Annotated in this window: 45 protein-coding genes (2 of these 45 cut by a window edge); 24 read left to right on the top strand and 21 right to left on the bottom strand. The window is 55.8% G+C overall.

Annotation, left to right across the window (positions count from 1 at the left end; genetic code table 11):
* The 7 genes from AC2FFF_RS10300 to AC2FFF_RS10270 form a co-directional block, all read right to left on the bottom strand.
* Positions 1–2,925, bottom strand: the 5' portion of a protein-coding gene (locus AC2FFF_RS10300) for a hypothetical protein (RefSeq protein WP_496751217.1). 372 nt of this gene lie to the left of the window's left edge; 2,925 of the gene's 3,297 nt are visible here — the first part of the coding sequence; the start codon lies at positions 2,923–2,925; the stop codon falls past the left edge of the window.
* A 5-nt stretch (positions 2,926–2,930) separates the two neighbouring features.
* Complete coding sequence (locus AC2FFF_RS10295; RefSeq protein WP_271952474.1) at positions 2,931–3,611, bottom strand: hypothetical protein; 681 nt, start codon at positions 3,609–3,611, stop codon at positions 2,931–2,933.
* Positions 3,612–3,652: 41 nt separating this feature from the next.
* Positions 3,653–4,960 carry a hypothetical protein gene (locus AC2FFF_RS10290; protein WP_281973907.1) on the bottom strand — a complete coding sequence of 436 codons (1,308 nt, stop codon included), beginning with the start codon at positions 4,958–4,960 and terminating at the stop codon, positions 3,653–3,655.
* Between the two features lie 36 nt (positions 4,961–4,996).
* On the bottom strand, positions 4,997–5,590 hold the full coding sequence (locus AC2FFF_RS10285; protein WP_281973906.1) for a hypothetical protein: 594 nt from the start codon (positions 5,588–5,590) through the stop codon (positions 4,997–4,999).
* A 23-nt stretch (positions 5,591–5,613) separates the two neighbouring features.
* Complete coding sequence (locus tag AC2FFF_RS10280; RefSeq protein ID WP_271952480.1) at positions 5,614–6,213, bottom strand: hypothetical protein; 600 nt, start codon at positions 6,211–6,213, stop codon at positions 5,614–5,616.
* A 73-nt stretch (positions 6,214–6,286) separates the two neighbouring features.
* Entirely contained in the window at positions 6,287–6,913 is a 627-nt protein-coding gene (locus AC2FFF_RS10275) for a hypothetical protein (RefSeq protein ID WP_142640307.1), read from the bottom strand.
* A 210-nt stretch (positions 6,914–7,123) separates the two neighbouring features.
* Positions 7,124–7,744, bottom strand: a complete 621-nt coding sequence (locus AC2FFF_RS10270; protein WP_282027158.1) for a helix-turn-helix transcriptional regulator — start codon at positions 7,742–7,744, stop codon at positions 7,124–7,126.
* A 382-nt stretch (positions 7,745–8,126) separates the two neighbouring features.
* On the opposite strand from AC2FFF_RS10270, the gene AC2FFF_RS10265 reads away from it, so the two are divergent.
* Positions 8,127–9,149, top strand: a complete 1,023-nt coding sequence (locus tag AC2FFF_RS10265; RefSeq protein ID WP_271952485.1) for an Ldh family oxidoreductase — start codon at positions 8,127–8,129, stop codon at positions 9,147–9,149.
* A 64-nt stretch (positions 9,150–9,213) separates the two neighbouring features.
* Positions 9,214–11,520: a Tex family protein gene (locus tag AC2FFF_RS10260; protein ID WP_496751219.1), complete on the top strand. Its 2,307-nt coding sequence runs from the start codon at positions 9,214–9,216 to the stop codon at positions 11,518–11,520.
* Between the two features lie 39 nt (positions 11,521–11,559).
* Here the strand turns inward: AC2FFF_RS10260 and AC2FFF_RS10255 are convergent, their stop codons facing one another.
* Entirely contained in the window at positions 11,560–12,819 is a 1,260-nt protein-coding gene (locus tag AC2FFF_RS10255; protein ID WP_282021706.1) for a replication initiation protein, read from the bottom strand.
* 580 nt (positions 12,820–13,399) lie between these two features.
* On the opposite strand from AC2FFF_RS10255, the gene AC2FFF_RS10250 reads away from it, so the two are divergent.
* Positions 13,400–14,785, top strand: coding sequence for an AAA family ATPase (locus tag AC2FFF_RS10250; RefSeq protein ID WP_142640311.1), 1,386 nt, complete (start codon positions 13,400–13,402; stop codon positions 14,783–14,785).
* Positions 14,778–15,845, top strand: a complete 1,068-nt coding sequence (locus AC2FFF_RS10245; protein ID WP_281973901.1) for a ParB/RepB/Spo0J family partition protein — start codon at positions 14,778–14,780, stop codon at positions 15,843–15,845. Before AC2FFF_RS10250 ends, AC2FFF_RS10245 begins: the two co-directional genes overlap by 8 nt.
* A 390-nt stretch (positions 15,846–16,235) precedes the next feature.
* Here AC2FFF_RS10245 and AC2FFF_RS10240 read toward each other — a convergent pair whose 3' ends face one another.
* From AC2FFF_RS10240 to AC2FFF_RS10200, 9 genes are all read right to left on the bottom strand, one after another.
* Positions 16,236–16,916, bottom strand: a complete 681-nt coding sequence (locus AC2FFF_RS10240; protein WP_281974000.1) for an IS6 family transposase — start codon at positions 16,914–16,916, stop codon at positions 16,236–16,238.
* Positions 16,917–16,947: 31 nt separating this feature from the next.
* A complete protein-coding gene (locus AC2FFF_RS10235; protein WP_496882929.1) occupies positions 16,948–17,547 on the bottom strand; it encodes a 2-dehydro-3-deoxy-6-phosphogalactonate aldolase in 600 nt (199 codons plus the stop codon).
* Positions 17,544–18,437, bottom strand: coding sequence for a 2-dehydro-3-deoxygalactonokinase (locus AC2FFF_RS10230; RefSeq protein WP_281972964.1), 894 nt, complete (start codon positions 18,435–18,437; stop codon positions 17,544–17,546). Before AC2FFF_RS10230 ends, AC2FFF_RS10235 begins: the two co-directional genes overlap by 4 nt.
* 4 nt (positions 18,438–18,441) lie before the next feature.
* On the bottom strand, positions 18,442–19,209 hold the full coding sequence (locus AC2FFF_RS10225; RefSeq protein WP_142636160.1) for an SDR family NAD(P)-dependent oxidoreductase: 768 nt from the start codon (positions 19,207–19,209) through the stop codon (positions 18,442–18,444).
* Positions 19,209–20,918: an IlvD/Edd family dehydratase gene (locus AC2FFF_RS10220; RefSeq protein WP_281972963.1), complete on the bottom strand. Its 1,710-nt coding sequence runs from the start codon at positions 20,916–20,918 to the stop codon at positions 19,209–19,211. The genes AC2FFF_RS10225 and AC2FFF_RS10220 overlap by 1 nt, the downstream gene beginning before the upstream one ends.
* A 25-nt stretch (positions 20,919–20,943) precedes the next feature.
* Complete coding sequence (locus tag AC2FFF_RS10215; protein ID WP_281972962.1) at positions 20,944–22,284, bottom strand: alpha-glucosidase/alpha-galactosidase; 1,341 nt, start codon at positions 22,282–22,284, stop codon at positions 20,944–20,946.
* A 22-nt stretch (positions 22,285–22,306) separates the two neighbouring features.
* Positions 22,307–23,155, bottom strand: a complete 849-nt coding sequence (locus AC2FFF_RS10210) for a carbohydrate ABC transporter permease (RefSeq protein ID WP_142636166.1) — start codon at positions 23,153–23,155, stop codon at positions 22,307–22,309.
* Between the two features lies 1 nt (position 23,156).
* On the bottom strand, positions 23,157–24,080 hold the full coding sequence (locus tag AC2FFF_RS10205; RefSeq protein WP_142636168.1) for a carbohydrate ABC transporter permease: 924 nt from the start codon (positions 24,078–24,080) through the stop codon (positions 23,157–23,159).
* Positions 24,081–24,174: 94 nt separating this feature from the next.
* Complete coding sequence (locus AC2FFF_RS10200; RefSeq protein WP_142636170.1) at positions 24,175–25,434, bottom strand: ABC transporter substrate-binding protein; 1,260 nt, start codon at positions 25,432–25,434, stop codon at positions 24,175–24,177.
* 140 nt (positions 25,435–25,574) lie between these two features.
* Here AC2FFF_RS10200 and AC2FFF_RS10195 point away from each other — a divergent pair, with 140 nt between their 5' ends.
* The 15 genes from AC2FFF_RS10195 to AC2FFF_RS10125 all read left to right on the top strand — a co-directional run bounded on the left by AC2FFF_RS10195 (position 25,575) and on the right by AC2FFF_RS10125 (position 45,990).
* Entirely contained in the window at positions 25,575–26,381 is an 807-nt protein-coding gene (locus AC2FFF_RS10195; RefSeq protein WP_281972961.1) for an IclR family transcriptional regulator, read from the top strand.
* Positions 26,378–27,436, top strand: coding sequence for an ABC transporter ATP-binding protein (locus AC2FFF_RS10190; RefSeq protein ID WP_271948765.1), 1,059 nt, complete (start codon positions 26,378–26,380; stop codon positions 27,434–27,436). Before AC2FFF_RS10195 ends, AC2FFF_RS10190 begins: the two co-directional genes overlap by 4 nt.
* 159 nt (positions 27,437–27,595) lie before the next feature.
* Entirely contained in the window at positions 27,596–28,555 is a 960-nt protein-coding gene (locus AC2FFF_RS10185) for a dihydrodipicolinate synthase family protein (protein ID WP_281972960.1), read from the top strand.
* Complete coding sequence (locus AC2FFF_RS10180) at positions 28,546–29,478, top strand: 4-hydroxyproline epimerase (RefSeq protein ID WP_281972959.1); 933 nt, start codon at positions 28,546–28,548, stop codon at positions 29,476–29,478. Before AC2FFF_RS10185 ends, AC2FFF_RS10180 begins: the two co-directional genes overlap by 10 nt.
* Positions 29,475–30,713, top strand: a complete 1,239-nt coding sequence (locus AC2FFF_RS10175; RefSeq protein ID WP_282021741.1) for an NAD(P)/FAD-dependent oxidoreductase — start codon at positions 29,475–29,477, stop codon at positions 30,711–30,713. Before AC2FFF_RS10180 ends, AC2FFF_RS10175 begins: the two co-directional genes overlap by 4 nt.
* Before the next feature lie 11 nt (positions 30,714–30,724).
* The gene (locus AC2FFF_RS10170) at positions 30,725–31,750 is read left to right on the top strand and encodes a trans-3-hydroxy-L-proline dehydratase (RefSeq protein WP_281972957.1); all 1,026 of its coding nucleotides are present in this window, start codon (positions 30,725–30,727) and stop codon (positions 31,748–31,750) included.
* Positions 31,751–31,970: 220 nt separating this feature from the next.
* A complete protein-coding gene (locus AC2FFF_RS10165; protein WP_281972956.1) occupies positions 31,971–34,187 on the top strand; it encodes an NADP-dependent isocitrate dehydrogenase in 2,217 nt (738 codons plus the stop codon).
* A 604-nt stretch (positions 34,188–34,791) separates the two neighbouring features.
* Positions 34,792–36,114, top strand: coding sequence for an alginate O-acetyltransferase AlgX-related protein (locus tag AC2FFF_RS10160; protein ID WP_281972955.1), 1,323 nt, complete (start codon positions 34,792–34,794; stop codon positions 36,112–36,114).
* Positions 36,115–36,168: 54 nt separating this feature from the next.
* A complete protein-coding gene (locus AC2FFF_RS10155; protein WP_281972954.1) occupies positions 36,169–37,734 on the top strand; it encodes a carbamoyltransferase C-terminal domain-containing protein in 1,566 nt (521 codons plus the stop codon).
* A 288-nt stretch (positions 37,735–38,022) separates the two neighbouring features.
* Positions 38,023–39,879, top strand: coding sequence for a GumC family protein (locus AC2FFF_RS10150; protein WP_281972953.1), 1,857 nt, complete (start codon positions 38,023–38,025; stop codon positions 39,877–39,879).
* A 173-nt stretch (positions 39,880–40,052) separates the two neighbouring features.
* Positions 40,053–41,399 (top strand): lipopolysaccharide biosynthesis protein, encoded by a 1,347-nt coding sequence (locus AC2FFF_RS10145; RefSeq protein ID WP_271948781.1) that lies wholly within the window; start codon positions 40,053–40,055, stop codon positions 41,397–41,399.
* A gap of 71 nt (positions 41,400–41,470) precedes the next feature.
* A complete protein-coding gene (locus AC2FFF_RS10140; protein WP_281972952.1) occupies positions 41,471–42,673 on the top strand; it encodes an O-antigen ligase family protein in 1,203 nt (400 codons plus the stop codon).
* The gene (locus AC2FFF_RS10135; protein ID WP_281972951.1) at positions 42,670–43,881 is read left to right on the top strand and encodes a polysaccharide biosynthesis/export family protein; all 1,212 of its coding nucleotides are present in this window, start codon (positions 42,670–42,672) and stop codon (positions 43,879–43,881) included. The genes AC2FFF_RS10140 and AC2FFF_RS10135 overlap by 4 nt, the downstream gene beginning before the upstream one ends.
* Positions 43,882–43,956: 75 nt before the next feature.
* Positions 43,957–45,120, top strand: coding sequence for a glycosyltransferase family 4 protein (locus AC2FFF_RS10130; RefSeq protein ID WP_281995067.1), 1,164 nt, complete (start codon positions 43,957–43,959; stop codon positions 45,118–45,120).
* A 33-nt stretch (positions 45,121–45,153) separates the two neighbouring features.
* Complete coding sequence (locus AC2FFF_RS10125; protein WP_281972949.1) at positions 45,154–45,990, top strand: sulfotransferase family protein; 837 nt, start codon at positions 45,154–45,156, stop codon at positions 45,988–45,990.
* 24 nt (positions 45,991–46,014) lie between these two features.
* On the opposite strand, the gene AC2FFF_RS10120 is transcribed toward AC2FFF_RS10125, so the two are convergent.
* On the bottom strand, positions 46,015–47,247 hold the full coding sequence (locus tag AC2FFF_RS10120; RefSeq protein ID WP_496882928.1) for a glycosyltransferase family 4 protein: 1,233 nt from the start codon (positions 47,245–47,247) through the stop codon (positions 46,015–46,017).
* A 424-nt stretch (positions 47,248–47,671) separates the two neighbouring features.
* On the opposite strand from AC2FFF_RS10120, the gene AC2FFF_RS10115 reads away from it, so the two are divergent.
* From AC2FFF_RS10115 to asnB, 3 genes are all read left to right on the top strand, one after another.
* The gene (locus AC2FFF_RS10115) at positions 47,672–48,835 is read left to right on the top strand and encodes a DegT/DnrJ/EryC1/StrS family aminotransferase (RefSeq protein ID WP_281995069.1); all 1,164 of its coding nucleotides are present in this window, start codon (positions 47,672–47,674) and stop codon (positions 48,833–48,835) included.
* A 93-nt stretch (positions 48,836–48,928) separates the two neighbouring features.
* A complete protein-coding gene (locus AC2FFF_RS10110) occupies positions 48,929–50,059 on the top strand; it encodes a glycosyltransferase (protein ID WP_281972946.1) in 1,131 nt (376 codons plus the stop codon).
* A gap of 3 nt (positions 50,060–50,062) precedes the next feature.
* Positions 50,063–52,012, top strand: coding sequence for an asparagine synthase (glutamine-hydrolyzing) (gene asnB / locus AC2FFF_RS10105; RefSeq protein ID WP_281972945.1), 1,950 nt, complete (start codon positions 50,063–50,065; stop codon positions 52,010–52,012).
* Positions 52,013–52,042: 30 nt separating this feature from the next.
* Here asnB and AC2FFF_RS10100 read toward each other — a convergent pair whose 3' ends face one another.
* From AC2FFF_RS10100 to AC2FFF_RS10090, 3 genes are read right to left on the bottom strand one after another with little or no spacing between them, the layout of a single operon-like run.
* Positions 52,043–52,738 carry a PIG-L deacetylase family protein gene (locus tag AC2FFF_RS10100; RefSeq protein WP_281972944.1) on the bottom strand — a complete coding sequence of 232 codons (696 nt, stop codon included), beginning with the start codon at positions 52,736–52,738 and terminating at the stop codon, positions 52,043–52,045.
* Positions 52,735–53,649 (bottom strand): methionyl-tRNA formyltransferase, encoded by a 915-nt coding sequence (locus AC2FFF_RS10095; RefSeq protein ID WP_271948799.1) that lies wholly within the window; start codon positions 53,647–53,649, stop codon positions 52,735–52,737. Before AC2FFF_RS10095 ends, AC2FFF_RS10100 begins: the two co-directional genes overlap by 4 nt.
* Positions 53,646–54,251 carry a sugar transferase gene (locus tag AC2FFF_RS10090; protein WP_281972943.1) on the bottom strand — a complete coding sequence of 202 codons (606 nt, stop codon included), beginning with the start codon at positions 54,249–54,251 and terminating at the stop codon, positions 53,646–53,648. Before AC2FFF_RS10090 ends, AC2FFF_RS10095 begins: the two co-directional genes overlap by 4 nt.
* 1,020 nt (positions 54,252–55,271) lie before the next feature.
* On the opposite strand from AC2FFF_RS10090, the gene AC2FFF_RS10085 reads away from it, so the two are divergent.
* Together AC2FFF_RS10085 and AC2FFF_RS10080 are read left to right on the top strand one after the other, a co-directional pair.
* Positions 55,272–57,206, top strand: a complete 1,935-nt coding sequence (locus tag AC2FFF_RS10085) for a polysaccharide biosynthesis protein (protein WP_281972942.1) — start codon at positions 55,272–55,274, stop codon at positions 57,204–57,206.
* Between the two features lie 85 nt (positions 57,207–57,291).
* Positions 57,292–57,671: the 5' portion of a GtrA family protein gene (locus AC2FFF_RS10080; RefSeq protein WP_142636218.1), read on the top strand. The gene runs 43 nt beyond the window's last position; only the first 380 of its 423 coding nucleotides appear in the window; its start codon is at positions 57,292–57,294; its stop codon lies beyond the right edge, outside the window.

Raw genomic sequence — 57,671 nt, 5'->3', positions numbered from 1 at the left:
GATGTCGGACCACCCGACCGTTTGTTGCAAATAGTGCCTGATACGCGGCTTGGCATAATCCGGGGCCACGGCATCCTTCTCGGACCCGCTGAGGGTCAAGATTTGCTCCTGGGCCGCGGACAGGATTTCCGTCGTCATCGCCTTGTTCAGGAACGCAGGGTTCTGAGCCTCAATCGCAGCCACCTGTTGTTCCAGTTTGCGACGGTAACTCTCTAGCTGCCGCGCATACGCTTCCTTGATCAGCCTATAGGTTTCGAATTGCCAATCGGAATAAGTCTGCGCCGACCGTTGGCACGTCACTTCAAGAGTTGCCGCAAAGAAACCGGTCAATTCGGTTTGCAAATGCATTGGTGCAGGATCGGGAACCGGCATATCCGGCGGAGAGTTGGGCTCGGACGATTGTGTGGCTGCGGTTTGCTTGAGGCTGCACAGAATGGTGAACCCAAGCGGATGGCCTTCATCCGCCGGAGAGGTTCCGGTTCCGAACCCTTTATCCAGCTGGGCGCTCAGCACCTGCGCGCCCGAGGCTTGGCTGACAGGCAGGCGCAGTGGCTGCGGTGACTTGTCCGCATGGCCGTTTGAACCGGGCGGGGCGGATTTGTCCCCCGCTTGCTGCGGTTGCAGGGCGACCGAGCCCACGATGACATGGGTTTCTGCGGGAGTTCCGACACTCATCACCGTTGCTGTTGCTTTGATGGGCTCAAAGCCTCTGGGGATCAGGACGGCGCCTTCGGCCACTGGCGTATGGCTTTGCACCGTTTGGCTGACCACAAGCTTGAATGGCGGGGCCATACGGGTCTCTTCCACGCCAAATTCCTGAAACGCATCGAGATAAAATATCTTGCCATCGTCTGTCTTGCCAGTCTCATCGGTCAAATCCTGAAATCCGCTTATCCCAAACTCGCCTGGAGATTTCGGTGGGCGCAGATCAAGCTGCCAGGACCGGCGAATATGCCGGACAAGATTCTCACCCGGGCTGGGGACCATGATCTCAAAAATCAAAACCTCGCCCAGACTTTTCGTGCGCAAGCGAAAGCTTCTGTTCACCCAACGATAGATGCCGCGGATATCCGTGCCGTTCCGCCGATTGTCAAAGCGCGTCACATCCGAGTATTCGGTTTCTTCAACTTCGGATAACTCGCGCGTATGGCGCATTTCGCGTGACAGGTTTCGCACCGTTTTCTCGACGATGTCGCGGGCAAATTTCAGGTCGTTTTTCGCGAAGCCTCCGGCTGGCTGCTCTTGCACCCACCAATTCCCAGTAACACTCATCTTATTGCCATCTGTCGGCATTCCGTACTGGGTGTCGTAAGAGTTGACATGCGTGGTCGAGACATGGTCGGCCAACGTCTTTTGCACCTGATTGATCAGGTCCGAAACCGAGGTATCCTCGTCCCGCCGGGCAATTTTGGTGGTCACATCGGAATGTGCCTCATGGCTTTCGCGGCGCTGCAATCTCCGGTTTCGCGTCTCGCGCATTTCACCGCGCAGGACATTTTCGATACGCTGCACGTCGCCCAATTCATACCCAAGCGGCTGATACCGGATCGAACGGGCAAGCCCGTATGAATAGGCGCGCACCCAGCCGGGCTTTGTCAATTTCAGAGGGATCTGATGATCTGTATCCTTTGCTGCAACCGGCGCAGGTTTTTTCGGCTCGAATATGGAGCCAGGCAAAACCAGCGTCGCATGCATCCAAGCTTTGATCTGTTGTCCGGTGACCGGATCGGTCATCAAGCTGGCCTGCCCTCCTTCGGTTGCAGCCAGCGCACGGGTCAGAACGTGATGGGTAGTCAACACCTGAATCAGAACTGCAAGTTCGTCTTTTTGCCAGCCAGCCAAAAGGTTCAGCGCAACGATGCTTTCCCAGATGCGGGCCAGTTCCTTTTGCGCATCCGGTGCATTTGCCAGAACCTTGAATGCTGCCCATCCGCCCAGACGGGCCTTGATCAGATCTGTGATCTGGGCCAGCGAAAATTCCGGCAGCTCTCTCAGAGCCGGCCACAGTTCAGGGTAAGAACTGAATGGCGGGCCAAGCGTTTCAATCGAGGAGATGAACCCTTTGGGTTTGCCCGGTTCGGCCGCAGGCTGAGCCTTGCCGGATTGCCCCGCATCCGATGCCGGATGGGGCGAACTATTCCCACCTGGTGTATTGTCGGTGTTCGAGCTTGGATCCACGTAAGTAACCGCCAAAGCCTCCTGCCCTGACCTGTCCCCGGATTTTGAAACAAGGCTTTGCAGGAACACGCTGTTCGCCAGGATCTTTTGCGGAACCTCCATGAAACCCGCATCCAGCGCGCCCGGCGCTATCGACGGCCAATGTTTCATATAGATGAAGGGGAACAGCTCATCCCAGCGCAGGTTAGCGCCCTGAGTGACCGGGCTCAGCCCGTCAGAATCCGGGTCATCGCTAAATGGATTATCACCATCACCGCCGTGAGTGTGGTTTGGCTGATCTGGGTCATGCCCGTCATGTCCACCTGAACCGTTTTGCCCGGTGCCAGAGTTCCCACCATCATCGGCCCCGCCCCCTGCTCCGGAATCGGGCGATGGAATATGGCTTGGCTTGCCAAATTCAGACATAAAACCCTGAAAGCGCCAGACACGACCGGTCTCGGGTTCTTGCAGAGCCAAAGCCCCAAGGACCTGCTGAGACAACGGCGTACTCAATCCGCTTTGCCAGGTCAGGGTACCGGTCAACCGCTCACCGGTTTCGAACAGCACATTCAGCGGCGTTCTTTCCTTGTACCTCAGAACAGGGCCGCGCACTGCCTTGCCCGGTGTCTTGGTGAAAAAGAACTGGACGGTCACGAATTCCGGGGGATCGGCACCATGCGGATGGGTTTCGAAATTGGCCACCAACTGGTTACGCAGATCCTCGAACGGCGCATCCATCCAAATGAGTTTGGGGTCCTGGCTGGTCATGCCCGTTAAGCGTCTTCCACCGCCAACACGACCTCAAGCTCGCTGATCGCCTGCAGTGAACCCTTAGTCAGCTTGCTGGATTTCAGGCCACTGATTTCCAGACGCTCGATATCCAGTTGCCAGACATCAACACCGGTATGGATATTGTCAAAAGGCGCGTGCGGAAAGAATGCCTCGATCTCGGTGTATTCATACAGGTTGTCCTGAATCACGGCCAACATCGCCGCGCGAGCCTCGGCCAACACCTCAACCATATAGTCGCGAATGCGGTCCAGATCCGCGTCGGACACTTCGGCGAAATAAACTGCGGATCGCGTGCCATCTTCATCGAAACGGGTCACGACTTCGGTCGCCGGGGCGAGCAATATCTCATGCTCGCCCTCGATTGACACAGGCCCCTTGTCTGCCGCTTCTGGGGGAAGGAACTCGATCAGCGCACCGCAACAATCAATCAGAATTTGCTGGCCGGCTTCGGCAATGAAATTATCATCCTCCCAAAGCTCAATCGCGATTTCAGGATCAACCTGAGCGTATGGCAGAGCATAGCGCCCGCCGCCATGCAGTTTCTGACCTTCGGGGAAAATTTGCCCCCCATTTCCGCGCTGGAAAAAGGTCAGGATAGGTCGACGAAACATCAGAAACCGACCAGAGCGGGTATGTACGAGTGCATAAACCTGAAAGGCCATGTGTCTTCTCCTCCGATATGTTAATTCGGGCTGTTGGTGACTTAGTCCAAACCCAATACGCGACGGACGCGGCTCAGCTCGCGGTCATGAACAGTCAGGGCATCCAGAAACAGAGAGACCGCAACCCGGTTATCCGCAGAATAATGCCCGCCCAGAACATGCTCCAGCGCAGCCGGGCAGTGGTCATAGGCATCCGCGATATTGTCGACGCTCAGCGCGCGCATCCCAGTACGCAGAACCTTGTCGCAATAGGCAGCAAAGCTGACGTTCAGGTCGTTGATCACGATCCGCTCGGCTTTAGGTGAGGTCGACGGCTTGTAGGGCTCGTAAAGTGGCACCCAGCTTTCGGCGCGCCCCAGATGGGTCGAGGTGGGCGGATAGCCATTGGCGGTCATGAACATCGTACAGCCAAAACACGAGGCCAGCTTGGTGGTACAGTCACCAACCGTAATTTCATAAGGCGTGCAATGCGGGCCCAGATGATAGGCCTTGTAGATCGCCTGGATCATACCGTGGGTATAGCCCTTAACGCCTTCGTCCCCGCTTTCATCGACGAAATTCATACCCTGATCAAAGCGCATAATATTGGTGATCTGGTCCGACCGGTTTGTCGCCCCGTGATCGGGTTCCCCTTCCTTCGGAGCATCCTGCGCCAGATCGCCGCCAATGATGCCCCAACCAACGCAGTCATGGTCATGGGTATTGCGACGAACGCGCGGGTTCCACAGGGCAGAATCCTCGGGCGGCAACCACCGAGGGTACCATCCCTCGAAAATATTGTCGTCATGATCGCCCGCATCCAGATCAGGGATATGGAACCGCGCGCTTGGCATCGGACCGACCGGATCGGTGTCGCCTTCGACATTTCCGTTATCGACAAACCCGGTATAGGCCCCCAGCCCGATATACTGATAAGCGGGGTCGCGATCCCTTTGCTTGATCTCATCATATAGCACCTGCCCCTTGTCACTGAGGTGGTGTTCGGGGTGGCGGATATCGCCCTCGGTCGGAGGCTCATGCCCGGCCAAACCATAAACCCCAACGATCACAGCGCCGGTTTTATGATCGACGGCCGTCCCTGCCCTAACAGAATGACCCTGCATGTCGATTTCCAAAGCGGCCAGCTGTCCGATTTTCTGGGCGGCTTGCTGAAGCTGATCCCATTCGCGGGACCATTTGTCGGACCTGGGCATCTCGTCAGAAGGTTCCATTGAAAACTGCACATCGACATTGGCTCGGATCTGTTCGATCGAATGACCTACGATGGCGGCGGCAACGATATAGTCCGCTTCAAGCTTGGGATCAGCACCGCCGTTGGTCAGGATTCCGGATGTACGTCTGTAAGCCATCAATTCACTCCTCCAAAGTTTCGCCCGCTTGGGGCGTCATGAATATTGAATGTCGTAACCAACAAAATTGATCGGATCGGAATTCGGACCCGGCGTGCCGCCGTACATGGCGACGCGCATTGCCTGGACCTGGTGCAGATCAAAACTGGCCACACCCGGACCTATTTCCCGGCGGTCGATCCGAAAACCCTGCCGCGTTGTCATATCGGCCGCAAAGTTCAGCCGGTCCGGAGCCCGGAGCACGCATTCTCCCTGCAAAGGCAGGCGGGTTTCGGTCAGGGGAAAGCCGCAGCGCACGACCTGCACCTTGTGCAACCGATGCCCTTTTGGAACCGTGATGGTCAGGTCAATCCCGTCGCCTTTGCGCCGGGGTTCGATCGTTGCCTCGCCACAGACAACTTTGCGATCCACCAGAACATCGGGCGAGATATTGCCCTCGCAGGTGACGAACCTGACCGACAGGGTCAGATCAATCTGAAAGCTTCGGTACCAGCGATACGGGCATTGCAGAACAACCTGCCAGGTTAATGGCCTGATGTGCTGGTCGTGATCCAAACAGTCCCAGAACAGGCCAACCCTGCGCACATTGGGGTTTAATGATCGGTTCTCAAATACGAGTTGGGTTGTCATCGCGCCACCCTGACGAATCTGTGTTATGAACTCGACGGCGGCGGCGACAGCCTCATGATAAAACCAAGCTGTTGAAACCCCGGCTCCAGGCCGGATTTCAGACGCAACCTCAAGAACTTTCCATCCGGCTCGCCACTGATTTTGACGTGGCCGACCACTGTGAAATCTGTTTTTCCCTTATCGCCCTTGGACGTTGACGCTTTGGTATCACTGCTGGACTTGGGTTTGGCCGGTTTGGGAACTTCAACCCAGCCATCACTGACCGCAAGAGCCTGAATTTTGGATGAAACCCCGTCCTTAGAATATGTGTAGTCAGTGAAGGTGACGGTTACGTCCTCAAATTTCCCGGCATCGTCCACCTTGTACTGGACCGAAATCTGAAGCCCGTTATAGGGGGGCTTGTTGCGCCCGGTCTTATGGAAATCGCCAGATTGCCAAACCTGTTTAATGGGCTTCAAACTGTCTTTCTTGTCCGCGTCATCCTTGGGTTTCGAATCCGGCTTTTTGGGATTCGCGGGCTTTACCGGCGTCGGGGTATCAGCGGCAGCCTTCTGATCGCTGTCTTCGTCGCCCTCAGACCGTTTTCGTTTTAGGGCGATTGTTGTGTCGGCAGTTTTGGTCATGACACACCTCCTCTTTCCATAGCTCCGTCAAGCGGTGTGCATCCTGCGGCTAGTAATCCGCCGCAGGGCGCGTTTACGCATTGATGTTTGCCAGCTGGAAATCAAAGGGGGTAGAGTTTTTGCCAGGCCCGCCGCCCGACATCACGATATCAGCGCTTTGGATGCCGAACAGATTGATCTCGGTGTTGATCTGACTGATGATCGCCGAGTCCATGACCTGGCCCTCTTCGATCTGCGACACCACGCCGATATAGATGGTCGGGTGGAACTGAAAGACGCCCTTCTGCCCCGGCGCAAGGTTGGTCTTGGCGGCCAGAAGTTTGCCTTCGCGATAGATATTCGCGTTGATCGATCCCATGGTCAGGTTGTTGCGCAGCTCGACCTCATTCGGCGACGTTGCCGGGGTCTTGGCCAGGCGCAAGATATCCCCGCTGGTGTCTTTGACCATTTCGTAGGCCTGACCGTCATAGGCCGTCATCTGCGGCGTATAGTTCCCATAGCTGTCCGAGGCCGAAACCTGAAACTTCAGCGGGTATTTGAAGGGGTGATAATCCAGACGCCCCAGGTTTTTGATGACTTTCCACGCGATAGCGAGTTCGCCGAAATCTTCGGCCACGTTTTGCTGGAAAATAACGATCGATGAATTATTGGCATCATCCGAGTGATTGACCAATCTGAGTTGAATATTTTCGGTAACCAATTTCAGATTCCTTCCATTAGCGGTTCTTGTCGAGAACGACGAAATCGTGAATCAATGCTAGCTGAGAACTCTGTAATTCGATCTTTGCAGGAATCATCATTTCCTTTGATCTTTGCACTGTTAGACCCCTGCCCGCGGTAACCGGTGCACACTTTGGCCAGCCTCGCGCGCGCAGGAGCATGCTCATCCAGGACGTGTTTTGGGTGATGCTTAGTTCATCGAATTGCGATAGCGCCGATACTCTGACGGCGAGACGTCGAATTCCCGTTTGAACGCGGTCGAAAAGTTATTCGCATCCTCGTAGCCAACCTTGAAGGCGATGTCCTGAATGCTGTGCTGCCCCTCAAGAACCAGGGCCGCTGCATAGTTCAACCTGTAGCGCCGAAACCAAGCCATGGGGCCAACGCCGAACTCTTCCTTGAACCGCTTGGACAAGGTGTTCCGGTTTGACCCGACCACTTGCGCCAAGGCGTCAATGCCGCCTGTAAATTCGGGCTCGGTAGAAAGGAAATTACAAGCAGCATTGACCAACGTATCTTTTGAAAAGTACTCGGCAGAGACATTCTGTTTCATCAATGCTCGCGCCGCACTGAATCTGTGCTGGATTTCGCTGGTGACAAATGGATAGGCAATATAGTCGCTGTATCCTTGCGAATATACTTCGGCACGCGCCGTCGACAAACCCAGGTTGATCAGTGCAAAACTGTGCTGGCGCTTATGCGACCCGGCAGGTTTTGGGGCATTGGCCGGCACAAAACGCTTCAGGCACTGACGTACAACGATTGCTTTTTCATGGCGAGAAATGCCTGTGCTTTCTGCATCGTTCGACACGCGGTATCCCATAGACCTTTCAACTATGCTGCGAAATTCGGACAAAAGGCGCGGTGTAAACTCCAAGCAGATCACTCGGTCACGATCATAAGGACTATGCATAAAATTCCCCATCCAAAAAACTTCTGAAAATTTTGTAGGGCGCCACGCAGAGTGCGACCTCTGCTGATCTGAAAAATCAACTTGAGTCGCTGAGTCGCCACCACAACTTTCGATTGAGTACAAAAGGTCTGGGAACTTCTGTTAACTTATTCACATATTGCATTATTAGACCAATCCAATACGGCATTAACCATAAATGAGTGGCAAATTGCAAAGGGTTCTCCTTGCCAGCCAGACCAAGCTATGCCTTCTTCTGCCAACGCAATGGGAGACATGGCAGATGAGCGAAGCGGTCAAGCTGACACTGGATGAGATACGAAACCTAAGCCTGACCATTCTGTCCGGATCCGGATACGGGCCGGACCATGCAGCGGCCATCGCGGATATGCTGGTCACCTGTCAAATTGATGATTGCCAGTCGCACGGCCTGTTCCGACTGTTCATGTGCAATGACACCATGAAGGCAGGCAAGATTGACGGAAATGTCGCGCCAGCCATTACCCAATCGGATAACGCCATCGTTCGGGTCGATGCTCGCGGAGGTATGTCCCTGCTGGCATTTCATGAGGCACTTCCAATTCTGATCGAGAAAACCCGAACCCTTGGTATTGCAGCCATGGCCATCAATCGCTGTTTTCATTTCTCTGCGCTCTGGCCCGAAGTGGAGCGGCTATCTGCTGCCGGCCTTGCGGCGATGGCGATGGTACCAAGCCATTCCTGGGTTGCCCCAGCCGGCGGCACCCGCGGTTCGTTGGGCACCAACCCGCTGGCATTCAGCTGGCCGCGACAGGGCAAGGATCCCTTCACCTTTGACTTCGCAACAAGCGCCTTTGCCCGTGGCGAAATCGAACTCTATCGCCGCGCAGGCAAGCCCCTACCCGATGGCGTAGCAATCGATAAGGACGGCAACCCAACCAACGACCCGCAGGCTGCGATGGAGGGTGCGATGTTGACCTTCGGCAGCTACAAGGGTTCGGCCCTGTCCATCATGATCGAACTCTTGGCCGGTCCGCTGATCGACGACCTGACCAGCCTGGAAAGCATGGAGTTTGCCGGCAACTCAGGCGGCGCCCCCTATCATGGTGAAATCCTTCTGGCCTTCGATCCGGGGCATTTCAGCGGTGGCCGAATAGACCCGAACGATGCAAGGGCAGAACGCCTGTTCGCTGACATCACCGATCAGGGCGCGCGCCTACCATCACAACGCCGGTTTGCCGCCCGGGCCCGTAACACGGAACGCGGATATGTAGAGATTGCCAAAACCCTCTATGACGATCTGCAAGAGTTGGCCCAACAGATTTAGCCCCCTTCCCCTCAGCAAAGCAGCTGGCTAAGAAGTCTCTCCGAACGACTGTCAGGAGGCCCCATTGGACCGCATCGCCCGCACCATCGCCACCGAGATCAACGCCCGACCCGATCAGGTAGGGGCCGCAGTAAAATTGCTGGACGAAGGCGCGACTGTGCCCTTTGTTGCGCGCTACCGCAAAGAAGCGACAGGCGGTTTGGACGATACCCAACTGCGCACCCTGTCAGAACGCCTGACCTATCTGCGCGAATTGGACGCCCGGCGCACAACCATCCTGAATTCGATCAAGGATCAAGGCAAGCTGACAGATGATCTTGCAAAATCCATTGCGCTGGCTGACACCAAAGCACAGCTGGAAGACATCTACCTTCCCTACAAACCCAAGCGGCGCACCAAGGCAATGATCGCACGCGAGAACGGGTTGGAACCTCTGGCTGACGCAATTCTTGCAGACCGGTCTGTCGATCCCGATACCCTTGCCCAATCCTACCTGTCCGAGGCTGTTCCGACCAGCAAGGATGCCCTGAACGGTGCCCGCGACATTGTCACCGAACGACTAACCGAAAACGCCACCCTGTTAGGCGAACTGCGCAGCTTCATGCAGCGCGAGGCGCTGCTGACCTCGAAGGTGATTGATGGCAAACAACAGGATGGCGCGAAATTCAGCGACTATTTCGACCATTCCGAGCTGTGGGCCAAAACGCCGTCTCATCGGGCTTTGGCGATGCTTCGCGCGTCAAAAGAGGGCATCGTGACATTGGACATCGCGCCGGACCCCGAGACCGGCGCTGCTCGGGCGGAAGCGATCGTCGCATCACATCTGCTAACCCGCACGGATTCAACTGCCGATACTTGGTTACGCAAGGTGGCCGGTTGGACCTGGAGGGTAAAGCTCTCGCTGACGATGATGGTTGACCTGATGGCCGACCTCCGCAGCCGTGCCCAGGACGAGGCGATTTCTGTTTTCTCTCGCAATCTCAAAGATTTACTTTTCTCTGCGCCAGCTGGCGCCCGCCCAACCTTGGGGCTGGACCCTGGAATACGAACAGGTGTCAAAGCAGCGGTTGTCGATGCAACTGGCAAAGTGGTTGCAACTGAAACAATTTACCCGTTCCAACCCAAGAATGACCTTCGAGGCGCACAGGCCACAATCCTGCGCCTGATCGCCCAGCACGGCATTGAGCTTGTTGCAATCGGCAACGGAACAGCCAGCCGCGAAACCGAAAAGCTGGTCGGCGACACGCTCAGAGATTTGCCCAAAACCGTCACTCCTCCCACCAAAGTCGTGGTCTCGGAAGCCGGAGCATCGGTCTATTCCGCATCCGAACTGGCCGCCCGAGAGTTCCCGGATCTGGACGTTTCCCTTCGCGGAGCAGTTTCAATCGCCCGTCGCTTGCAAGACCCTCTGGCCGAGCTGGTGAAGATCGAACCAAAATCCATTGGGGTCGGGCAATATCAGCACGATGTCGATCAATTTAAGCTTTCGCAATCACTGGCATCTGTCATCGAAGACGTTGTGAACGCCGTTGGGGTTGATCTGAATACTGCTTCTGCCCCATTGCTGTCGCATGTGTCCGGGTTAGGCCCGGGGCTGGCAGAGTCCATCGTGTTGCACCGCGACATGAATGGTGCCTTTCAATCTCGTGCAGAGCTACTGAAGGTTGCGCGCCTTGGCCCCCGCGCATTCGAACAATGCGCAGGCTTTCTGCGGATACGCGATGGGGCCGAGCCCCTTGATGCGTCCTCGGTCCACCCCGAAGCTTATTCCGTGGCCCGGCGCGTTGTTGCCGCATGTGGGCGGGACATTCGGCAAATCATGGGGAATGAAGGGGCCCTGAACGGCCTGCGCGCCGAACAGTTTGTTAACGACAGTTTTGGCCTGCCCACGGTTCAGGACATATTCTCCGAGCTTGAAAAACCCGGTCGTGATCCCCGGCCAGATTTCAAAACAGCCTCGTTCGCTGATGGCGTGGAAGAGATCAGCGATTTGAAACCTGGAATGACCCTGGAGGGCACAGTTACCAATGTCGCGGCATTCGGCGCTTTTGTTGATATCGGTGTTCATCAGGACGGGTTGGTGCATATCAGCCAACTAGCAGATCGGTTTGTCAAAGATCCCCATGATGTCGTCAAAACCGGCCAGGTAGTTAAGGTACGGGTCGTCGAGGTGGATGCGCCGCGAAAACGCATCGGTCTGACGATGCGCAAGGATGGTGGCATTGAAACCCGGCAAAAGCGCTTTCAAAGCAGCGACCAATCGCGGCAAAGCCATACAAAACAAAAAGAATCACAACGCGCAAAAAACGGAAATAATGCGCAGCAGGGGGCACTTGCAGATGCACTGAAATCTGCGTTCAAAAAACAATAATCTGCTAATAGGGTGTGCACCCCCCTGCCCTTACCGCGATCAGTCGAAAGCGTCTGGCTCTAGCTCTTGCCAGAATTCGAAGATTGCGGTTGCGTTCAGCCCCGAGCGCCACGCATGCGCTCGGAAATGCTCGCGGTCCAGGTCGTTGTCTAGACCGGCAAGAAACAGTCTTTTATCTGCGTCCCTCTGTGTCGGGTTTCGCCGCGAAACCAGCTCTTCTACGATCGAGAGTTTCCGCGCCCGCTCCTCCCGCTCGGCTACCCGTTCGGCATAGGCTTTGTCTTCAACCGCCACTTGGGCCTGCCTCGCCTGCGCTTCTTCCAGTGCTTCGGGGCTGGGCTTCGCTGGCTGTTCCGGTTCAGGTGGCTGATAGTCATCGCGCAATGCAGCCGACAGATAGCCCAATGTGGATTTCACTCCGCCCTTTTGCCTTACGTAATCAAGTTTCTGCGCGACGTAGTCTTCACCATGTTCGGAAATCCACTGTCGGGCCAAACGATCCGAGACCCCTTGATCACGTAGCTTCGTGTACACCTGCATATTCCGAGCACCGTCGCTGTCATCAATTTCGAACATCGCTTTTTGCGGGTTTCCCTTAATCCGAAAGCGAATATTGGTGACCGTCCGGCCTTTCTTTTGGAACTCGGGTTCGATCAGAATGTCCGAGCTTTTGTTCACCTCGGCAACCGCCGGCTTGATGATCTTGGCGTTGAGATGTTTGAAGCTGGTATAATAGTCGCTGCCATCTACACCCATGAGCTTTCGAAACACGTCCAAGGCCCACCAACCGGTCGAGCCGATGCGCACAAAGCGATAGCAGTTTTCATACAGTGCCAATCCGTGGCCCGAACTAAAGTTGCGCTGAATCTGAACGTTGATCAGCGCATAGATTTTGGGATCATACAGCTTCTGCGCCAGCGCCGGTGAGTAGGCATATTCACAAACACCATTCTTGAGCTTGGCAAAACTCAGCAGAGAGGAAACACCCCATTCCTGACGCCCCTGCTCATCCAACATGTCCCATTCAGCGACAGTCTCGGCCAGGGCGCGCAGGCTTGTACGCAAGGTATCAAAATCGTTCGAGTTATAGCCGACCATCATCGCCAGAGTTCGTGCATCGATGGTATGGGTCTGTGCAGATGTCAGCGCATCATAGGCATTGAGAAGCAGGACATTCGACAGCTTTCGCTGAAGCAATGTCAACTTACCGCTGATGTGAATCGCGGCGACGTTCTTTTTCACCGTTTCCCTTCGCAAGGCTCCGGATAGGTGATCCATGTCTATTTGTGTTTCCGGCATGATTCTGCCCGACTGCTCTTTTTTGTATTTCTGCCATGAAAGGTACCTATCAATCAACTTCTATTAGGTGCCCAAATACAGGATCAGGCTCATCCCGAAAACGGGTACCCTAAACAGATATACCTAAACTTATCCCCAGACCTATCATCGCGAGCCCGTCATAAGAACGACTCAGACAGGATCGAACGTACTGGAAACGGCTTTGTAAGTGTCTAATAGCGTCGAAGATCCACGTCCCTGCGAATCGGTGCCCTTGTTCCTGTCGAATGGTTCCTTTGGTCCCGTATCTGGGCACCTTTGATCCCGGAATCGGATACCCCAGGAACTGTAAATGGGTCCCTAATGTGATCTAACCTATTGTTATAATTATCATATTCTTAATCTAAATCTCTTAAAGACTCTATAAATAATAAACTCTTTGTTGGCGTGCTCTCTCATTTTTCTAGAGTTTCGTGGCGAAACCCAGCCTTGCGCGCAAAAACTGTGGAAAACTTCCGATAGCAGGATAGCTTTAGAAGATAATGTTCGCTACATTCCTAAATATACGCCGCTAAGGCGAACATCTTCTGAGGCATCGACAGTGAACAAATCAAACCAACCTCCGCTACCGCCATATCTGAATCTTGATCCCGCAACAGCGGCCGGGAAGTTACCTGATCCTATAGGCACCTCTCGATTCGCGAAAGCAGCGGCATTCTGCGCCAAAGGCCGTGAGGATCTTGCCCGCCGAGGTTATGCCCCTGATGGGGAAAAGCGGCTACGTAGGTTTTCAATCTGGGAAATAACTAAGTACCTAATTCCGGTTGCACCTGCGCATCTCCGCCGTGTCCTCAAAGCAAATCCTGATCTTCCTCAAGGCGAAGGAGAAGCTGGTTCAAAATGGTTCACTTTGGAAGAGGTCCTGACCTTGCGCCAGCATTTTGCGGCTGAAGGCGTCAGCACGAAGGAGTATCTTCCCTACCGGCCTGAAGGGCTTCCGGCAAAGGTTGTTTCCGTTGCAAATTTCAAAGGCGGTGTTGGAAAAACCTCGACCGCCGCCCATCTGGCCATGTCCGCCGCCTTGGACGGGTACAAAGTTCTGGTAATCGACCTCGACAGCCAAGGATCCATGACGTCGATCCTTGGCGGGTCCGTTGCAGATGAATGGCAAACTGTGTTCCCCTTGATCGCAAAGGACTATGCTAGGGCGGTACACGAGGAAAACCGCGTGCGCAATGCGGCAGGTCAACCTGAAATTCCATTGGATGAGACCTTGCAAGAAGCGCTTAAAACGACCCCTGGCGATGTAATTCAGAACACCCATTGGCCAAATATTGATCTGATAGGCGCGCAGTTGAACCTTTACTGGGCCGAGTTCCAGATCCCAGTGTGGAGGATGGGGCTGAGAAGTTGGCCTTTGTGGGACGGCCTGACCAATTTCCTCGAGGATGAAGGTATCCTCAACGATTATGACATCGTCTTTCTCGATACGCCTCCTGCACTTGGGTACCTTACGATCAATGCACTGGCTGCTGCAGATATCCTTCTGGTTCCGCTTGGAGCTTCGTTTCTGGAGTTTGATTCAACGGGTCGGTTCTTTGACATGCTCTATACGACCTTCGCCAGTATCGAGGATGGTGAAAACACGGCACAACGCGCAGCTGGCTTGCCTGAGCTCAAGTTCGAATGGGATGTTGTACGCGCAATCATCACCCGGTTTGATGCCAGTCAGCAAACAGACATGGCGAACGTAATTCAGGCCTATTTCGGGGATTTCATGAATGCCTACCGGCAGGACTATACTGCTTTGGTCGGGCAGGCTGGTGAGCAGGTGAATGGGATCTACGAAGCCGACTACCGTGATTTTAACCGGGACACATATGTTCGGGGTCGGGAAACATTTGACCGGACTTACGCAGAATTCAAAGAGGTTCTGATCGGTTGCTGGTGGCGCGACGCTCAGATGGGAGGAGAAGCAGATGGCTAAACGCAGAAGACTGACCGCACCGGATACAACAGAGCTCGAACAGCTTGAAGCGGGTTTCGCCGCGAAACCGTCGATCAGCCCGTTTGAAGCAAGCTCGTCAGCACCTCCAATAGCTCAGGTTGCGGCGGAGGCCGCCACTTTGGGTGGCATGGCGTCCGTGACAGACAGGGTCGCTTTGGCCCAGGACCAAGGTGATGCAGCTCGATGGCGCGATGCACAAACCGCCGGTTTGATTGCGGAAAAAATACCGCTGGATCAGATTGATCCGGATTTTATCCGCCGTGACCGGATGGTTGAAGACGAAGAAGCCATGGCGGAACTGTTGGAATCGTTGCGCGTTCACGGCTTGAGAACGCCAATCGAGGTGAGCCGGGTCGGTGACAGTTTTGGCCTGATCTCGGGCTATCGGCGCCTGGAGGCCTTCAAGCGGCTGTCCCAAAGTGATGCTCGGTTCACCAAGATTCCTGCATTTGTTCGTGAGGCTGGAACAGGGCAGGGCGCTTACGTCTCGATGGTGGAAGAGAATGAGTTGCGCTCAAACCTCAGCCCTTATGAACGCGGGCGCGTCGCGGTTCTGGCGGCAGGGCAGGGGGTTTTTGCTTCAACCGAGGCCGCTGTCGATGTGCTTTTTGCCGCAGCGTCCAAAGCCAAACGGTCCAAGGTCCGTAGCTTTGCTATGGTGCATGAAGCGTTGGGGGATTTGCTGCAGCATCCCGTGTCGTTGTCAGAAAAGGCCGGGCTCAAGCTTGCATCGGCATTGCGGGACGGGGCACAAACCAGATTGCGTCAGGCATTGGCTGGCGCCGGCCCGTTGGATTGCAAATCCGAATGGGGTCTGCTTGAAGCTGCGATCAAGGGCGTGCCGGACGCGGAAAAAGCTAAATCGCGCGGCGGGCGCCCGCAGCAGGTGCAACGATTGACACCGGTTGTCCTTCCCACAGGCGGCACAATTCAGGCCGAGGTGACATCTGGGGAACTCCGCCTCAGGATACGCGGGCGGGAAATTTCAGTTGATGAGGCTCAAAAACTGATCGACCAGATTGGCAACCATCTGGGCTAGCCCTTTGACGAGACCGGGATAGATCGATCTCGTCGCCAAACAAATCAAAGAGCTGACTGGATTGGTTCGCAGAGGCGAGTTCTACTACTGTCAAGGTAATGATCAAAATGTGGAATAAATGATCATTGTGAATTCAAGATCCTTTGGAGGTGCTCGCTAGGGATGTGTCGCAAACTTTTGCAACGACCATAGGCAGTCGGCTCTGTGGTTCCGTTGCAAACTTTCGGCCATTGACGCTTTCAGATTTAGCGAGTGAATGACTCGTCGGTCGTACCTGCTGGAAAACTGACGCCACTCAAGTCCAAAAAACTGGGGGTCGCTTGGCAATGCCAGCGCGGCTCTGTTGCAAACTTTTGAGCATGGTGAGCTGATTGAGCGATCGCATCGGTGTTAACCGGCTAGTTCGGCGAATTGTTTGAATGGACAGACTCCTGGCGTGAGTTGACCTTTCCTGATCATGTGCGCAGTTTCGATTCCAGCTAGAGTTGCTGATGCTGAATTGAAGGATTTGAAACCTAGCATCGGACGGGTTCGCCTTTTGATGAACCTGTGATCTTGTTCTACGATGTTATTGAGGTATTTTCGTCTGACCATCTCGATGGGAATGGGACATCCAAAGCCTTTGAGCATTTTGTTGATGGCCTTCAGGCCCGCAGTATTGGCGCCGCTTTTGTCGATGACAATCTTCCGTGGTAACCCATTAACTTCCAGCATCCGGGCAAAGAATTTAGTGGCAGCTGGCTTGTTGCGCCGCTCAGATAACATGAAATCAAGTGTCTTTCCGTGTTTGTCGACGGCGCGGTATAGATAGACCCACGCGCCCTTAACCCTGATGTATGTCTCGTCCATTCTCCAGGAGCAGTCGCATGGTACTTTGCGTCTACGCGCTGCTTCGGCAATGGCGCCAGAATATCGCGTTACCCATCGGTTCAGCGTGGTGTGATCCACGAAAACACCTCGCTCTCCCATGATTTCTTCTAAGTCGCGATAGGAGACGCCGTATCGAACGTAGAAGAAGACCGCGAACAGGATCACATCCTTCGGATATTGCGTGCCTTTGAAGGAGATCATGAGCTGGCTTTCGACTGATTATTGCTGCTGATCACTCGCGCGCTAACCCAACAATCGTCAATGTCAAAAGTTTGCAACAGAGCCCAACGGCCATTCCCGGTTTATAAAGGGCCGAGCCGATCCCGAACCCGTCCGCCCCGGCCTTGAGCCAATCGGCAAAGTTTTCGGGGCCTGCCCCACCGACGGCAAAGACCAGCGCGTCTTTGGGTAGGATCGGGCGTATGGCGGCCAGGCCCGAGGGCCCCGCCATCACGCCCGGAAACAGTTTGAGCCCGGTTGCCCCTGCCCTGAGCGCGCCAAAGGCCTCGGTCGGGGTATAGACGCCTGGCCAGCTTTGTATGCCCAGTTTGATCGTCTGCTGTATCACCTCAGCGTCGAAATTTGGCGAGACGATCAGCTTGCCGCCGACCCCGGCCACCGCATCAACCTGTTCGATGGTCAGGACGGTTCCGGCGCCGATCAATGCGCGATCGCCGAAACGTTCCGCCAGAATGCCGATGCTGGTCAACGGATCGGGTGAGTTCAGGGGCACCTCGATCCGGTCTATGCCCGCGTCGATCAGGGCCTGCCCGACTTCGGCGGCCTCGGTGGGTTGCAGACCGCGCAGAATTGCAATGATAGGACGGCTCATGCGGTTTGCCTCGTCAGATTTCGGGCCTGCAAAAGACCTGCCAATGTAGATTGCGTGCTGTCGGCTATTTCAACAAATGTACCCTGCTGTTTCAGCGCGATGGCATAGATTTCCGAGAAGCTTTGGTCCCCGATAATGGCAATCTGCTGGCCCAACCAATAGGGACGGGACGCGGCCAGTTCCGCTCCGATCAGATATCCCGACAGACGCGCACGTGCGACACCGGAGTCCTGGCCCTGCAGCAGATCAGTGGCCCGCAGGCCGAAAAGGCGCGCGGCAAGTTGTTCCGGTCGGGACAGGGTATCCGCCACAGCCTCGGCAAAAGCAGCGTCGTCCCAGCCTTCGCTGACCGTATGTTTCAGGACGGATTGATTGCTGAGCAATCCGAAGATTTCGCCTGTCATGAATGTGCGGAAGCTGACGACTTCATCCGCGCTGACCTGTACCCATTTGGTATGCGTTCCGGGCAGGCAAATGATGCCGTCCCAGTTTGGCCGGTGGGCCAGAAAACCGGCGATCTGTGTCTCTTCTCCGCGCATGACATCGGGGGGGCTTGTTTGCTTTAGCCCGGGTACGACAAAGGCGCGGATACGGGGATCTGTTGCCGGAACGCGGACAGGTGCATCGGGAACAGGAACCGAAGGTACAGCGGAATATGGTGCCTCGACCCAGCCTTGACGCGCACCCACCATACCGCAGGCGACCACATCCATGACCGTATCGCCAAGCCAGCCCTCAATCAGGTCCAGCAGTGCTTTTTGAAACCCATCCCGGGGAATTTGGTCCATGCCGCTTGCGGACTGAGCCTGGTCCAGAATGGTGTCACCCTGCATTGCCCATGCCCGCAGATGAGTTGTTCCCCAATCAACAGCGATCCATTCGATTGTCATGTTCTCATCCTGTTACTACAACACCGCCATCAACGGCCATGCATTGCCCGGTCATGGCGCGACTGGCTTCCGACGCAAGAAACAGGGTCGGTGCGATCATATCCTCGGGCGTCAGGTGGTCCTTTAGGCATTGGCGTTCCAGATGTGCGGACAGATCTTCTGGCGTGGCCCACATGTCCAGCTGTTTCTGTGTCAGAACCCATCCGGGGGCCAGCGCATTAACGCGGATTTTCTGCGGGCCAAGCTCGCGCGCCAACGACCGGGTCATCCCGGTGATCCCGGCATTTGATGTCGTATAGATCGGATAACCGGAATTACCCATCATATAGCTGATCGAGCTGAAATTGATGATTGATCCGCCCTTGTCCTGCATTTGACGTGCGGCTTCTTGGCAGGCAAAGAAATACGCCTTCAGATTCACCTCGATCATCCAGTCCCAGAATTTGGGCGTGGTTTCGTCAAGCGAATGGCGCTTGTCGTTGGCGGCATTGTTGATCAGCACACCAAGGGGGCCATGGGCCTCGGCGGCTTTGGCCATTGAGGCGCGCAGCAGGTCGGTATCTGTCATGTCGCCTTGCAGAAACAGCGGCCCGCGCCCGTGCTTGGCGCGCATCTCATCAACAAAGGCACTGGCGTCGGAGCGCCCGATAAAGGCGACCTGCGCACCCTGCGCCAGAAATCCGTCCGTTAAAGCGGCCCCGACACCAGAACCACCTCCGGTGATAAAGACGGATGCACCGTTCAGGTCGTGGAAAGTGGCGGGTTGGTCCATCAGTGGCTCTCTCTGGTCACAAGGCGGGTGTCTTTGCCGACAAGAAAATCCAGGTCCGCACCCTGATCGGCCTGCAGGACGTGGTCTATGTAAAGCTTGGCATAGCCGCGGGTGTAATGCGGAGCATCCGGTTGCCATGCGGCGCGTCGGGCGTCCAGTTCAACTTGGTCAACCAGCAACTCGAGCGCGCCCTTGCTAGCGGATACACGGATACGGTCACCGGTCTTGACCAGCGCCAGCGTGCCGCCCGCCTGGGCTTCGGGGCTGACATGCAGGATGACAGTGCCAAATGCCGTGCCGGACATCCGTGCGTCCGAGATACGGATCATGTCGCGCACACCGTCCTTCACCAGCTTGGCCGGGATCGGCATATTGCCAACCTCGGGCATGCCGGGATAACCCTTGGGTCCACAGCCTTTCAGCACCAATATAGTCTCGGGCGTCACCGGCAGGTCATCCCTGTCGATATTGGCCTTCATATCTTCGATGCTTTCGAAGACATGGGCCACAGCCTCGGTCTCCAACAGTGCGTCCGTGGCCGCCGAAGGTTTAACAATGGCCCCGTTCGGCGCCAGATTGCCGCGCAGCACACGCAGGCCTGCGGCAGGTTTCACTGGGTCGTTGAAGGAACGGATCACATCGCGGTTGAAACATTCTGCACCTTCGTAATGGGCCGAAATATCCTTGTTCAGAACCGTTTTGGCAGGTCGTAGGAAGGGTTTGAGTTCGTTTAAAACCACAGGCACGCCACCTGCATAGCAGAAATCCTCCATCAGGTATTGGCCCGAGGGCATACAGTTCACAAGCAGCGGGATATCCGACCCGATCTCAAAATCCTTCAGTGTCAGGTCGATGCCTACACGACCGGCCAAAGCCAGCAGATGCACCACGGCGTTGGTAGAGCCGCCCACGGCAGCATTGGCCAGAATGGCGTTTTCAAAGGCTTCTTTGGTCAGAATGTCCGAGGGTTTGAGGTCTTCATCCACCATCTCGACGATCCGTTTGCCAGTCAGATGCGCCAGCGCCATTCGGCGAGCATCTACGGCGGGCAGCGCGGCGTTGGTGGGCAGGCTCATGCCCATTGCTTCGACCAGGGATGCCATGGTCGACGCGGTGCCCATGGTCATGCAGACACCGGCGCTGCGCGACATGCCGGATTCAGCATTCATGAAATCCTGCAGGGTCATTTCCCCGGCGCGCACGGCTTCGGAAAACTTCCATACATCCGTGCCCGAGCCGATGTCCTGCCCGCGATACTTACCGTTCAGCATCGGGCCGGAACTGACAACGATGGCGGGCAGATCGACCGAGGCGGCTCCCATAAGTTGCCCCGGCGTAGTTTTGTCACAGCCACCCAGCAGAACCACGCCGTCAATCCCATAGGCGCGGATGGATTCTTCGACATCCATGGCCAGTAGGTTGCGAAACAGCATGGCGGTGGGCTTCATCTGGGTTTCACCCAGCGACATGACCGGGAATTCGACCGGGAAGCCGCCGGCCTCCCACACGCCGCGTTTGACGCCTTCGGCCAGATCGCGCAGGCCGGAATTGCACGGCGTCAGTTCGGACCATGTATTGCAGATGCCGATAATGGGACGCCCGTCAAAGGCATGGTCGGGAAAGCCCTGGTTCTTCATCCAGGATCGGTGGATGAAACCATCCTTGTCCAGCTTGCCATACCAATGCTGCGAGCGGCGTTTTTTTGTCATTATTGTCAGCCTTGTAATCTTAGGGTCATGCCGCTTTGGCCGGTTTGCACCAATCCGGCAACCAATCCGCATGCGCGATCAAAAGATCGCTGACCAGATTGCGGATCTGTCGCAGGTCGAGCTCGGCGGCTGTGTGTGGGTCCATCATGGCGGCGTGGTATATGTATTCGGGGTTCTGGTCGGTCAGCGCCCGCACGGTCAGTTCCTGCACGTTGATCTGGGTGCGCATAAGCGCAATCAGCTGCGGTGGGAGGTCGGTCACGACCGAGGGTTGCACCCCGTTGCTGTCCACCAGGCATGGCGTTTCCACAGCAGCCCCCAAGGGCAGTTGCGGGATTTGGCCGGTATTGGGCAGGTTGCCATAGGCGGTGTAGGGCGTATTGGTCACGATGGCGTTCATCAGATCCGCCGCGAATTCGTGGCTGCGACATACCTCTACCGCCCGCCCGTCGGTCAGGGTCTTGGCCTGTTCCTTCCAGTCCTCGACCTGCTCGACGCAGCGGGTGGGGTATTCATCCAGCGGGATCGAGAACTGCTCGATCAGATCGTCGCGCCCGTCCTTGATGAACCAGGGCACATATTCGGCCAGATGCTCCGAGCTTTCGGTGCAGAAATATCCCAAGTGCTCCATTACTTCGTACCGGACCTTGTTGGGGCAACGTGGCATCAAAAGGGGCGGTTTCGGCAGTTGTCCACCGGCATATCCCTGCCGGAGCGCAGGATAGAGATCGCGGCCCTGATGCTCGAGCTTGAGGAAGAAAGCCACATGGTTGACGCCTGCGACCTTATAGCGAAACTCGTGCTTGGGCAGGTCCAGATCATGGGCCAGTTCCTCGACCGTATTTTGCACCGAATGGCACAGGCCGACATGTTTCAATGTCGGAAACCGTTCGCCCAAAGCCCAGGTGTTGATCGCCATCGGGTTCACATATTGCAACAGCGTCGCGTTGGGGCAGAGCTGCATCATGTCCTGGGCCACGTCCCACAGGACCGGAACGGTGCGTAACCCGCGCATGATCCCTCCTACGCCCAGCGTATCGGCGATGGTCTGACGCAGGCCATATTGCTTGGGGATATCGAAGTCAGTCACTGTGCAGGGGTCATACCCTCCGATCTGAAAGGCGGTAATCACGAAATCCGCCCCCTCCAATGCGGCGCGCCGATCGGTATGGGTGGTTATGGTAGCCCCCGTGCCGACCGAGCGCACCATGGCGCGGGCCACGGATTCGCTCTCAGCCAGGCGCTGTGTGTCGATATCCATCAAGGCAAAATGGCTGTCGGCCAGGGCGGGGGTCAAAAGGGCATCGCCCACGATATTGCGCATGAAGATCGTGGAACCGGCCCCGATAAAAGTGATTTTGGTCATCAGGCAAACCTTTAGCTTGATGTTATTTCACGGCACCGAGTGTCAGGCCCGCGATAAAATGTTTCTGCATCAGGAAGAACATGGCAACCGGCGGCAGCGCCGCGACAATGGAACCGGCACTCATCAGCTGATAGGCGGCGCGGAACTGCGCGTTAAAGCTGGTGATCCCTGCGGTTACAGGCTGGCTCTCAGCACCTTGCGTCAGCACTACAGCCCAGAAATAGTCGTTCCATATGAAGGTAAAGATCAGCACACTGAGCGCCGCAATGGCGGGCTTCATCAGCGGCAGCACCACGTACCAGAAGATACGCCATTCACTGATCCCTTCGACCCGCGCTGCCTCGATCAGTTCAAAGGGCAGGGCGCGGATGAAATTCCGCATGAACAGGGTGCAAAACCCGGTCTGGAACGCGATGTGGAACAAGACCAGCCCGGTCTTGGTGTTGTACAGGCCCAGGTCCAGCGTCAGGTCGCGCACGGGCACCATGAGGATTTGGAAAGGCACGAAATTGCCCGCTACGAACAGGAAGAAGATCCAAAGGTTCGATTTGAATTTGTAGATGCCGAGTGCAAACCCCGTCATGCTGCTGAGCGCGACGCACCCGATGACCGTGGGAACGGTGATCAGGAAGGAATTCATCAGATAGCGCGGCATATCCGAATTGAAAAACACCTGCCCATAGTTGAATGCGCCCTCAAAGCTGGACGGCATCCCCCAGTAGTTGGCATTGGTGAAATCCGCGGCGGGTTTGACCGAGAACAGGGCGACGGCCAGCAACGGCCCGAGCCACAAAAGCAAGGCCAGCGGCAGCAACGCCTGATAGGTGATCTGCGCTGCACGAGGTTGTTTTTCGATTGGCTTGGGAAACATCTCAGTGCCCCCTTTCTTCGCGGTACATCGACCACAGGAAATAACCGATGAAACACAGCATGATCAGGAACAGGATCACCGCGATAGCTGCGCCATATCCCATGCGGAATCCGTATTCGGACAAGGCGACCTCGAACATGTAATAGGCCAGCACGCGCGATGATCCGAACGGACCGCCCTGTGTCATGATTGAGATCAGGTCAAAGCTGCGAAGCGCGCCAATGATGGTGACGACAAAGGCAATGAAGGTGGCAGGGCGCAATTGCGGCAGGATGATATGCCACAACATCCGCCAGCTCTTGGCACCGTCCAGCCGCCCGGCTTCGATCTGTTCGGGGTCCACGGCGTTGAGGCCGGTCAGGTACAGGATCATGCAATAGGCGGTTTGTGGCCAGAGGCCAGCAAAGATGATGCCATAGGTGACGAAACGCTCGTCACCCAGCACGTTCACCGGGCCCATGCCAAAGAATCCGAGGAATTCGTTCAGCAGGCCGAATGTGGGATCGTAGAACCATGTGAACACAAGGCCAACGACCACCTGAGAAATCACAAAGGGGAAGAAAAACAGGGATTTATACAGGCGAATGCCCCAGACCGTCTGGTTCAGGAACAGCGCGATGAACAAACCCGCCGGAATCGCCGCCAGATAGAGCAGCAACCAGATCAGGTTGTTTTTGAGCGAGATATAAAAGGCGTCCCGGTCCGACCATTCCCAATACAGGTCTTCATAATTGCGAAAGCCGACATATTCGGCAGCCCCCAGGCCGTCCCATTCGTAAAGCGACAGGTTGAAGGACTGAAAGACCGGAATGATCACATAGACCATAAAGAACAACAGGCCTGGGGCCAAAAACAACCAGGGCGCGATGCGCTGTTGGTTTCGGTGGAACCAGCTTTCTTGTTCGTGGGTATCGACGGCGGTCATGGGCGTCCCCGGTTCTGGTAGGCGGAGTAAGGCGGGTTGATACCCGCCTTACGCAGGTCATGGCTCAGGATTGGCTTTGCCAATCCTGACCGGTTCAGTTGTCGTAGATGCGCTGACGCGCCCGTTCAAGTTTGGCCAGGATTTTGTCCGCATTGTCTGGCTTGACCATGAATTCCTGGAAGCCTTCCATCGACGCCTTGGCCATTTCTGCCGGTGCGTCGCGGTCCCAGAACTGGGCGACTCCGCCCGGGCTGTTTGACGACAGCATGGTAAAGCCCTGCTGCAGGAACTTGTCGGCATCTACCGAGGACTGAGCATTGACCGGCAACTGGCCGAGATTCGAGCCATTGTTGATCTCGGTCTGTTCATCCGCAGACACAACGAAGCGCAGGAATTCACGGGCGGCTTCTTTGTTCGCCGCGTTTGACGGGATGTGGAACGTGTCGGTCGGTGCATCTTCGGCCAGTTCGACATCGGGGTTGATGGCAACAAACTGGTAGAAGTCCAGTTGGTCGTCACTCAGGCCCGCCTCACGCAGCGGCGCCACGGCGAAGTTGCCCATCAGATAAGCCGCCGCATCACCGTTGACCATGAAGGGCAGAGCTTCTTGCCAGCTATAGGTCTGGTGGTTGTCGATGAAGGCACCCATATCGATCAGCTGTTTCCAGTTGGCGAAGGTCTGCTTGACCCGGTCATCCTCCCAGCTGATTTCACCATTGGCCAGCTGGTTGTGGAAGTCATAGCCGTTGGTGCGCATGTTCAGGTAGTCGAACCAGCCACCCGCAGTCCACAGGAACTTGGTGCCGATCGTATAGCAGGCGCGACCGGAATCGACGATCTTTTGGCAATTCGCCAGCTCTTCTTCCCAGGTTGCGGGCTCGGTCAGGCCCAGCTCGTCAAAGATGTCTTTGCGATAATAAACGCCCCACTGATAGTAGGTGTAGGGCACGCCCCACTGTTTGCCGTCGATCGTCATCGCACCTTTGGTTGAGGCCAGATTGTCCGCAATCGCAGGTTCCGCCCACAGGTCCGAGACGTCTTCGAACAGGCCAGCCTCGACATAGGGTTTCATCCGATTCGCCGCGTACCACGTGGCGACATCCGGCGTATCCGCAGTCAAGAAGTTGCGGATCTGGGTTTTGTAGGCCTCGCGGTCGATCACCGTTGTCTCGATGGCCAAATCCGGATGCTGTTGCTGAAATCTGTCGATCATTGCTTCCATCGTGGCCCGGGGTGCCGGGTTCGATGTGTCCAGGAATATCCGCAATTCGCCGGTAAGCTCGGCAGAGGCGGGAACAGCAAGTGCAACGCTCATGGCCAGCGCGGCCGTGGTGCGCTTGTAGATGGAATGCATGGTTTCCTCCCTTAGCTTCCATTTTAGTTCCATATATTGGAACTTAGTTTTATATGTTGAAAACTACACATCGACTCGGTTAGTCTTGTCAAGACCCTCTTGGCTGAGGCCGCAGGTTAATCCGAGGAGACAGAGCGCCCGTGGCAGGTGATGGAACGATAGGGAAAGCATGTGACGTGCTGGATCAGGTGGCCGCGTTTCAGCGGCCAGTTCGCTTTGCGGAACTGCTCGAAAGCAGCCGCTTTCCCAAAGCAACGCTGTATCGGTTTCTGCAATCCCTTACCAATCAGGGGATGTTGTCCTATGACCCGGATAGGCAGACCTATGCACCGGGTTTGAGGCTGGTTCGGCTGGCCCATGCGGCGTGGACGCAAAGCTCACTGGCGCCGATTGCCAGGCCTTTTCTCGATACGCTCAGCGGTGAAACGGGCGAGACTGTGCATCTGGCGCAGCTCGATTCTGGTCAGGTTCTGTATGTCGATAAGCGCAATGCCGCCCAGCCGGTTGAGATGTATTCACAGGCGGGCAAGGTCGGACCGGCCTATTGTACGGGTGTGGGCAAGGCGATGATGGCCTTTCTGGATGAGGCCGAGCTGAACAAGGTGATCTCACAGCAAAGCTTTCACCGGTTTACGGAAAAGACCCTAGCTTCGGAAGCTGCGCTGCGGTCCGATCTGGAACTGATCCGCAGCCGGGGCTACGCCCTGGATGATGAAGAACACGAGACGGGGATCATTTGTGTTGCCTGCCCGATCCGAACGCCGGGCGGGCGGATGCTGGGTGCAATTTCGGTGACCGGCTCGACTGAGCGGATGAATTTCGACCAGCTCGAGGCTTGGATTCCCCGCGTGCGCCGGGTGGCCGAACAAATCGCGGCCGAAGCTCAGGCCTGGCGGTTCCCTGAAACACGCCCCGATGGCCAGAAGGACAGGATACAAGCGACATGACCGGAGTAACTCTGAACCAAACGATTAAGCGGTATGGCCAGACACAGGTGATTCACGGAATCGACCTCGAAATCGAGGATGGTGAATTCTGTGTCTTTGTCGGCCCATCGGGTTGTGGGAAGTCCACCTTGTTGCGGATGATCGCAGGGCTTGAGGAAACGACTGAGGGCCAAATTCACATCGGCGCGCGCGAGGTGACACATCAGGACCCGGCGAAACGGGGCGTGGCGATGGTGTTCCAGACCTATGCCCTGTACCCGCATATGACTGTGGCCGAGAATATGGGGTTTGGCCTGCGGATGAACGGCGTGGCAAAAGCCGAGATCGACAGGAAGGTTCAGGAAGCCTCGGGTATCCTGAAGCTGGACCAGTACCTGAAGCGCAAACCCAAGGCTCTGTCGGGTGGTCAGCGCCAACGCGTTGCCATCGGGCGTGCGATTGTGCGCGGCCCCGAGGTGTTTCTGTTCGATGAACCTCTGTCCAACCTGGACGCCGAATTGCGCGTTGAGATGCGTGTGGAAATTGCCCGGCTTCACAATGAAATTGGCGCGACCATGATCTATGTGACTCACGATCAGGTCGAGGCGATGACCATGGCCGATAAGATCGTGGTGCTGCGAGATGGTCGGATCGAACAGGTTGGTGCGCCGATGGATCTGTATCGGGATCCAGATAACAAGTTTGTAGCAGGGTTCATTGGCTCGCCTGCCATGAACTTTCTGGATTGCGACATCGTTGATGGTCAGGTGACTCATCCAGCGATCACTCAGCCTCTGCCCGTCCCAGCATCGGTTCCTTTGGGTCTGTCTCGGGTCACGCTGGGTATCCGCCCGGAACATATTCAGGTTGATCGGTCGGGCGATACCTGCACCGTTGATCTGACCGAGGCGCTTGGTGGCGTCAGCTATTCCTATTTGCTGACATCGAATGGCGACAAGCTGATCGTTGAAGAGCGCGAAGACGAGCGCAGTAAGCAGGGTACACGCATCGGTATTTCGATCCGCCCGGAACGCACCATGCTGTTTGATCCTGAAACCGGCCTGCGGTTGAGATAATCGCCGTTTAGACAGTCAAAAACACCCGCGTCAAACGAAAGGTCCAACGCGGGCTTTTTGCGTCGAATTATGTATGGATTTTGTATCCAATATCCGTTATCGCGTGAAAACGGGCGCATGACGCCTATCTGGACCCCTGTAACTAGAGGATAGCACCGTATGTCGACCAATGTATTTAGCGGTACGATGCCCGCGCTCATGACCCCTTGCTCGGCGGATCGGCAGCCGGATTTCAACGCACTTGTTCGGAAGGGCAAGCAAATGATCGACGCAGGCATGTCTGCGGTTGTCTATTGCGGATCCATGGGCGACTGGCCGCTTTTGACGGATGCGCAGCGCACGGAAGGGGTGGAACGTCTGGTGGATGCCGGGCTGCCGGTTGTGGTCGGAACCGGGGCAATCAACACCAAATCCGCCGAGGCCCACGCTGCACATGCGCAAAAGGTCGGCGCTGTCGGGTTGATGGTCATTCCCCGGGTTCTGTCCCGCGGGAGCTCATCAACTGCGCAAAAGAACCATTTCAAGGCAATCCTGTCCGCTGCGCCGGACGTGCCGGCAATTATCTACAACAGCCCATATTATGGTTTCGCTACAAAGGCTGATCTGTTCTTTGCCCTGCGCGCCGAACACCCTAACCTCATTGGGTTCAAGGAATTCGGGGGCAAGGACGATCTGCGCTATGCTGCGGAAAACATCACCAGTCAGGATGATGATGTGACGTTGATGGTGGGTGTGGACACCGAGGTTTACCACGGTTTCGTCAACTGTGGGGCAACCGGGTCGATCACCGGGATCGGAACGGCCCTCCCACGTGAGGCGTTGCTGTTGGCTGCGCTTTCTCAAAAGGCCGCGCGGGGCGATGCCGAAGCCCGGTTACGGGCGCAAGAACTGACCGAGGCCATTCAGGTGCTGTCCAGTTTTGATGAGGGTCCGGATCTTGTGCTGTATTACAAGCATCTTCTGGTGTTGAACGGGGAAGAGGAATACCGCCTGCATTTCAATGAAACTGATGCCCTGACAGATGCACAGCGGAATTATTGCGAACAGCAATACGCGTTGTTTGGGGCTTGGTTCGCCGATTGGTTGAAACAAGGTGGGGTGATCGCAGAATGCATGTGATCGACAGCCACACCGGAGGAGAACCGACCCGGGTCATCCTCGATGGCGCTCCAGATCTGGGCTCTGGCCCTCTGGCTGAACGCGCCCGGCGGCTGGACACCGAATACAGGGATTTCTATCGTTCGGTCATGCTTGAACCGCGCGGACAACCGGCCATGGTCGCGGCCTTGTTGGTGGAACCGGTTGATCCAACCTGTGTCACCGGCGTGATCTATTTTGATGTCGATGCTGTTTTGGGAATGTGCGGCCACGGAACCATTGGCCTGACCGTGACACTGGCGCATCTTGGTCGGATCGATGTTGGAATACATCGGATCGAAACGCCAGCCGGAGTTGTCACGGTCGAGCTGCACGATGCCAATACTGTCACGGTCACGAATATCGAAAGCCGCCGCGTTCACAGCGACATTTCACTTCATGTGCCCGGTTTCGGTGAGGTTGCAGGGGATGTGGCCTATGGTGGAAACTGGTTCTTTATCGTCGATCCAAGCCCGCTTTCCGTCATTCCGGCCAATATTCGGGAGCTGACCGATAGGGCCGTTGCTATCCGCAAAGCCTCGATCGCGCAGGGGGTTGGCGGCGAGCAGGGTGAACCGATTGATCATGTAATCTTTCAGGACGCATCGCCCGAGCAAGCGATTCACAGCCGCAACTTTGTTCTGTGCCCGGATGACAATTACGACCGGTCGCCCTGTGGCACCGGCAGCTCTGCTCGGCTGGCCTGTCTGGCCGCTGAGGGTCTATTGGCCCCGGGGCAGGAAATCGTCCAGCAAAGTGTCATTGGCAGCACCTATCGCCTGTCCTATCAGGCTGGGCCCAACGGCGGTGTCATCCCCTCGATCACCGGGCAGGCCTATGTCATTGCGGAATCGCGGTTGATGTTTGCCGAGGCTGATCCATTCCGTTCGGGGATTGAGGTATGACCCAGCAGATCGTCGTCATCGGAGCTGGCGTGATTGGCATGACCATTGCGCTGGAATTACAGCGCCGGGGTCATGCCGTGCTGGTTCTGGACAAGGAAGGCGTTGCGGCGCAGACATCAGCCGGAAATGCCGGGGCCTTTGCTTTTTCCGAGGTTGAGCCTCTGGCAACGCCCGGCATCATGAAAAAGGCACCAAAGTGGCTGCTGGACCCGTTGGGTCCCCTGTCTATCCCGCCTGCCTATGCAGTCCAGATTGCACCCTGGATGTACCGTTTCTGGCGGGCCAGCCAGCCCGGTCGCTATGCCGAGCTGTTGGCCGCTCAGGCCAGCCTCATGCAACTGTCCAGTGCCGCGCTTGAACGGTTGATCCCAGCGGTTGACGGCGAGGCGATGATGCAGCGCGACGGTCAGATGCAGCTGTACGAATCCGAGGCCGAATACCGTGCAAGCCTGCCCGCCTGGGAGGTGCGCCGCCAGCATGGTATCGACTTTGAACTGCTGGAAAGCCCCGAGGCGATTGCCGAAAAACAGCCGGGTCTCAGTCCTCGGTTCACTCATGCGGGATTTACGCCCAACTGGTTGAATACTGTTGATCCCAAGAAATGGGTCGAGCGCCTTGCCCAGACCTTTCAAAACCGGCAAGGCCGGATCGAGCGGCGCGATATTCAGGCGTTGGTGCCACAGCAAAGTGGCATGCGCCTTGAAACGGCGGAAGGGCCCGTGGACGCGACGAAAGTGGTCGTGGCTGCCGGCGCATGGTCGCATCATATCGCCCGAACTCTTGGTGACCGATTCCCGCTTGAAACCGAGCGTGGATACAACACGACCCTGCCCGAAGGTGCATTTGATCTGCGGATGCACCTGTCCTTCTCGCGGCATGGGTTCGTTGCCAGCCGGATCAACAATGGCGTCAGGATCGGCGGCGCGGTCGAGTTGGGCGGTCTGAACCTCGCCCCCAATTTCAAACGAGCCGACACGTTATTGCACAAAGCCGAAGAGTTTCTACCCGGCCTCAAGACCGAAGGAGGCACGCAATGGATGGGGTTCCGGCCGTCGATGCCTGACAGCATCCCGGTCATCGGTGTTTCTCCAAATGCGTCTTGCGTGTTCTATGCGTTCGGCCATGGGCATCTTGGGCTGACCCAATCCGCAGGCACGGCCGAGCTTGTTGGGGCCATGGTTGACCGTCAGGCCCCCCCGATTTCGCCAGCCCCCTTTGCTGCTGGCCGGTTCTGAGGGAGGGGGTCGTGCGCAGTATCAAAACTCTCCACGTGATCTCCGCCCATGCCGAAGGCGAGGTCGGAGATGTCATCGTTGGCGGTGTTCTTCCGCCACCCGGTGATACCTTATGGGAGCAGCGGTCGTTCATCGCGCGCGACCAGTCCTTGCGCAACTTTGTCCTGAATGAACCGCGCGGGGGTGTATTTCGTCATGTAAACCTGTTGGTGCCGCCCAAACATCCGCAAGCAGATGCAGGCTTCATTATCATGGAGCCCGAAGACACACCGCCAATGTCTGGTTCAAACTCGATCTGCGTGGCCACCGTGCTGCTGGATAGCGGGATCATTCCGATGCAGGATCCGGTTACACATCTGACGCTTGAGGCACCGGGCGGGCTGGTCCCGGTGCGCGCCGAATGCCGGAATGGCAAGGCCGAGCGCATATTTGTGCAGAACCTGCCCAGTTTTGTAGACCGGCTCGCCGTTCCGCTTGAAGTGCCGGGCCTTGGCACACTGACCGTGGATACGGCCTATGGGGGCGACAGTTTCGTGGTGGTCGATGCGGCGGCGCTTGGGTTTGACATCGTGCAGGACGAGGCGCGTGACATTGCGCGGCTGGGTGTAGCGATCACCAATGCGGCCAACGAACAAATTGGGTTTACGCATCCCGAAAACCCGGACTGGAATCACATTTCATTCTGCGCTTTTTGTGGCCCGACCGAGCGGGTAGCAAATGGCCTGCGCGGAAAATCCGCCGTGGCGATCCAGCCGGGCAAAGTTGATCGGTCCCCTACCGGTACCGCAGTTTCTGCCCGCATGGCCTTGATGGCCGCCAAGGGAGAAATGGCAGTCGGGCAATCTTTCCAGGCGGTTTCGATCATCGGCTCGTCTTTCACCGGACAGGTCGTCGAGGCCACAACGATCGGGGGGCGTGCCGCGATCATTCCCGAGATCAGTGGCCGCGGATGGATTACCGGTACACATCAACACATGCTTGACCCGGACGATCCCTGGCCGGGCGGATATAAGCTCAGCGATACCTGGGGCGTCTGAATTTTGCCCATTGGCAAGCAGTTTTGATGATTTTCCGCAAACCGTGTCAAAATGCGCGGTCTCTGGCGATTGATCCCAAGCCAAACGTCATTTAAGGGAGGCCCTGTCAATACAGAGTCATCCCGGGACGGCAGTCTTGTTACGTCCCTTACGCGCCACGCCGATGTGGCCCCAACTCTTGGATCGCACGCCCCGAAAGGCTTAAAAAAGGTAAAAGAATATGGCAGATAAATCGAACTTCGACATATTGTATACCATTGTAGACGAAGCGCCCGAGCTGGCCAGCGCCTCATTCCTGCCCATCATTCGAAAGTTTGCATCCGCCGCCGGTGTCAGCGTCGGAACCAAGGATATTTCACTTGCTGGGCGGATTATTTCGACCTTCCCCGAAAAGCTGACAGATGCACAGCGCATCACCGATGATCTGGCCGCATTGGGTGAGTTGGTGAAGACACCCGATGCCAATGTGATCAAGCTGCCGAACATCTCGGCCTCGGTACCGCAGCTGGTGGCCGCCGTCGAAGAGCTGCAAGCACAGGGTTATGACATCCCGAGCTATCCCGAAGAACCTGCGACTGACGAAGAAAAAGCGATCCGCGCGCGGTATGATGCCATCAAGGGTTCGGCTGTGAACCCGGTTCTGCGCGAAGGTAACAGCGACCGTCGCGCCGCGCGCGCCGTCAAGAATTATGCCCAGAAGAACCCGCATTCGATGGGTACATGGGCCGCTGACAGCAAGACTAAAGTCTCGTCCATGTCCGGCAATGATTTCTACGCGAACGAGAAATCGGCCACCATCACTGCGGCGCAAGCCGGTGACGCCAAAATCGAATTTGTCGGACAAGACGGCAGTAATACGGTTCTGAAAGACGGCTGGCCGCTGGCCGAGGGCACCGTTGCCGATGCGACCTTCATGTCCGTCAATGCGCTGTCGTCTTTCCTGGCCGAGGCCATCGAAGACACCAAAAAAGACGGCACCATGTTCTCGCTTCACCTGAAGGCCACAATGATGAAGGTCAGCGACCCGATCATCTTCGGCTATGCGGTCAAGGCGTGGCTTGCCCCGGTATTCGAGGCATATGGCGCGGAATTGGATGCGCTGGGTGTGAACCCGAACTCGGGTCTGGGCGATCTGCTGGAGCGGGTTGCAGGCAACGCCGATATCATGGCAGCCATTGACGCGATCAAGGGCGACCGCCCGTCCATGTATATGGTTGACAGCGACAAGGGTATCACCAACCTGCACGTGCCGTCTGATGTGATCATCGACGCCTCGATGCCTGCCGTGATCCGTGCTGGTGGCAAGGGTTGGGACGAAACCGGGTCCAAAGGTGACACCAACTGTGTGATCCCCGACCGCTGCTATGCGTCTATTTATGATGAATCCGTCAAATTCTTCAAAGCCAATGGCGCGCTGAACCCAGCCACCGTCGGAGCTGTGGCCAATGTGGGTCTGATGGCACAGAAAGCCGAAGAATACGGCAGCCACCCGACAACATTCCAGGCGCCTGCGAATGGGACCATTCGCATCGTGCTGGCCAATGGTGAGACGTTGCACGAGCATGCGGTTGAAAAGGGCGACATCTGGCGTGCCTGCACTGTGAAGAAGGCTCCGATCGAGAATTGGATTCAACTGGCGATGGACCGTCAGCGTCTGACCGGATCCGAGGCGATCTTCTGGCTGGACGCAAACCGTGCCCATGATGCCGAACTGATCAAATCCGTCCAACCCGCACTGGAAGCTGCTGGCGTGGCGGACAAGTTCCAAATCCTGGCACCGCGTGAGGCGACCCGCCAGTCGTTGGAGACCATCACCGCCGGTAACGACAGCATCGCCATCACCGGCAACGTGCTGCGTGACTATCTGACCGACCTGTTCCCGATCCTTGAGTTGGGCACATCGGCCAAGATGCTGTCGATCGTCAAGCTGATGCAGGGCGGCGGATTGTTCGAAACCGGCGCGGGTGGCTCTGCCCCGAAACACGTGCAGCAGTTGGTTGAGGAAAACCACCTGCGCTGGGACTCGATGGGTGAGTTCTGCGCGCTTGGCGAGTCTTTGAATTTCCTAGCCGACAGCAAAGGCAACGCCAAAGCCGGAGTTCTTGGCGCCGCTGCCGAGGGCGCAACGCAGGGCATTCTGGACAACAACAAGTCGCCCAGCCGCAAAGTCGGGCAGCCGGATAACCGCGACAGCCACTATTGGTTCGCGCGCTATTGGGCCGAGACGCTGGCCGCGCAATCCGATGATGCTGATCTGGCCACCGAGTTCGCGCCGATTGCTGCAGAGTTGGCCGCGAAAGAACAGCAAATCCTATCCGAACTGGCCAACGCGCAAGGGGCAGCGGCAGATCTGGGTGGTTACTATCACACCAACCCGACCAAGACTGCAGCAGTCATGCGCCCGAGCGCGACACTCAATGGTATCATTGACGGGTAATCCAGGTGCCCTGTCCTGATTTGGGCAGGGTTCTGAACCTGACGTAAAAACTAAAAAGGGACCGACCCCCAAAGTCAGTCCCTTTTTGAGCGAGTGGGGAGGCCGAAGCCTCTCCGGTGTAGTTGCGTTAACTGTAACAAAACCCTGCTGGCTGGATATTAGGGGTTTCCCGTATATTCATCCGTCTGCTGTGCCGCTGACGATACACCCGCCAAAATCATTGTCCTCCGGCGACGGAAAGGACTATGTCGCCGTACTGAATTCGGGAACAATAGGCCGTACAAGGACGGATTATGCGCGCAATGTGATAGCGCCGTGCGCCCATTAGGCGTTGAAAGAGCGGGTGATTTGCTTTTCGGCATAACGGTGGTAAAAAAATCTGGTTTTTGTTTTGTATTCGAGTGTTGTGTGCTGTGTGTATTTATCCTGTTGTTTTTGAGCGTTTTTCATATTCCAGAGGGTCAGGCGATGCGTCTGCTTCCTGCGCTTTTCAGGCCGCCGCAGAAAAGCTTGCCGATGATACGCAAATCGGTTCAACTGAATTCGCCCGGTTTCGCCGTTAATGACGGCAAATGTCGATATCGGTCGAAAGGGACCAGATGGAATGACTGAAAAAACCCGCAGTTCGCGTTTCGGGTCAATCCTATGTTTGGTCGCCGCTCTCTATTTCTTTGCGGTCGTCGCATACGCGCTGATGAATTCAGCGGAATTTGCCAATGGAACCGCGCGGCTGATCCGGTACATTCTGGCCCCGGGCGCGATTGGGCTGGTGCTGGCCTTATGCGCGGTCTTTTTATCAGACGAAGGCAGGCTGACAGTTGGCGTGAGCGCTGTTTCCCTGTTGGCGGCTCTGTTCGCATTCGAGGCCTATCTGACAATCAAGATAATCCCCGGGCGTCTGGGGCTGGTCGGGTTTGTCGGCGATGACGTAAGCGTCGAAGAATACAAGGAAAACCTGCCGCCCGGCAGGACGATGAAACATGTGAACGATGAGTTGGATACTCAGCTGCTGGAATCTGCGTATCTGGCACCGATGCCGGGTGACAAGATGCTGCTGTGCTCGGTGCTGGGCGAGCCGGTGACCTACACGCCTGATCGTCTGGGGTTCCGTAACCCCCCTTCGGTCTTTGAAAACGATGTGAATGTGATGCTGCTGGGCGACTCGTTTTCCGAAGGCTTTTGCCTGAGAGAAGGTGAGCATCTGGCGGATAAGCTGCGTCAGGACATTCCAAGCCTGCTTAACACCGGTCACAGGGGCATTGGCCCGCTGTATCAGCTGGCGGTTTTGGGTCGGTACGGACCAGAGTTTCAGCCCGATCTTACGATCTTTTCATTCTTTGCGGGCAATGACTGGCGCAATCTGGAACGAGAGCTTGAGAAGCCGTGGCTGCGCGAAGCACTCGACCCGGCTGTAGATTTTGGCCCGATCGAGCATCCGGATCAGTCGGAATTAACCGCTCCGGTGATATCCGTATGGTGGGCAGAGACCACTTTATCCTGGGGCGACTACCTGCGGGCGCAACGGGTGTTCAGGAACTTTCTGGCATTGCAGAAAACGGCCGAGATTCTTGGGATTCACTATCCCAAAGCGACCGATGAGAACCCGGTATTTGCGGATGTTCTGATCCGGGCAAAGCAGATAACATCACAATGGGATGGTGAGATCGTCATCGTGTATGTGCCGACGGTCAGCCGCTATATGGGTCTGGTCGCCCAGCCCTTTATCCACGACCCGCTGCGAGTATTGGTGAAAGATGCGGCTGCGCAGGCCGGGCTGGACGTGATAGACTTAACGGATGTTATCGAAATGCAAGAGGATCCGGCATCGTATTATGCGCCGGATTCTCATTTCAACAAAGCAGGCGCAGAACTGGCCGCTCGGGCAATTACAGAGGGGCTGCGTCAACGCAATTTGATAGAACAGTAACGAATTGGTGTGTTTTGCCAGGACCGCGCAACAAGCGCGGTAAAGAGGTGTGAAATGAAGATTTTGTCATTCAAGTCGGGGCATGACGGTACGGTTGCGGGTATTGATGCCCAAAACGGTAACCTGCTGTTTTCCTATGAATCCGAGAAAGACAGTTTTCCCCGCAATACGTCAGTCACACCGGATACATTTATCGACTCTGGCCTGTGGTTCCGGGACTTGCCTGATATCCTGGCCCTTAGCGGCTGGTCAACGACCGGAACACAACATGTGACGACCTCGGGGGCAGGGTATTTCGGCATTGGCGAAGATGCTCAGACCGTGGGGAAACGAACGTTTTTTGGCAAAGAGATCGACTATTTCTCATCGACCCATGAAAGGGCACATATCTGGGGCGCTTATGGGATGTCTCCGTTTCGTCAGGGTGAACCTTGTTATGTGTTGGTTTGGGAAGACACGCTTGGCGATTTCTACAAGATTGATGAAGATCTAAAGCTGTCTCATGTCGGTCGGGTGATGACCGGGCCCGGTGCCCGATATTCGTTCCTGAGCGCACTGGTTGATCCCGATTATCCCGTGCTTTCGCGTGAACAACGGCGTGAGGACCCCGGGAGGATGATGGCGGCATGTGCCTATGCAGAGCCCGGTTCACATGACGTGGATGAACATGCGCTGATAGATTATCTTTTGTCAGATCAGCCATTGGCCGAAATTCTGCGCAAGGATCGGTTGACCGATTCCCCGTTTTTCAATGTCGGAATGCACAGCCAGCAGTTCAGTAATCTTGCACAGAAACTCTCGGATGCGATTTTTTTACGGTTCCTTGCCTTTGCCGAACAGAACCTGACAGAGGGCTATCCGCTGGTGATTGCCGGCGGATGTGGATTGAACTGCGATTGGAACACCAAGTGGCAGAATTGCGGCTTGTTCCGAGATGTATTTGTACCACCTTGCAGCAGTGATTCCGGCTGCGCCATAGGAACTGCGGTTGATGCCATGCGCCACTATACGGGCCAGGCAAAGCTGGATTGGACGGTTTATTCCGGACAGTCCTTTGTGGATGATAAAATCGACAGTAGCGGCATGCGGGTCAGCGAGCTGCGTCTGAACGATGTCGCGGATGCGTTGATGTGCGGTGAGCTCATCGGTTGGGCCAGAGGGAACTGTGAAATCGGTCCGCGCGCATTGGGCAACCGCTCGATTCTGGCGGCCCCGTTCTGGGCCGAAACCCGCGTGCGCCTGAACAGGGCTAAAAACCGGCCGGATACAAGCCCCGTGGCCCCATCCTGCCTTGAGGAAGATGTCAGCCAGCATTTTGAGTGGGAAAACTCCGCGCCTTATATGTTGCATCTGCAGAAGGTGACCAATCAGAACCTGGCCGCGATCACGCATGTAGACGGGACAGCAAGGGTCCAAACAGTCCGCAGGGATCAGAATGCTTTCTTTTACGACCTGCTGAACGCATTCAAGTCGGCTTCGGGCACGGGTGTATTGTGCAATACGTCACTGAACTTTCGCGGAGCGGGGTTCATAAACAAAACCAGTGATCTGCATCACTATGCAAGATCGGCAAAGCTGGACGGCTTTGTCGCAGGAAACACCTTTTACAGGTTTAACTAGTCGAACTGGTACTTACGGTGCCGCCGCAGTTTTGGAGGGTAAGAACTTTGCGCATGAATCAGGTCTGCAAAACGTTGCAGAATGCAGTGATATTGCCTCTGCAACGGCAGGGAATCCGGCCTATTGTTCCCCATGTGGAAACATTGCGCGTAAAACGACCAGTAAACTCGAAAAAATAGCCAGGCTGCCCAATCAAGTAGGATAAGAATTCGTTCGAACACGGGCGCAGCATCTAAGATTTGAATTTCAGGCGACGGCGATATTGGTCGCTACAAGGGACGATAGAGAATGGATCAAAACCATATCGCAAACCAATTTGGCCAGCAGCGTCTGGATGGCATATGGCGGATGATTTACCGTCATCTGAAGTTGATCCTCGGAGTGACCGCAGCTGTGATCGTCGGCACGTTCATGGTCGTCAATCAACTGGACCCAAGATACAAATCCCGCGCCGAAATCGTTCTCACATCTCTGGATATGCGCGTCCGCGCCGACAGTGTCGAACTTGAATCCTATGAACTGACCCGCACCCTAATTGAAACCGAGATCGACATCCTGCGGTCACGGGAGTTTGCGGCAGAGGTCGCCCTGGCGCTGGACCTGTTCGAGAATGAGGTTTTTACCGGGGCACAAAATCCCGCAAACCCGCAATCCACATCCGTTATCCGCAATCGTGTAATCGACAATACACTGTCGACATATAACGTACTTCGGCAAGGAGAGAGCCTTGCGATTGAGATCATCTCAACAGCCGAAGACCCGCAGCTGGCAGCCGATATTGCCAATACTGTTGCAGAAACCTTTATCCTTCGCCTGCAGCAGCGGCGGCAGCAAGGTCTTTCATCTTCCATTTCTTTTCTTAAGGACCGCGTAAATGAACTGGGTGACGAACTGACCCGTGACGAACTTCAGATGGCGGCCTTTATTCTTGAAGAAAATCTGGCGGATGAATCCGTGCCGGGTAGGCTTCGGTCGGAACTTGCGCGGCTGAACTCGCAAAAAGATGTGCATGAGATCAACGGAGCCAGCAGCGAAGAGGTCAACAAAATTGCTGACCAGATTGCCGTTGTTGAACAGGCATTACGCAGCCGGACCGGTTCGGAAATAGCATTGCTGCGGATGGAACGCGCGCTAGAGCTTCTTCGGATCCGGTATCAGACGACGATTGAAAAACTGAATGATTTCGAAACCCAGCAACAGTTTCTTGGCCAGGCGGTTCAGCAGGTTTCGGTTGCTCATGCGCCGACTTCGGCATTCTGGCCGAATACCAAAGTCGCCGTCGCAGTCAGCGCAATTGTCGGGTTCTCTCTGGCATTTGTGATCGCCCTGTTGATGGAAGGCAGCAACACGCGGATCGTCAACGAAACCCAGATTGAACAGCAAACCGATCTGACCAATCTGGGTTTCCTGCCGGATACGGTGATGGATTCGGACACGGATGGTCAGCAGGAGTTGTTGCGCTTTATCCGTGATCAGGGCCGCTCGCCTTATGTAGAGGCGCTGCGCAGTGTTTTGACGATGTGGTTTAACACAAATGATGACGGCAGCATCGTCATGGTTACCTCTGGTGTTCCTGGAGAAGGCAAGACCGTGGTTGCGGTTTCGCTGGCCCTAGTGGCGGGTACAGATGGGATGCGCGTTCTATTGTTGGATATGGATAACCACCGTTGCCGTGCCTCAAAAACACTGGGTCTTAACGGGGCGGCCCCGGTCGAAATCGAGGACGCGCTGAGCGGTGCCGTGCAACCCAGCCAGATTTATGTCGATGGCGAACGGGTACCGGGGGTTTCGTCGATCAGTCTGAACCTGCGTCCAAAAATATCCCGCAAACAGTTGATGCAGCAACTTGGCGAATACGGGCGCATGTTGCGCAATCAGTACGATCTTGTGTTGGTCGATACGCCGCCGACATTGGTCATTGATGACACGATCCGACTTGGGCCGCTTGTCGACGGTACGTTCTTGGTGGTGCGCTGGGGGCAAACCACCGAAAAAATTCTCAAGGATGCAATCGAAAAGCTGCGGATGAGCAATATCAAGATTTCCGGTACGATCATGAATGGTGTGAACATGCGGAAGCAAAGGCAATATGGGTATGGTGCCTATACATATCATTACTCGGATGAGCCTGGGAAAAGCAGCTGATTACGGTTCGCAGACCCTTGTAGGATTTGTTAGATTGGTGATTGGGTATTGGTTTTTATTTGCGAATATGAGGGCACAGCGCCCGCGACGCTTTTGCGGCGTGGTCCAATGACCGGCAGCCGCCAAGGGGTGGAATTGGCCGGTCGTTTGTGCGGCGGGCGGGTGGGTCAGACATGACCTCTCAGCCCGGCGCAACCTCAATCCCGACTGCTGTGCTTCGGCGTTTACTGCGCAATCTGAAATGGATCTTTTCCTCTCAGATAGCAGTCGCTTTGCTGGGCCTTGTGTTTCTGCCGGTGGCCGCCCGCGCACTTGGGGCCGCAGGCTTGGGGGTAATGGCAATAGGCGAGGCCTATGCGCGGATCGTTTCCCGATTCCTTCATCTTGAGCCCTGGCAGGCGGTGATTAGATATGGAAGCACTGCGCTGGAGGAAGAAGACCGCGAACGATTTCGCCGACTTGTCGGGCTGTCGGTCCTGATTGACGTGGTTGGGGGCGTATTGGCCGCCGGCGCTGCGATCGCATTCGCACCGATCATCGCCGGATGGCTGGGGCTGGATCAGGATCTTGCATGGGTGCTGCCGGTCGCATCGCTGGGAATTCTGGTTTCGCTGAGGCCAACCGGGTTGGCTTTGTTGCGGTCCTTCGACCGGTTCGATCTGTTGGCCAAACTGGATATTTTCGCAGCGTCTGTGCGGATGGTGCTGGGGGTGATTGCCTGGCAACTGGGGTTTGGGCTGCCTGGCTTTGTCGCGATATTTGTTGCTGTCAGCCTTTTAGACGGCGTTCTTGCCTTTGCCGCGGGGCTGCGAGAAATGTCGCGGAATGGCTATGGCCGTCCGATGCTTGGAATAAAGCAAACTCTGGGTGAAAATTCCGGGTTTCTGCGCTTTGTTTGGAACAGCAATCTCTCTGTCATCTTGCGTCAGACCACGCAGCGCCTGGACGTGATCATATTGGGTGTTCTGATTTCACCGACGATGGTGGGATATTACCATATCGCGAAACGGTGCGGTGAAGCTGCACTGCGTCTTGGACGACCGCTAAGCCAGGCGATCTATCCCGAATTCACCCGGTTTGCCGCCCGAAATGAATTCGACCGTTTGCAAAAAATGCTAACGGGTCTCAGCGCCGGGTTCTGGGGGGTAATTGCCCTTGTCCTGATTCCAGTGATCTTGATGCTGGAACCGATCGTTACTGCGATTTTTGGCGTGGATTATGCCCCCGCAGTACCGGTCGTGCGCGTGCAGGCAATCGCGGTAGGTATTTATCTTGGTGGGATACTGCTGAACCCTGCACTGCTGAGTCTGGGGCAAGACCGGGCCTTGGTTCGGATCGGTTTGTTGAACACTATTTTGTTTCTGATCCTCATTGCACCGATGGTTTCTGTTTTGGGCGTGGTCGGTGCCGCTGTGGCGCATGTGCTGTGTAATTCCGTCTGGCTAGGGCTGTGTGTGTTACACTTGCGGCGTACATTGCTGAACCCTGCATTACACGGAAAGGAGCAGGTGCGCCCATGAGACCTGCATCGGCCCAATCAGTTTCCTTTGGCAAGCCGACCAATGGAATCGGCTATTTGCCAAGCGTAGACATGGCAGCTCTCTATTTCCTGATGGCGGCTGTAGCCCTGGCGCCGATGAACTATCTCAGAGTGGATTTCGTCTATTTCACCCTCTCGGATTTCTTCTTTGTGCTGGCTGGGTTTGTCATGCTGGCAGCTGGCCAGCTGCCGGTTAAGATATTCGGGCCCGCAAGCGGGTTCTGGTACAGTTCGTTCCTGTTTTTCACAGGGGGCCTGACCATAGGTTCGTTAATCAACGGAGATCCGACCGAGCTGCTGACCGTGTTTGTTCAGTACTTCTTTTCGTTGATCGTGCTGCCAATCCTGATCGGCAATCGAAGCTTTGATCAGATCGTCCTGCTGATGAAGGCATTTATTATTGGTATGGGCATTGTTGTGCTGTTTGGCATCTATGCAATCAATTTCATGGAAGACCCGACACACCGGTTTGTATCCGCCAATGGTCGGATGCTTTCGCTGGTCGAGCGGGCAAATGAATGCGCGCTTATGCTGGCGATGGCCATCGTTTTCCTGCTTAGCCTGATCCTGCAGAAGCAAAGCAGCCGCATCTGGGGGCTGATCGGGCTGCCAATCCTGTTTTACGGCGTTATCCTGACCGGTTCGAATTCTGGTCTGATCGTGACCATAGTGGGGACTGTCGCCATTATCCTCAGCAGCGGGTCCCCGCGTCATGTTGTGACCCTGATCGTCGGCACGTTGATTGCGGTTTTGGTGGTCCTGAACTTTGGTGAGCTTTTCTTGCCCGAGGTCTTTCGCGAACGAGTTCTGAATGCCGTTCTTGCAGGTGACATTAGCCAGGCGGGCACGTTCTCTGACCGGCTATTCCTGCTGCAAGAGGCCTTCGAGGTATCCCGTGGCACTTTGTTGATCGGGCTGGGTGCAAACCAGTACAGCCTGGCCAGCGAACAGGGAATCGTGGTTCATTCGGCCTATTTGCTGACTCTGTCCGAAGGTGGCTTGATTTCTCTGCTCGGTATGGTCGGCTTTATTTTGGCCAGCATATACTTGGCCTGGATGGCCATTTCTGTCGGCCGCTCGCCATCGGTCGGGGCACTGACCATCGTTGCCATGCTGATGTATGTCGTGCTGCTTGCCGGGGCGACGACCTTTTATGCCCGGTTCTGGAACGTACCCTTTGTCCTTGCCATTGCGCTTAGCGTGTCGCGCCTGCCGGTGTTTGGACCAACGAATACACTTAGGAGAATGTCGTGAAATTATTGCAAAAACTGATGCTTTCTGTGATCGCGGCTTCGGCATGTTTTATCGGTGCGCTTCAGGCCGAGGAATATGTTCTGGCACCGCAGGACAAGATCAATTTGCGTGCGATGCGCTGGGATCCGGTGGGCGCGTCTTTTGTGAACTGGCAAGGCGTTTCCGGTGAATATGCGCTTTCTTCGGGAGGGATGCTGATGGTGCCTCTGGCCGGACAGGTTCATGCTGAAGGGCGAACGACCGAAGAACTGGTACTGCTGCTGGAAACTCAGATGCGCACTCGCGTGGGGATGGCAGAACCGCCTCATCTGGCGATCGAAGTCATCGGCCATCTGCCTGTATACATATTGGGGGATGTCCAGATTCCAGGCTCGTACCCCTATCGGCCACAACTGACCGCGCAACAGGCGATGGCGCTTGCGGGCGGGGAATACCGGTTGCCGTTGCAAAATGACGTAGGAACGAACTTTACCGGATTGCGGGTTCAGGGTGAAGTTCAATTGTACAATGAACAGATTGAAGCTTTGCAAGCCGAACAACGCCGATTGCTGGCTGATCTGTCAACACTGTCTCCGGACGGCGGTGATGCCAAAATTGAACCCCCACAAGGTCTGCAGGGGGAGATTCTGCAAGCGGATCAACAGGCCCGGAAAGGGCAGGGTGAACGGATCATCCAATTGCAGGAGACCCTCAAAGATCAGATTGAAAGTCTCGAACGGCAGCTGGCATTGCGGGCGAATCAGATCGCGATCACGCGTAAGGATCTAGATGATGCTCTGGAACTACAGAAAAAGGGCCTCACGGTCAGTTCGCGCGTGTCATCTCTGTCCAACTCGCTGAACGATCAGGAAAGCAAAAGCGTAGATATCGAGATTGCTCTGGGCTTGGCCCGGCAACAGTTGAACCGCGCGCAACGCGATGAGTTGGAGTTGCTCGATACCGCGCGGTCAAATACGCTTGTCAGGTTGAATGCCTTGCAATTTGAACTGGAGGACCTGCAGACTCGGCTGGGTACCGCGAAAATCCTGCAGGCCGAGTTGGCGGCGCTTGGCGTTGTTGAAGAGGTTGATGCGTTTGAAGAGATCGTGATCGAATACTCGGTCACCCACGCGGCCGGAGGAGCCGCAACGGCGATTTCGGGTGATACTGTCTTGTCCCCCGGGGATACGCTTTCGGTTTCTCGAACCTTCGTCACGCAAACACAATAGATTTCAGTTCAATGATTTATGGTTCAGCGCGCGGTTCTGATGTCCGGCGCTGAGCCAAAAAGGCGGCAGGCCAGAATGAAAAAGATACGCGTTTTATTTCCCTTTGCAGGTTGGGCAGATCTGGGCGGCAGTCATGTTTCCGCGCTCAAACTTGCGTCCTGTCTGGACCGGGATCAGTTTGAACCATTTGTCCTTTGCCACAACGAAGCCGGGTCGGTCGGGCAGTATGCTCAATCGCTGGGTCTGAATGTCGAAGTATTGCAGGGCCCCAGGCTTATGGGCCCTCCAAACAACAAAACGGATGCAGATGTTGGCTTTCCGGAATACTGGACCCGGACCTACGGCCAGCTCGTCCGGTTTTTGCGGGACAAAAAGCCAGATATCGTCCACACAAATGAGGGCCGATTGCATGTGAATTGGGTGTTTCCGGCCAGACGGTTGGGGATCAAGCATATCTGGCACCACAGGCAGGATCCGAGCGCGGTAGGCGTTAACTATGTCGCGCCGGTGTTTTCGAACCGTATCCTAAGCGTGTCGTATTTTTCGAAACCCTCGCGTCCGATACGCTCGGTTGACAAAAAGTTTCAAGTCATTCGCAGCCCCTTCGACCTGAGCATTCAGCGCCCGGATCCAGACGCGGCGCGTCGGATGATCCTGAACGAAATCGGTGCGCCGGAAAATGCAGTTCTTCTGGGATATTTTGGCCATCTGGAACCGCGAAAACGGCCGGTTCATTTTGTCCAAAGCCTTGTGGCCATTCAGAAACAGTTTGGGGACAGGCCGGTACATGGCCTGCTGTTTGGCAAAGTACTCAATCCCGATGACGGGTTGGACTCAGGCTCCATGGACGTGGCCCGAGAACATGGGTTGAGCGCGCAGATTCATTTGATGGGTTTTCGGCAGGATGTTGAAAAGTGCATGGTCGCCATGGATGCCACCCTTGTGCCGGCCTTGAACGAGCCATTTGGACGCACTTTGATCGAGGCAATGCACCTTGGACTGCCTGTTGTGGCCACACGGCACGGCGGCAATATTGAGGCAATCGATCATGGCAAAACCGGTTTTCTGGTAGATCCGCAGGACCCCGAGGCCTTTGTTGAGCCGGTCGTCTCTCTGATTGAGGACCCGAGCCTGAGACAGCAGGTAACACAGGCGGCTTACCAATATGTGCAGGATAATTTTGGGTTGGATAAACACGTGGCCGAAGTGTCCGACGTGTACCGGGAATTGGTATCGTGATCCCGATGCGAATTGTAGGGTTTAGAGGGTAAAATGGGTTTGGCGAACGAGCGAAAAATAGATTTCCTGATTTTTGGTGCTGCAAAATGTGCGACCACCTGGTTGCAGAATTCTTTGACCGCGACACCGCAGATTTTCATGCCGGACCCCGAGCTGCACTATTTCTCGAATCATTATGACCGGGGGGCGGCCTGGTATCGCGATCAATACGAAGGATATTCGGGCCAGAGTATCGTGGGTGAAAAGTGCAATACCTACCTGACACATCCAGAGGCCGCCAAAAGGATCGCCCAGGATCATCCTGATGTAAGGTTGATCCTGCAGATGCGCGATCCGGTTCGCAGGGCTTATTCCGATTACTGTATGCTGTATCGCCGGGGCACTGTCGGGGACGACATTCATCGGTATCTGGACCCCGACAAAGCCGGTGATGAAAGGTTCTTGCACAACGGCAGATATGGCTATCACCTGCGCCGCTTTTACGATCTGTTTCCGACCGATCAGATTTTGTTACTGGCCTATGAAAATACCGTCTCGCAACCGGTGGAAACCTTGCGCCGTGTTGCCGATCACATCGGTTATTCCGGCGTCGTGGAGCCGCCACTAGAAGAGCGGGTCAAAAACAAAAATACGCCAATCGTGCCCTTGCCTCTGAGGCGGGTTCTGGCGCCGCTTCGACCGTTGCTTGACCCGATCCGGCATACGGGGCCGTTAAAGGCCATTCGCAGAGCGGTGGCGCGGCAGGTGGAATACCCTGAATTGCCCGATGCTTTGGCGCAGAAAATGGCCGATTTCTACAGGCCAGACGTTGCCGAGCTTGATGCGATTGATCCGGGTCTCAGCCGCGGGTGGCGCAGTTTCTCGAATTAGACGTCAGCTTAGAATGGGTGTGGATCAGTCGGTGGCAGTCGAGGGCAGCGTGGTATCGCTGTCGATCAGCCCCATTTTCCGTAGCAGGATCGTGTTGATCCGCGCGACGTCAAACTCTTGCTCGGCACGCGCCCGCGCGGCCTGACCCATGGATTCGATTAGGCTCCGGTCTTCAACGAATTTTCTCATCGCATCCGCCAGCCCCTCTGGATTGCGTTTGGGGACGATAAACCCGTTTTCCCCGTCGCTGACCGCATCGGCGCATCCCGGGGCATCGGTCGTAATGACGGCGCGCCCTGTCGACATCGCCTCAAGAATGGCGCGGGGGATGCCCTCACGATAGACGGTGGGCAATACGAAGACCGAACATTCCTTGAGAATTGGCCGAACATCCTTGGTTTCGCCTAGATACTCGATATGCCCCTGCTGGCCCCATTCTTCGAGCTGCTGTGCGTTTACCGAGTCCGGGTTGTCGTCCAGCGGGCCCAAAAGCTGACAGCGCACATCAGGGAATTGTTCCCTAAGCTGCCGGGCGGCCTCGGCATATTCGAACACGCCCTTGTCACGCAGCAAACGTGCGATCATCAGGAACACGGGTGGATCCGTAGGCTGATGGGATTTTGCGTATCTGGCGAGATTGACACCGGAACCGGGCACAATCGACAGCGCGGCCTGAGGTGCCAGCAAACGTCTGCTGCGAAACTCCTCGGCGTCGACCGAGTTGTAAACCAGAACTTCGTCGGCACCTTTCAATCCGATGCGGTAAAGGCCTGTCGCCACCGCTCTCAGCACTTTTCGGCGCAGGGTCAGTTCGGCATCCGCAAATACATAACCTAACCCGGTACACATCGCGAACCGCCGTCGAACGCCGGTCAACCGCGCCGCAAGGCCGCTGAAGATGATCGGCTTCATCGTATAGGCAAAGACGATATCGGGCCGTATTTCCCGGCAGATCCCGATCAGCGTGAACAGGGTGGACATATCCTGAAATGGATTTAACCCCGCGCGCGCCATGGGGATTTGCCGAAATGTCACGCCGATCTCGGCAAGGGCTGCTTCGGTCGCCGCATCGTTTTCTGGTGCGCAAGCAAGTACGTCTGCGCGTTCAGCAAGCTCTTTCAGCAGGTCATAACGAAAATTGGTCAAAGAGGTCGTAAGATTGCCGACAAACAGAACTTTTGGACGTCCGCCAGTTGTCGAACCTCGTTCGGCAGGTACGGCTTGGGCACCGGAAGCGGTGTCGGGAAAATCACTCATCAAAGAAACATTTCAAACTTTAAAAACCAAGGTTGAGGCGATGCTGATCCATGTCGCCGAAGCTGTCAACGGCGCTGTCACCAAAGCCGATTGTTGCCTATTGTTCACCTCTGACTGTCTGTGGCCTGATTGTTGAAAAATCACGCTGTTAAGTGACCTGGAACCTTGCATAAGCAATCGATTCAGGTCAGGTTTCGCCTGCCGCGGCACAAAAAGATATTTCCGAACCTGCGGAGTTTGTTTCCAATTCAGGCGCTGAGCGCCAAAAATTTGTTAATTGTTGAGCTTGCCTGACCTCCTCGGATGGTTTGGCGCGAGGTAAAGAAATGATCCGGAAATCCTGCTGTCTAAATTTGAGCAATTATAGGCTTGGCCCATCTTCCATCGGCTATCCTCTGGCCGCTTATCTGAAGGGAAACAGCTGATGCCCAAATGGCCATTCTTCGAAGAAGATGAAATTGATGCTGTCAGCGCAGTGCTAAGATCCGGTTGCGTGAATGCCTGGACCGGCCCCGATGTCAAAGAGTTCGAACGTGAATACAGCGCCTATACCGGCGCGCAGCATGCGATCGCCATGGCAAATGGCACGGTCACTCTGGACGCCGCGCTGCTGGCGTTGAACATCCGACCCGGAGACGAGGTTATCGTCACACCGCGTAGCTTTATCGCGTCTGCCAGTTCGATCCTTCTGGCCGGTGGCAAGCCGGTATTTGCAGATGTGGATCGTGACAGCCAGAACATCACCGCAGAAACGATTGCACCGGTTCTGACCGACAGAACCGTGGGGATTATCGCGGTCCATCTGGCCGGGTGGCCATCGGATATGGCGGGTCTCATGGATCTGGCGCGCAGCCGCGACCTTTGGGTGATCGAGGACTGTGCGCAGGCGCATGGTGCCATGATCGGTGACCAGCACGTGGGAACCTTTGGCACCTGCGGCTCGTATTCTTTCTGTCAGGATAAAATCATCACAACCGGCGGCGAAGGCGGAATGCTGATCACCAATGATGATGAGCTGTGGTCCAAGGTCTGGAGCTATAAGGATCACGGTAAAAGCTATGAACACGTGTTTAACAAGAGCCACCCTCCGGGGTTTCGCTGGCTACATAGTGGCCAGCCGGGTACCAATCTGCGGATGACCGGGCTTTCGGCCGCCATCGGGCGCATTCAGCTGGCGAAACTGGACGGGTGGCGCGCCCATAGAACCAGAAATGCCGAGATTTTGGCGGAAGCTCTATCCGGATGCGCTGCGTTTCGGGTACCTGTTCCACCTGCCGGGCTGACACACGCGTATTACCGGTTTTATGCGTTCATAAGACCTGAGAATCTGGCCTCGGGTTGGAGCAGGGATCGCATCATAGCTGAGATTTTTGAGGCGGGTTTCCCCGTGTTCTCGGGCAGTTGTTCTGAAATATATAGAGAAGAGATGTTCGCACGCCTTGGTGTTGGCCCGGTTGATCCCTTGCCGGTGGCGAAAGAGCTTGGTGAAACCAGCCTTGCTTTTCTGGTTGATCCGACCTGGTCGCATCAAGACATCGTCGGTCTGGCCGAATTTGTACGCGAAATCGGAGATCGGGCGCGTGCATAGGCAGTTCACACCGCCGCATCCGGGGGCGTGTCTGAAGGTTCCGACCCGGCATCTGCCGCCGGATCAGGTTAGTGAGTTTCGGGTGTTGAACGGATGATCATGCATGTCATCACCGATTTTTCCGGTCAGGGCGGGGCCCAGGCGATGCTGGCGCGGCTGGTTGCCATTTCCGGGGATCGGGTATTGGTGGTGTCGCTGACGGAGGTTTCGGACAGGATCAAAAGCCAATGTGCAAATCCAAACGCCGTTCTGATCGGATTGAATGCCAGATCACTGTCGTCCATGCCCCGCGCGATATTGCAGATATCGCGTCTTATCCGTCAGTATAAACCGCAGGCGGTTCTGTGCTGGATGTACCATGCGATGGTCATCGGGCTGATTGCCAGCTGGATATCAGATCGAAAGGTGCCAATTTACTGGACGGTGAGGCAGGCTTTGGACGATACCAGCTCATTCACGCGCAGCACACGGATTGCGGTGGACCTGTGTCGGCGTTTGTCGGGCAGGTGCGCGGGGATCATTTATAATTCGCAACGCGCATTGGATCAGCACACGAAGAACGGGTTTGCTGCTGCGCGGTCTTGCGTCATTCCGAACGGTCTGATCATGCCTCAAGCCTCTGTGGTGCGGAGCGACCCGCCCAGGGTTTTCGGGATTGCGGCGCGGTTTCATCCACAGAAGGATCACGAAACCCTTTTCCAGGCTCTGTCCCTGGCGCTGCGGTCAGTCCCCGATCTGCGCATCATCGCGGCCGGAGAGAATATGTCGCCTGAAAACTCCGAAGTACAATCATTGCTGGCGCGCTATAACCTGACTGCCGACAATGTAGAGCTGTGCGGCGACCTGCATGATATGGCTGCATTCTACAAACGGATTGATGCGCTGGTGCTTTCATCCCGAACCGAAGGGTTTCCGAATGTCATTGTCGAAGCGATGAGCTATGGCCACCCCGTTGTGTCGACGGATGTGGGTGATGCAGTGGTGATCATTCGCAACTGCGGATTGATCGTACCGCCCCGCAACGCGGAATTGCTGGCAGACGCTTTGGTCCATGCCGCAAATTGGTCGGCCCCAGAGTATCTGGAAAAAAGAGAAAAAGCCCGGGCGATTGTGGCCAGTACCTACCAGCTTTACCGCGTTGCCGCGCAGTATCGGAACATTTTGGAGAGCGGCAGTCTTGATCCCGATAAGATTGCCTCTCAGCCAGAACAGAAGGGGATCTGAGCGATGTGTGGCATTACCGGATTTATCAACTTTGGCACCGTTGATCGGTCTCAGGCCTCATCCGTCCTTGGCAGGATGTGTCAATCGATTGAACACCGTGGCCCGGATGGAACCGGGTTGTTTGTGGACCCGGATCAGGGTGTGGCCCTGGGGCATCTGCGTCTGGCCATTATTGATCTGTCGGAAACCGGGGTCCAGCCGATGGATTCCGCAGACGGTCGGTTCACCATTGTGTTCAATGGTGAGATCTATGGCTATCTGGAACTGCGTCAGGAATTGCAGGATCTGGGCATAAGCTTCAGGGGCACGTCCGATACCGAAGTTTTGCTGGCGGCGATGCAGCTTTGGGGTATCCGCAAGACACTGGACCGCGTCCACGGGATGTTTGCCATTGCCGTGTTTGACCGGAAAACCCAGAGCGTGACATTGGCGCGCGACCGGATTGGCAAAAAACCTCTCTATCTGGGCCTGGCCGGGAAAACCGTTCTGTTTGGGTCCGAATTGAAGTCACTGCGCGCGCATCCGGAATTTGGACCGGCAGAGGTGGACCGCGCAGCCTTGGGATCGTTTCTTCGGTTGGGATATATTCCTGCCCCGCGCACGATTTACCCAAATGTCCTGAAACTGCCTGCGGGCTCTATGGTCGAGATCAAACTTGACACCCCACCGGCCTCGTTGGATGCGCTTCTGCAAGGGATCGAGCGGTTTTGGGATATCGAGGCCGTAGTCACCGAGGCGCGCGCAAACCCCTATCCTGACGATGAAACGGCCATAGCTGAAATCGAATCCGAACTGCTGCGCGCGGTGGGCGAACGGATGGTTGCGGATGTGCCGGTTGGGACATTTCTGTCCGGAGGCGTCGACTCGTCGCTGATAACTGCAATGATGCAAGAGCAATCCAGCAGGAAGGTTCCCAGCTTTACCGTACGCTTTGAGGACGAAGACACCAACGAAGCCGACCATGCAAAAGCCATCGCCGAGTATCTTGGGACGGATTACCACGAGGTGACGGCGACGCCGGAAATGGCGTTTCAAGCCATCGAAGGCTTGCCGCAGGTGTTTGACGAACCTTTCGCCGACCCGTCGCAACTACCAACCCTGCTGGTTTCGCAACTGGCGCGCCAGCAGCTTAAGGTCGTCATGTCCGGCGACGGCGGTGACGAGTCGTTTGGTGGCTATGCCCGATATGTTCGGATGCAGGCCTTTGAGCGCCTGAAGGGCAAGATGCCCGACCTGGCAATTCAAGCCCTGTCGCAGGCGCCGCAATCGGTTCTTGCCGCTCTGGTGCCAGTCCTAAGGCCATTCGCCCCGCGCAGCATGCGCGATGATCTGAGCGCCGACCGTCTGGCCAAGCTTGCGCCGGTTCTGCAGGGACGAGAGTTCCAGTGCCGCTATCAGGCCCAGTTTTCGATCTGGTCCTCCGGTATGCTTGGAAAGTCCGGCATCCCGCTGGGCAATGAGATCGGAACGCATGATTTGCCCGCAGGGTTGAGCCAGTTGGACAGCATGATGTTGTTGGATTCGCTATATTATTTGCCGGATGATATTCTGGTGAAGGCCGACCGCACTTCGATGTCGGTGGGCCTTGAGATGCGCGCGCCGTTGTTGGACTACCGCGTTGTCACCGCCGCCTGGCGCTCTTCGTCATCGCTTCGGTGCGACGGGAAGGTTGGCAAGGTGGCGTTGCAGGAGCTTTTGAAAAAGCGGGTTCCGCAATCGCTGTACGACCGGCCAAAGCGCGGGTTCGGTATCCCACTCAACGCTTGGCTGCGCGGGCCCCTAAAGTCCCGTGTTTCCAGCATTCTTCTGGATGGGAACGGGCTTGAGGGTTTCGTGGACAAGGCAGCGCTGGAAAAATGCTGGGCCGAGCACCAATCAGGCAAACGCAACTGGGGTGCTCAGCTGTGGACGGTCTTTATGTTCCAACTATGGTCCGAAGCGTGGATGCGCTGATCGCAGCTTGGCGATTTTGCGATCAGTCAGTCAGATAACCGACCTGACCAAGACAAAGCTCTCAGCCGCGGCCCGGTGAACCGTCGCGCCACGCAAAGTTGCCAACGCTTTCAAGCTCTGAACCGAACGCTCGTGCGGGGGCTGTTTGACCTGGCTTGCAAATAGCTGGAAGGCTTCCAGTTTACGCTCCAATGTATCCGAAATGTCCACAAACATGTTCGGCACGAATGGCGGCGTCAGATATGGCGCGTTCCAATTTGTCTCGGAAAGCGTCTCATAGGCCGCGATCGTCGTCGGGTATTTGTCCTGATAAGGTCGGCTTGCCACCAAAGTCGAAAGGAAACTCAACTGGTGGTCCAGATGGATGTCGCCGGGATGCGGCGCCAGGATGACACTTGGGTCGAGATCGCGGATCAGTGTTCCCAGACCAGCGTTCAGGTCACCATGGGGGTGCTCAGCCAGTTCAGCGGCAGGGAAATCCAACCAATGCGTATGCGTCACACCAAGATGCTCATGTGCGGCCCTGGCTTCGGCCTGTACATTGGCGATCTGTTCCGTGCTGAACCGGGGCGACCGACCCGTTGTGACAATCGCGATATGGACTGCGCGACCTGCATCTGCCAGTCGTGCGATGGTGCCGCCAGCCCCAAGGACTTCATCATCCGGGTGCGGAGCAACCACAAGTACCGGTCCGTCCTGTCCGTCAAAAGGTGTCAGTGATGTCATTCGGAATTCCTGAGCTTTGAGTGCAGTTCGGGCGGCGCATCGGCGCCGGTCCAGTTTGTGATGTCCAGACATTTCCCATCCCCACAGGCGACCGTAAACCGGTTTCCTTCGATGGCCTGTATCTGACCAGGTAGGCCGATATAGTAGCCCTGCAGGGCGGTGTTCTGTACACCCAGCAGGACCAACTTCTCACCGGAGGCAGTGTAGGTGAAAGCGCCGGGATAGGGCGGTCCGGCTGCGCGTATCAACCGGTTAATCTCTGCCGCGGGTCTAGTCCAGTCGATCAGCCCGTCCTCGGGCCGCCGCCGCGCGCAAAGGCTGATCCCGGTTTCTGGCTGCGGAGCCGCCGGGATATCGCCTTCAGAGATTTGCGTCAGAAGCTGAGGCAGCAGCTGCGTCAGGGCCTGAAGCGCCCGGTCATACAGTTCGCGCGCTGTTACCGTGTTGGGATCGACCGCATATCGAGCTTGCGCCGCAATCGGGCCGTCATCGGCCCCTTCACCCAGCCAGAACAATGACGCGCCTACATCGGTTTCGCCCAATATGACAGTCCAGGGGATTACACCGCGCCCGCGCAGACGGGGCAGGGCGGATGGGTGAAACCCGACGCATCCGATCTTTGCCTGGGCCCGAAATTCCGGCCCGCAAATCTGAGACCACCCGATGACCAGTATCAGATCAGGTTTTACGGCTTGAATGGTTTTGATTGTTCCGGCCGAGTCACTTTTGGCGGTATAGTGGACAGGAATATCATACCGATCTGCAGTGGGTTTGAGATCTGCAAAATCAGAGTGCCGGTGAGACAAGTCCGGCGGTAGTGTCACCACCAAATCCGGTACAAACCCTCGGGCACATATGGCGGATAAGGCGACATGCGATCCTTCGACCGCCCCCACAAATACCGTCTTCATGCAGGTGTCTCCTTTCGGCTGTCCAGCCAGTTGTCTGCGGCCTGAATTCGGTCAGGGCGTTTATGCTCTCCGGCCAAGGCTACCATAATGGTTTCGAACAATATCTTCAGATCAAGCGACAGTGACCGGTGCGCGACATACCATAGATCCAGCTTTAGCTTCTCGTCATTTGAAAGCGCGGTATTGCCGCTGACCTGAGCCCACCCTGTCAGACCGGGCCGAACCGTGCAGCGCAACCGCCCATTGTCTCCAAACTCTTCGATGGTTTCGGGAAGCAGGGGACGGGGGCCAACAAGGGCCATATCTCCGCGCAAGATGATCACAAGCTGGGGCATCTCATCCAGCCTTACGCGGCGCAGAAGCTTGGTGGTTTTTGTCTGACGTTCCGAATCTGGCAGCAAAGCCCCGTTTTGATCGCGTGTGTCGGACATTGTTCTCAGCTTCCAGATGCGAAAGACGCGCCCGTTGCAGCCTGCCCGCCGTTGGCCAAAAAACAAAGGTTGCCCGACCGAAAACAGCACAATCACACAACCCGCCAGAAAAAAGGGCAGCGCGATCGTGCCCGCGATCAGGCAACACAGTATTTCGAGAAATCTGTTCATATTCAAACCCAAGAACTGTAGCTGAAAACTACGAATATCAAACCAAGAACCAACATCTCCCCGGATCATCCTGCTGGCCGGATCCAAGTTCCGGCGCACTGATACGAAGTCTGGGCTGAGTTGATCCCAAATCGATTCTCGATTCAAGCGGCAGAGCTGACCGGCACCCTGACTATGCGGAAATTTTTCCAAGCATGCGCCAAGTTCACAAAGCCTTTGTCAGGAAAACCGGCCTGCGACTCATTAGAGGATTGGCCGAAAGGAGTTGTCATCTTTGTTGCGTCTTGGTTCACAATGCCCCGATAGGGGCTTATTGTGGATCGATTGGGCAATATTGAGACCCGGACAGCGGCCCCCGAAGATTTCATCGGATTGAGAAAATGACTGTAATTTTCCCCGTGAGATTAGCATTTCTCTTGTTTACGCTAGGTCAATCGGCGCTCAAGTCAGCCGAAACAGGGAGGAAATTCTGCAACCCTCAGCAAAATATCAGTCAAAGAGTACTTCAGAAAACGCTGCAATTCGTTAATGAAGTGTGAAGAAATTACTTTTGAGGGCGCGGAAACGTATGTTAGCGTTGAAGGAGATTGAAGAAATTGCGCTAACCGGCGAACCAGAGGAACAATTTTGTTACTTGCGCGAATTATTATTATTAACGAGTGAAGTGAGTGTGTTCAACTTGGGCGATTGAGACAAGCTCAAGTGAAGGGGGCAAAACAAAGATACGGGTACAAGGCTTTCGGTTGATCATCTGATCGCGAGCCTTTGGTTTATATAGGACAGCTGCAAGCGGTCTGTGAGTGATCAGTTGGGAGCTGTGGCAATGTTTTGATGCTGCAGGACCCTGTTGGGTAACGATGTACGAGTAATTCTCGATCGGAATTGAGCCGGTGATGAGATAAAGGGGTGAGGTAAATGGTTTCGGGTTTTCATTGCTGGCAAACGCAGATTGTTAGTGAGTTGCGTGCCAATCATCGATTAGTCTTTGGTGACATTGTTGCTTCGTCTTTCTCAGCCGTAGTGGCAATCAATCTTGCGAATGGTGGAACGGTAGCGCAACAGATGGCGCCAGCCATGTTCCCGCTGATGCTCTTGTCCAGCCTGATTGGACTGGCGGTTTTCCCGCTTGCGGGCATGTACCGGCGCCACACACGCTCGACATCACTGCGAGACATTCGTCTGATTCTGCGGGGATCGACAATGTTGGTCCTGTGCCTCATGGCTGCCAGTGCAGTTTTCGAAGTGACCAAGGCTGTACCCTTCGCTGCTTTCATTATTCAGCTTGGCTTGATGATCCTTCTGCTCAGTGCCCTGCGTGTAGTTGCCCGTAGCCGTGAGCTGAATCGCCAGAATGCGCGGTTGATGGCCGAACATCAGGACAAGGTTCCGGTGCTTTTGGTTGGTACAGGTGCAAGTTGTGATCTGTTTGTCAGGTCTTTGCGGAATACGCACTCCAAGTATCAGCCGGTGGGCATTATTGACGATGCGCGCAATACCATGGGGCTGTATTTCCACGATGTTCAGATTATCGGATCTCTTCTGGATGCCGATCGCGTGGTCGAGCGGCTTAAAACCTGGGATCATTTGCCCAGACGCTTGTTCCTGACCGAACCGATCACGCATTTTGAAAGTGATGGCATCCGCAAGCTGACCAGCTGGTGTGAATCCAACGGTATCGCTGTCTCACGCGTGCCGGGTCTTGGGGAAGAAGGCCAGGATGCCGCCAATGGTTGTATTATCAACCCGGAAGAAATTCTCGAGCGGCCACAAAAAGCTGTTGAACGCTCGATGTTGCGCGAGATGTTCCGTGGGCGCCGCGTATTGGTGACCGGTGCAGGTGGTTCGATCGGTAGCGAACTGGCACGTCAGATTGCCTCTTTCGATCCGGCGGAACTGGTGATGATCGACCATTGCGAGTTCAACGCCTATTCCATCGACATGGATTTGTCGCAGAACTTTCCAGATGTTCCCCGGCGGATGTATATCGCAAGCATTCGCAATGCGTCGCGTGTGAATGACATCTTTGAACGTCATCGCCCCGAGCTGGTATTCAATGCCGCAGCGCTGAAGCATGTTCCGATGGTTGAGATGAATCCTTGCGAGGGCGTTTTGACCAATGTGATCGGAACCCGTAACGTCGCGGATGCAGCCCGGAACTATGGTGCCATCGCTATGGTGCAGGTTTCCACGGACAAGGCTGTAAACACCACCAATGTGATGGGTGCAACCAAGCGCGTTGCTGAATTCTACGTTCAGGCGCAGGACCGTGTAACCAACGGAACCGAGGAAGAAACCCGGTTCTTCTCGGTACGGTTTGGCAATGTTCTGGGGTCGTCGGGCTCGCTGATCCCGCTGTTTCAACGTCAAATCTCGAACGGTGGTCCGCTGACCGTGACTGATCCCCGGATGGAACGGTACTTCATGACCATCCGTGAGGCCGTGCAACTGACTCTGGTTGCGGCCGCCAGCGGGTTGAAAATGGAAAGCAGCCACGGAGAGATTTTCGTTCTGGATATGGGTCGGCCGGTCAAGATCGTGGATTTGGCCGAACGGATGATCCGCCTTGCCGGGCTAAAGCCTTATGAGGATATCGACATCGAATTCATTGGTATTCGTCCAGGCGAAAAGCTGTTCGAGGAATTGTTTGATGCGTCTGAGAAGCGCCACGAATGCGGCATTCCGGGCGTCGGGTCCGCACGGCCCGAGGGCATTCCTGTCGCCCGCCTGCGCGCCATGATCCGGAAACTGGAACAGGCTGCGGCAGAAGGTGACGAACTGGCAGCCAAGCGCCTGCTGAAAGAGCTCGTGCCTGGGTATGGTGCAAATGGCCTGCGTCCGGTTCCGATCTCGGAATTTTCATCCAAGCCCATTTTCAAAAGCGCTGGCACAAACGCAGCAAATGCGGTCAGTCAGTCTGAAGGAGAAAACCCGGAACTGCTGCCCGCTGGCAGCTGATTTAGCATTGTTTTTTCTGGTGTCGGTTATTTTTGCCGAATTTGGTTTCTGTGTTTAATATTTCCGCCGAAAGGGCCAACATCTGATGGCGAGGCTTAATATACGCTCGGCTTTTGCGCCGTCAGAAGAACGTGCGCAGGTGGTACGGTTTCTCTGGGCCGGCCTGATAAACACGGCGTTTGGCTATAGCGTGTTTGCCCTTTTGATTTTTGCGGGCATGCATCCACAGCTTGCGCTTCTGCTTCAGTTTATTTTGGGTGTGATCTGGAATTTTTGTATCCACGCCCGGTTTGTCTTTGGCGTGCAGGGGTACCGCCGTTTCCCGCTATATGCGATGTCTTATGTCGTGCTGTATTTTGTGAATGCGCTGCTTTTGCGCGGTTTGATGCAGGTTGGGCTTGATCCCTATCTGGCACAGGCGGTCGCGTTGGGGCCCGTTGTCATATTGTCTTACCTCATGATTTC

It is taken from the genome of Ruegeria sp. YTSA226 (assembly GCF_059609905.1).
This window is presented reverse-complemented; position numbering and strand designations above follow the sequence as displayed.

Coding starts and splice junctions, on each gene's coding strand:
- AC2FFF_RS10200 (WP_142636170.1), bottom strand. CDS start 25,434: ATGCATTCCATCTACAAGCGCACCACGGCCGCGCTGGCCATGAGCGTT.
- AC2FFF_RS10245 (WP_281973901.1), top strand. CDS start 14,778: ATGGCTAAACGCAGAAGACTGACCGCACCGGATACAACAGAGCTCGAA.
- AC2FFF_RS10115 (WP_281995069.1), top strand. CDS start 47,672: ATGCCCAAATGGCCATTCTTCGAAGAAGATGAAATTGATGCTGTCAGC.
- AC2FFF_RS10140 (WP_281972952.1), top strand. CDS start 41,471: ATGGCAGCTCTCTATTTCCTGATGGCGGCTGTAGCCCTGGCGCCGATG.
- AC2FFF_RS10090 (WP_281972943.1), bottom strand. CDS start 54,251: ATGAACAGATTTCTCGAAATACTGTGTTGCCTGATCGCGGGCACGATC.
- AC2FFF_RS10285 (WP_281973906.1), bottom strand. CDS start 5,590: ATGACAACCCAACTCGTATTTGAGAACCGATCATTAAACCCCAATGTG.
- AC2FFF_RS10210 (WP_142636166.1), bottom strand. CDS start 23,155: ATGTTTCCCAAGCCAATCGAAAAACAACCTCGTGCAGCGCAGATCACC.
- AC2FFF_RS10125 (WP_281972949.1), top strand. CDS start 45,154: ATGGGTTTGGCGAACGAGCGAAAAATAGATTTCCTGATTTTTGGTGCT.
- asnB (WP_281972945.1), top strand. CDS start 50,063: ATGTGTGGCATTACCGGATTTATCAACTTTGGCACCGTTGATCGGTCT.
- AC2FFF_RS10095 (WP_271948799.1), bottom strand. CDS start 53,649: ATGAAGACGGTATTTGTGGGGGCGGTCGAAGGATCGCATGTCGCCTTA.
- AC2FFF_RS10155 (WP_281972954.1), top strand. CDS start 36,169: ATGAAGATTTTGTCATTCAAGTCGGGGCATGACGGTACGGTTGCGGGT.
- AC2FFF_RS10290 (WP_281973907.1), bottom strand. CDS start 4,960: ATGGCTTACAGACGTACATCCGGAATCCTGACCAACGGCGGTGCTGAT.
- AC2FFF_RS10220 (WP_281972963.1), bottom strand. CDS start 20,918: ATGACAAAAAAACGCCGCTCGCAGCATTGGTATGGCAAGCTGGACAAG.
- AC2FFF_RS10230 (WP_281972964.1), bottom strand. CDS start 18,437: ATGACAATCGAATGGATCGCTGTTGATTGGGGAACAACTCATCTGCGG.
- AC2FFF_RS10255 (WP_282021706.1), bottom strand. CDS start 12,819: ATGCCGGAAACACAAATAGACATGGATCACCTATCCGGAGCCTTGCGA.
- AC2FFF_RS10295 (WP_271952474.1), bottom strand. CDS start 3,611: ATGGCCTTTCAGGTTTATGCACTCGTACATACCCGCTCTGGTCGGTTT.
- AC2FFF_RS10130 (WP_281995067.1), top strand. CDS start 43,957: ATGAAAAAGATACGCGTTTTATTTCCCTTTGCAGGTTGGGCAGATCTG.
- AC2FFF_RS10110 (WP_281972946.1), top strand. CDS start 48,929: ATGATCATGCATGTCATCACCGATTTTTCCGGTCAGGGCGGGGCCCAG.
- AC2FFF_RS10175 (WP_282021741.1), top strand. CDS start 29,475: ATGACCCAGCAGATCGTCGTCATCGGAGCTGGCGTGATTGGCATGACC.
- AC2FFF_RS10180 (WP_281972959.1), top strand. CDS start 28,546: ATGCATGTGATCGACAGCCACACCGGAGGAGAACCGACCCGGGTCATC.
- AC2FFF_RS10150 (WP_281972953.1), top strand. CDS start 38,023: ATGGATCAAAACCATATCGCAAACCAATTTGGCCAGCAGCGTCTGGAT.
- AC2FFF_RS10265 (WP_271952485.1), top strand. CDS start 8,127: ATGAGCGAAGCGGTCAAGCTGACACTGGATGAGATACGAAACCTAAGC.
- AC2FFF_RS10100 (WP_281972944.1), bottom strand. CDS start 52,738: ATGACATCACTGACACCTTTTGACGGACAGGACGGACCGGTACTTGTG.
- AC2FFF_RS10145 (WP_271948781.1), top strand. CDS start 40,053: ATGACCTCTCAGCCCGGCGCAACCTCAATCCCGACTGCTGTGCTTCGG.
- AC2FFF_RS10165 (WP_281972956.1), top strand. CDS start 31,971: ATGGCAGATAAATCGAACTTCGACATATTGTATACCATTGTAGACGAA.
- AC2FFF_RS10225 (WP_142636160.1), bottom strand. CDS start 19,209: ATGGACCAACCCGCCACTTTCCACGACCTGAACGGTGCATCCGTCTTT.
- AC2FFF_RS10240 (WP_281974000.1), bottom strand. CDS start 16,916: ATGATCTCCTTCAAAGGCACGCAATATCCGAAGGATGTGATCCTGTTC.
- AC2FFF_RS10120 (WP_496882928.1), bottom strand. CDS start 47,247: ATGAGTGATTTTCCCGACACCGCTTCCGGTGCCCAAGCCGTACCTGCC.
- AC2FFF_RS10215 (WP_281972962.1), bottom strand. CDS start 22,284: ATGACCAAAATCACTTTTATCGGGGCCGGTTCCACGATCTTCATGCGC.
- AC2FFF_RS10185 (WP_281972960.1), top strand. CDS start 27,596: ATGTCGACCAATGTATTTAGCGGTACGATGCCCGCGCTCATGACCCCT.
- AC2FFF_RS10205 (WP_142636168.1), bottom strand. CDS start 24,080: ATGACCGCCGTCGATACCCACGAACAAGAAAGCTGGTTCCACCGAAAC.
- AC2FFF_RS10235 (WP_496882929.1), bottom strand. CDS start 17,547: ATGAGCCGTCCTATCATTGCAATTCTGCGCGGTCTGCAACCCACCGAG.
- AC2FFF_RS10190 (WP_271948765.1), top strand. CDS start 26,378: ATGACCGGAGTAACTCTGAACCAAACGATTAAGCGGTATGGCCAGACA.
- AC2FFF_RS10160 (WP_281972955.1), top strand. CDS start 34,792: ATGACTGAAAAAACCCGCAGTTCGCGTTTCGGGTCAATCCTATGTTTG.
- AC2FFF_RS10280 (WP_271952480.1), bottom strand. CDS start 6,213: ATGACCAAAACTGCCGACACAACAATCGCCCTAAAACGAAAACGGTCT.